Origin of the sequence: Arenibacter flavimaris, assembly GCF_030291335.1 — a bacterium.
Lineage (GTDB): Bacteria > Bacteroidota > Bacteroidia > Flavobacteriales > Flavobacteriaceae > Arenibacter.
This window is the reverse complement of the sequence record NZ_JASWIM010000006.1, coordinates 57,672-115,342: the sequence shown is the minus strand read 5'-3', so window position 1 is coordinate 115,342 and position 57,671 is coordinate 57,672. Positions and strand designations below refer to the sequence as shown.

The following is a 57,671-nucleotide window of genomic DNA, read 5'->3' as shown; positions in this document are numbered from 1 at the left end:
GAAGCCCTTGCTCGGCAGCCGCTATGGCCGCTGCACAGCCAGCAATTCCCCCACCTACAACCACCAGATCATATTTCTTGGTAACTTTGGGTGCCAAAGGTTCCATAACTACCGTTTTTCTCCAAGTAGCCAACTTTTTCGAGGATGAAGGCGGTTCAACGTTAGAAGTAGTAAAATAGACGGCATCGCAACGCCCGTTGAAACCGGTGAGGTCTACAAGCTCCAAAGTATTCTTTTTATCCGTTATCTGAACATCGCCGGCATATTCCCAGCCCCATCCCGAACGCAGACCCAATGTATTTTCCAACACCAGGCCATTTACCTTTATTTGGAATTTCCCCGGGGCCTCCCATTCTCCCGGCACCCAGTTCTTGGTGCGTACCCAAACCTTATATTCGCCTTTATTTTTAAAATTTACCTGGGTTTGCGCATTTTCCACAGGCACCCCCATGCCATGGGCCTGAAGATAGGAAGATCCCATTTGCTCTATGAACTGGGGGTCAACGACCCACCCCCCTTTATCGTCAAAACTTTCCGCTTCCAGCAACAATTCCTGGGATATTGTTAAAGATATATTTAGGAAGCACAAAATCAGCAATAAGTATTTCATAGAAAATTATTTAATTGTTTTTAAAAACCACGGCTTGCAAAGAGGAAATAGCTCTTTAAATTTATGTTCCATTCCCAAGGCAATTTATAGAAAATTTTATTCATACCCCATTTTCTCGGTTGCCTTACATTGTATATAGACCATAATCCCAATCCAGACTTATGGTGGATTTTCCTGAAATTGTTGGGTATACAAAGAGAAGAAATTATTTCAATTCACATCCAATACGGCAAAGATTTCAAAACAATGCCAGTTGGCACGTTAAAACCCAATGGCAATTTCTAGCAAAAGCATCCAATTCTTCATCATTTTATTATCCTTTTGGCAACTCCCAACCATTGTGGTAATGGGCATTTACCAAGGCATTGGAAGCATCGTCCGAAAATTGGCCCGAATAATTGTCCCAATAGATTCTGTTACCGGTTTTAAAGGCTATATTTCCCATATGGCACACCAAAGCCGCATCATACCCCACTATTAACGGAGCATTTAATTTGGAAGCATCCCTGGATTTCACCGCTTCAATGAAATTCACAGTGTGTTTATCCAATCCGTTCCCTTGATTTTTTTGTAAGGGTATACTTTGCATCTTATCCTTTTCGGCAATTACCTCCCATCCACCGCGATCCAAAACTAGGGTGCCATTATTACCAATAAACGCTATACCGTGATTGCGCCCGTAATTACCATTATCTATCCCAGTGGCGTGTTCCCACAAAATTGAAAAACCATCATACTCATAAACGGTCTGCAAGGTATCCGGTGTTTCCGATGCATCATCTGGATAGGCAAACTTACCCCCTAGGGCCATCACCGATTTTGGTGTGCTGGCCTTCATTCCATACAAGACATAATCCATAAGGTGTACTCCCCAATCTGTCATTAATCCTCCTGCATAATCCCAGTACCACCTAAAATTAAAATGAAACCTGTTGGCATTAAACGCCTTTAGGGGAGCGGGACCCAACCACATATTATAATCCACTCCTTCAGGAACGGCCGTATCCGGTAAAACAGGGATAGATCCCATCCAACCCTGATAAGCCCAGGCTTTTGCCAAACGAATTTCTCCCAATTTCCCGGAATGTACAAAGTCTATTGCATCCACAAAATGGGGCTGACTCCTTTGCCATTGCCCTATTTGCACCATTCGATCACTGGCCTGTACTGAACCTAACATGAGATTACATTCCTCTATTGAGTTGGCCAAGGGTTTTTCGCAATACACATCCTTGCCAGCCTTTACGGCATCGGAAAGTTGTAGGCAATGCCAATGATCTGGAGTACCAATAATCACTACATCCACATCTTTATCCTCCAATAATTTCCGATAGTCCTTATATAACTTTGGTTTTTTTATTCCCGCCTTTTCCAAATCGGACGTTCTCTTTTTTAACACACTATCATCCACATCACAGAGGGCTACCACCTCAATCTCACTCATTTTAAGCATAGAACTTAAATCGCTAAATCCCATGCCGTTGCAACCGATCAATCCCACCCCGATTTTGTCGTTTGGACTAATATTTCTTCTAACGGAGGCCAATAGATCCATAGGAAATAAAAATGCCGCTCCCGTCCCCATGGCTATTAGGGAACTCTTTTTTATAAATTTTCTTCTGTTCTGAATCATGAATTTATAGATTTAATAAGTCCTTAATGTACAAATTTTTACAACAAAAAAAGCACCAACTTTAGGTTGGTGCTTTTTAAATTATTCAGAAAAAAATTACTTCTTTTCGGGTGCGTTTACTTTTTTACTCATCTCCATGGAGATAGCGGTACGGTCAAATTTTATTTTCCCGGCCATAGTTTCTATAACACAAGTAAAATCATTATCGTTTAAATCTACTACTTTTCCGTGCATACCGCTCTTGGTAACCACTTTATCTCCTTTTTTTAATTCTTCGGTAAATTTCTTCTCTTGTTTTTGACGTTTTCTTTGCGGTGCGATCATAAAAAAATACACCACTACAAACATTAATATTAGGGGAAGATATGGATATTGTTCTAACATAATTTTATTTACTTATTTAACAGGACCTACAGGACCTGCACCTTTTGGAGTTACAAATGCCTTTATTCGAAGTGTTTCACTTCCTTTACTGGTGTTGGCGGTAACAGTAATGGTCTTGGTTACCTGATTTTGTCCTGAACCGTTAAACTTCACCAACAACTCCCCTTTTTCACCTGGTGCTATTGGCGTATTTTTTGGATATTCGGGAATGGTACAACCACAGCTACTTTTGGCATCGGTAATTATCAATGGGGCGTCGCCCGTATTTGTAAATGTAAAAATAGTTTCCTGGGGAGCGTTTTGATCTATTGATCCAAAATCGTGCTCTACTTTATCGAACTCCATCACAGGAAGACTCTTGGCAGCTGCATCCCTTTCGGCAGCAACTTCTACATTGGAAGCTTCAATTTTACTGGAGGCCTTTTCCTTACAGGAAGAAAGGACAAGAACAGAAATAATACTTACGGTTAAAAATATTCTCTTCATCGGTTTAAATTTAATTATTTCTTAAGAGGTCAGATGCAAATCGCCATAAATCATCTCAGTGAATTTGAAGAATTACCATGGCTCATTTCATCTTTACTAATTTTTTATTTGCGCAAAATTAAGGAATATTTGTTTATAACAAACCCCTACCAACTTTTTTTAGTTTCCCGTCCTCCTTATACTCCCTCACCAGCTTATCCAATATACCGTTGATGAATATACTACTTTTAGGTGTGGAATACTCCTTTGCGATTTCTAAAAATTCATTTATCGTAACCCGTTCCGGTATCGATGGAAAATTGAGGAGTTCGCAAATTGCCATTTTCAAAAGTATGGCATCAATATCCGCAATTCGATCCTTGTCCCAATTAGGGGTTTTACCCTCGATCTCCTGTTCCAGTTTGGAATTGTTCAACAGGGTTTTTCTCAAAAGCATATTGGCATATACCATATCGTCCCCATCCATAAAAAGAGGTGGTAAAAAATAAGAAGGAACAGTACTTTCCTTTACTTTTTTAAACTGCTTTAATAGAAAAGTGTTTACAATGGGAATATCATCCACCCAGGTTAATTTGTCATCTTCAAAATAATCGTAAATCTTTTCGTTGGGCGCAATTATATCCCGGAACAAATCAATGATAAGCCTTTTGTCCTCTTCGTAAGTACTTTCGGTATTGGACATATATTTGGCATATATATCGCTCTCCATAACCTCGTTGTAAATTATCCTGATGTACTCTTCGTTCAAATACCAATTGTTCAATTTTCTTTTGGACAATTCATCCTTCAGTGTCTTGTTCCCCGCAATTTGAAGCAGAAGTTTATTTTTTAGGAATTTTTCCTTGTCGGGATAGGAATCGGAGTTGTTTTTTAGATATTTTTTGGAGGATAGGCTAAGCTGACTCTCTGCCCTTTCATGCAATTCTATAAAAAGGCTCAGCATTAACAGGTAAAGTGTGTACATGTTCTCTATGCTTACTTTCAAAAATTTCTCTTGTTTTTCCAGGGAATCATCCTTCGACTGTGTCAATGCATAAATACATTGCATAACTTTAACCCTTATGTGCCTTCTTGTAAGCATTTTTAAAGAACTTTAGTAAAATGTAAAAAATTATTCGGGTACAAAAATAGGATTATATTTTTTAATCCTAACTACCTTTTTGGGTATTATCTTATGTGTTTTATAACATTTGGTTTAGAACCAAAAAACTATCTTTGCCCAATTGTAATCCAAAATCCTGCAATTTCTGTTTCATAGCCAATGAAAGAACTTCAACATTTAAATAAATATTTTAGGAAGTACCGATTTAAGCTCCTTATTGGTATTATCATTACCATGATAGCTCGAATTTTTCAATTGGTTATGCCTTCCTATGTAAAAAAATCCATTGAAGTTGTTGAAGGCTATGTAGGTAATGAAATTCTGAAGGCGGATGCCAAGGAAATGCTATGGGAATACATCCTGATAATTGTTGGAGCTGCATTGCTGTCCGGTTTCTTTACATTTCTGATGAGACAGACCATTATTAATGTCTCCAGGTACATTGAGTACGACTTAAAGAATGAGGTATTTGACCATTACCAACTATTGAGTCTCAATTTTTACAAAAAAAATAGGACCGGGGATTTAATGAACAGGATAAGCGAGGATGTAAACCAGGTACGATTGTATGGAGGTCCGGCCATTATGTACGGAATTCAAACGCTAACACTTTTTGTTTGTCTGGTTCCACTAATGTTCATAAAGGCACCAGTACTGGCCCTCTATGCTCTGTTGCCATTGCCGATTCTTTCTGTATTGATCTATCAGATCAGTAAAATAATTCACAAGCGGAGTACAATTGTGCAAGAGTTTTTATCAACCCTGTCTACCTTTACCCAAGAATCCTTTTCAGGAATTTCGGTTATAAAAGCCTATGCCCTGGAACCTAAGGTAAATGCCGAATTGAAAAATTTGGCCCTGGACGGAAAAAACAAAAGTATGGATCTTGCCAAGGTCAATGCTTGGTTTTTCCCGCTGATGATCCTTTTGATCGGAATCAGCAATATATTTGTCATCTACGTGGGCGGCAAACAATATATAGACGGGGAAATAGCGTCAATTGGTATCATTGCAGAGTTTATCTTGTATGTAAACATGCTTACCTGGCCTGTAGCGGTCGTGGGCTGGGTTACCTCCATAGTGCAACGGGCGGAAGCATCACAAAAACGGATCAATCAATTTTTGCAGGAAGAACCCAACATTGTTAGTACCGTTAAGGAGGAAACTCCCATAAAAGGAAAGATTGAGTTTAAAAACGTAACGTTTACCTACGAGGACACCAACATTATGGCCCTGAACAACATATCCTTTACAATAAACCAGGGCGAGACAGTAGCTATATTGGGAAAAACAGGATCAGGAAAATCGACCATTTTAGATTTAATTGCCCGTTTGTACGACATTGACTCCGGAGAAATTCTGATAGATGATGTCCCCATTAAGGAATTAAACCTACAAAGCCTACGACAATCCATAGGCGCTGTACCACAGGATGCTTTTCTATTTTCCGACACCATAAAAAACAATATTAAGTTTGGAAAAGAAAATTCAACGGATGAGGAAATTATTGCCGTGGCCAAGAAAGCGGTAGTACATGAAAACATAATGGGCTTCAACAAACAGTACGAGACTATTTTGGGAGAAAGGGGCATTACCTTAAGTGGGGGACAAAAACAGCGTGTCTCCATTGCAAGGGCACTCCTGAAGGACCCACCTATCTACCTTTTTGATGATTGTCTTTCGGCAGTTGACACCGAAACGGAAGAAGAAATTCTGAACCAACTGAAAAAAGAATCCAAAAATAAGACCACGCTCATTGTAAGCCATAGGGTTTCATCGGCCAAAAACGCAGATAAAATTATAGTTCTGGAGGATGGAAAATTAATACAGGAAGGTACACATGAAGAATTAAATTCTGTTGAAGGATACTACAAAGAGCTGTATATGCATCAACTTTCTGAGAAAGAAAAATAGAAAAATGTTGTTATATTAGGTTTTTTTTTCCACTTTTGACAGATATATACCTATGAAAAATTAACTATACACTAGACGAAATGAGCGATAAAGATTTAATGGACCAAGAAGAAATTTATTCTAAAGTTTTAAGAGCAGGAAGAAGAACTTATTTTTTCGATGTTAGAAGCACCAAGGCAGGAGATTATTATTTAACTGTTACCGAAAGCAAAAAGTTCACCCATGACGATGGTTCTTTTCATTATAAAAAACACAAGATTTATTTATACAAAGAAGACTTTACCGCCTTTAAGGAGAATTTGGACGAGATGATGGATTACATTATCGATGAAAAAGGTACAGAGGTTATTTCCGAACGTCACCAGAAAGATTTTAAAAAGGAAGATTCCGAAGAAAATGGATCTATTAGCTCTACAGATAGTTTTACAGATGTAAGCTTTGACGATATTTAATCTTCTTATTCTTATACAAAAATTTAATGGCCCCTGTAATTAGGGGCCATTTCTTTTACCATGATTTAGTCTTCCCGCCACAATTTAACCAGTATACTGCCAAGGATAAAATGGGCCGAGCAGATCATTAAGGTAGCCTGCCAATTGAAGAATATTAGCATTACTCCCATGAGCAGAAGATAAAACAAGGGGTAAAACAATAAGGCAAACATAAATCTGGTTGTGCTCAAAAATTCCGGTTCGCTAACTTTTGGTTTAATGAGCTTGGACCATAAAATGATCATTGGAAAGTTCAACATAAAAAATGCCCACTTAAAAATGTACTTCTGAGGTACTTCTTTTTCTCTTTTTTTATACTCTGGAAATATCCCCGTTTCCAAAATTAGGTTAATGTCCACAGGATCCAGATAATCCACCCTAGCCCTATCCAGTTTATGCACTATCTCCTCATACCTGGACTCCTCTTCAATATGTGTGGTAAGTCTTTTTAAATGATGAAACACTTCCTGCTTCAGTCGGCTGGCCGATCCTGTCAAATCCTCTTTGTTAAAAAATTCCTGGACCCTTATCCCTTCGCCATAATACAGTGCTGCCTTATCGGGAAATTTTGCGGCCTTGGCATAATTCACTCCAATTGGGACAACAGTGATATCCACAGTTGGATTATTTTCCAAAGCCAGAAACAAAATACGGGTAAACCCTTTGCTTAGAGGACGGACCCGACGTTTTAGGGAGTGGTTGCCTTCCGGAAAAATAAGTAAGGCCTCTCCCCTTTGCAGTAGCTCCGAGCAGCGTTCAAAAATGGCGTTATTTCCCGCCAATGAATCCTTACCGTCCCTGATCCTATACACCGGAATCATCTGTAAAAATTCGAAAAACACCTTCAACAAGGTTCCCTTAAACACGTCGGACCTAGTTAAAAAATAAGGTTTCCGATTACAATGGGTCGCTATCAATAGAGCATCGAGCAAGGCATTTTGATGATTCGATACAAACATAACAGGTTTTCCCAAAGGCACATTCTGCAAACCTTTAACTTTTATTCCAGAAAAATAGAATGTCAATGCCAAACGAATCCAAACCCATATAATACAATAACCTATCCTTCTCAAACAAGTTCTTCTTTATCAATTGGAAAATATCCCCAAAAGCTTGCTATGGCCAAACCCGATAACAAATGCCATATTCCCCAAAACGCCGCCAGAAGGGCCATTCCCCCCATTCCATCAAAAAAAGTAAATATCAACAGCAGTCCCAGGCCTGAATTCTGAATCCCGGTTTCTATACCAATGGTTCGCTTATCCATTTGGGAAAGACCAAAAAATTTAGCCACCGAATAGCCGGTTACAAAAGCCAAAAGATTGTGCAGGACCACTATCCAGAATACGTATAATACATATTCCATAAAAACGTCCCTGTTGTCATATAAGGCAATAAAAATAAGAATCACAAAAAACACCAACGAAAGTACCTTTAAAACTTCTGCTATTTTAGATGCTATTTTGGGCCTGATATGGTTTATCGCCATCCCCGAAATTAAGGGTAATGCCAAAAGCAATGCCACTAATTTTACCATTGAAAAAGTAGCAATGGCAACTTCTTGAAGTATTGATGCGGTGGGGCCATATAGGGAGCCCCATAATTGAAGGTTTAAAGGGGTCATAAGGACAGCCAATAAAGTGGCCACCGCCGTTAGACTTACGGACAAGGCCGTATTGCCCTTTGCCAAATGTGTAATAAAATTGGAAATATTACCCCCTGGGCAAGCAGCTACCATAAACATTCCCAAAGCAATACTGGGCAAGGGCTCCAATAGCAAAACAAGTATAAAAGTTACGGCAGGAAGCAAAACAAACTGGCTCAAAACACCAACAAAAAGCGGCTTGGGCTTTCTAAGCAATCGTCTAAAGTCATCTATGGATATATCCAATGCTATCCCGAACATTACCAGGGCCAAAGCCACGTTAAGCACCCAAAGTGATTGTTGGTTAAAGTCTATATGAATCTTATCCAGGGGGGTAGTTACCAAGAATTATGAGATTTTAAGTCCATTGTCAACCTCGTCATCCGGACGCAGTAATATTACATCGGAACCGTCAACAGCCCCTAATATAAGACATTCGCTCATAAAATTTGCAATTTGTTTTTTAGGAAAATTAACCACGGCGATTATCTGCTTCCCCAAAAGTTGATCTTTGGAGTACCTTTGGGTTATTTGGGCCGATGTTTTCCTAATCCCTATCGTCTTGCCAAAATCGACATGTAACTGATAGGCTGGTTTCCTGGCCTCTGGAAAATCTTTAATTTCAATAATGGTGCCCACTCTCATATCTATTTTGGAGAAATCGGGCCAAGTAATAGTTTCTTTCACAGAACAATTCTAAGTTTTTCAATAATTTCACTGGAAAATTTCACGTCTTAGGATCTATTGGCACATGCCAAAAGTTTCAACTTTATAAATATTTCTTTTACCACAAAATATCTAATGTGGGAACCGCATACAATTGTCTATCTTTTCTTTTAACTTTGCAGTAGACCTTTTTTCTAAACATTAAAGTCATGGCCAATACACCCAGTAATATGCTGCCCATAGGCACAATAGCCCCCAACTTTAAATTGTTCGATACCACTTCGTACCAACAAAAAAGCCTTCAAGACTTAAAAGGGGCCAAGGGTACCGTAATCATGTTTATCTGCAACCACTGCCCTTTTGTTAAGCATTTGAATACCGAAATCGTCAAAACAGCAATGGAATATCAACCTAAAGATATTTCATTTATTGCAATTTCCAGCAACGATGTAGAAAATTACCCTCAGGATGCTCCCCATTTAATGAAACTGATCAGTATAGAACAGAAATATACTTTTCCCTATCTGTACGATGAAAGTCAAGAGGTTGCCAAAGCATATGATGCCGCCTGTACGCCCGATTTCTATTTATTCGATGCCAATTTAAGGCTGGTATATAGAGGTCAGTTTGACAACTCCCGCCCGGGAAATGGTATCCCAGTGAGCGGAGTGGACTTAAAATCGGCCATGGATGCCCTTCTTTCCGGAAACAAAATAAATATTGACCAAAAACCGAGTATGGGCTGTAATATCAAGTGGAAGAAACAATAGTTGCCCAATACATTTTTACTTTAAATTTCATGGAAGACCATGGCCCTTTAGCTTAAAGTACTAGGGACAATTCCAGCCCTTACGGTCTATGATGCCCTCTATGTGTGCCAAATGATGATTGCCGTGCCAAGCGTATTTTCCAATATTCTCCATAAGGCTAACCGCAACATTACCATCGGGATGAATATACACCCTTTCCAAATCCTCCTTGGACAAACCTTTTAAGAGATATACCATTTTTGCATGTAGTGCCTTAAGATAATTTATGGATAGTACTATTGGGGCCGTCTTGGCATCAAAAAGGTTGCTCCACTCCTTCTCTTCGTACGCCTTAATAATAGGTTTATCTTCGGTCAGTGCCCATTTAAATCTGGTATAACTATGATGATGGCTGTCCGCCATATGATGGACCACCTGCCTGATGGTCCAGCCACCTGGCCGATACCGAGTATTCAACTGTTGGTCGTTCAGTGGAACCACCAGATCCTCTAAACGGGTAGGCAATGCTTCCAATTCGGATATCCAATCGGACAAGGTTATATCATTGACCTTCCCGGTATATACAAAATGGCCAATGGGGTATTTCAATTCTTCCAAGCTTCTTTCTTCCATTGTATAAAATTAAAGAAGTATAATGAATAATATTAGCTATCCCAATAAATAATATTAAACCCTACCAAAGTTTTCCCATTCATAGAACGGGATCGAAGGGCGATTGGCAATGGTGCTTACAAACCCAATTAAACTAAATGTTTTTTTTGCAAAAAAAAGACCATTATTTATACGATCGAATACAGTACGTATTGCATCCCAAAAGATTAAAAAAAAATAAATTCCACCTAAATAAATTTCAAAAAACAACTTTATTTCGTTAAATTTTAATACATTTTTAACCTTTTAAAAAAGTCGATTACAAGATAATCTACTAATTTTATAGGATAATAAACTTTTAACTAAAGCACCAAAATATGGCAACAATACGATTGGGCGACCTAGCCCCTGATTTTACAGCAGATAGTTCTATGGGAATGATCAATTTATATGATTATTTAGGTGATGGATGGGGAATTTTGTTTTCGCACCCGGCGGATTTTACCCCGGTATGTACCACCGAACTTGGAACGGCCGCTAAATTCAAAGGAGAATTTGACAAACGGAACGTAAAAATGCTGGCACTGAGTGTTGATGGGGTAGCCTCTCATGGGGAATGGATCAAAGACATTAATGAGACACAGCATACCACTGTTAATTTTCCAATTATTGCCGATGAGGACAAAAAGGTCTCTACCCTTTACGACATGATTCATCCAAATGCAAATGACAGTTTAACTGTGCGTTCGGTTTACATTATAGCCCCGGACAAAACTGTAAAACTCATAATTACCTATCCTGCATCCACAGGTCGTAATTTTCACGAATTGCTCAGGGTAATAGATTCATTACAATTAACAGCATATCATAAAGTAGCCACTCCTGCCAACTGGGAAAATGGGGATAGGGTGGTTGTAAGTCCATCCATAAACACAGAGGATGCCAAAAAAATATTCACCAAAGGTGTGGAAGAAATTAAGCCCTATTTAAGAATGACCCCACAGCCGAACCTATAATTTGGATAGGACTACTATAATATCAATAGAGTCTTCCCTGTTAGGGAAGACTCTATTTTGTTTTAGCTCCCAATAACAGCAATTCCTTGTAGCTCCTTTGTTATTGAGGTGATTGAGATAATGTTATCCAACCCACTACTGTCCACAACACCTATTTGACCAAAACCATTCTCAAATGCAGCAACTTCTGCAGGCCAAGAGAAACAAAAAATTAAATTTAATTAGGTGTTGACGCCTTATTATTCTTTTTTTTAATCAAACTTCCCAAACCTGTACCCCAACATTCCCAGAAATTCATTTAGCGCGCAAAAAAAAATCCATTTTCCCTGTAGGAATTAAAAAAACGTGCAGAACACATAAAAACGGATATGAAAAAGTAAAAGTTTAAGACCGAGGACATTAACGCACAGTTGATTAGCCGTTTATTTACTTTTTAAAAATCGTGTCAAAATCTTCCAAAATAAATATAACTATCAAAAAATCATGTAGTTAAATAATAAAACCTTATCTTGGCGGCTAATTTAATTTTTTTAATTTTTTATAATGAATAAAGGAACAGTAAAATTTTTCAATGATTCCAAAGGATTCGGATTTATCACTGAAGAAGGCTCAAGCGAAGATCACTTTGTACACATTTCTGGTTTAATCGACGAAATTCGCGAAGGTGATGTTGTAGAATTTGAATTACAACAAGGTAAAAAAGGATTGAACGCAGTAAATGTAAAAGTGATTTAATAATTACGGTACAATTTTTTTTAGAAAATAGAGCCCATCCTAGCGGATGGGCTTTTTTATTGGACTTTATCGAAATTTAAACCAAAGCTGTTTAGGGAGTAAAAGTATTTCATTAAAAGACTGTTTTGTAGGATTTTTCATGTTTAAAAGTAATATTTATATTTTTAACGCAACCTTTCCCCAATTTTACCATCTTCCTTAAAAACACTAAAATCGCACCATTAAAATAACTTAAGCATGACTACTTTTTTCACCATTCTTCTCTCCTTATTGGTAATAAACATAGCGCTTTTAGTATTGAGCCTTAATAAGACCAAAAGATAGAAAGCAATTTTGAATTTACCATATAAGGTTTAATTTCAACTTAAACACAATAGGGTCGAAAACATTTTTCGTCTCTCAATTCTGAACCATTAGTAAAAAAAGACCCCAATTTCTTAGGGTCTTTTTTTTATATGAAAATTGGAATTTATCCTATCCCCATTAATTCAACATCAAATATAAGGGTGGCATTGGGTGGAATAACCCCGCCGGCACCAGCACTTCCATAAGCCAAATTGGAAGGAATTACAAACCTGGCCTTGTCCCCAACCTTCAATAGGCCGATACCTTCATCCCATCCTGGAATAACTTGGCCCACACCTAATTGAAAGCTAATTGGCTCCTTTCTTTTATAGGAAGAATCAAAAACTTGGCCGTTCAACAAAGATCCTTCATAATGTACTGAAACATTTTTTCCACTTACGGCCTTGCTTCCTTTTCCCTCTTGAACAATTTTATACCTAAGTCCACTTTCCGTTTCGTTAAATCCAGCTGCAACTTTATCCAGTTCAGCTGCTATTTTTTTCTTTTCCTCCGCAAGTCTTTTTTCCCTAGAACCCTCAAAAGTCCTAAAAGCCTCTACCGCATTCCAATTATCCGCTTCCGACCCAATTCGCTCTATGGTCAAACTTTCTATTTTATCGCCCTGTTTAATGGCATCCACCACATCCTGACCTTTCACTACGTGCCCAAAAACGGTATGCTTGTTATCTAACCAAGGAGTGGCCACATGGGTAATAAAAAATTGGGTGCCATTTGTACCAGGTCCGGCATTGGCCATTGAAAGTACGCCAGGTCCGTCATGGGTAAGATCTGGATGAAATTCATCATCAAATTTATAGCCCCCGTCACCAGTACCGGTTCCTAGCGGACAACCTCCCTGTATCATAAAATCCGGAATAACCCTATGGAATTTCAATCCGTCATAATAGGGTTTACCTTGAGCCTTGATACTATTTTCTAGATTACCCTCCGCCAAGGCTACAAAGTTACCCACGGTTCCAGGGGTTTTATCATGCGTAAGCTTTACCAGTATTTCTCCTTTCGAAGTATTGAATTTTGCGTAAATTCCGTCTTGCATATCACTGTTTTTTAATTAGTCCGCAAAGGTAAGGATAAGTTTTCTGTTTATAAAAAACACTGTGGATTGGATAATCCCATTTCATCTACCTGTAGGCATTCTTCATAATAAATTTCCTTTCCCCAAGTTCCACTCCCTTAAACAGTGCCAAGAACTACTTGATGCCATATTGGTCAAAGAGATAGATTAAACTGGCCATAGAGGCAGCTCCAAGTTCCAATTCCCGTTTATTTACATGCGCAAAGGTATCGTTGGCCGAATGGTGATGATCAAAATACCGCTGACTGTCCGGTTTTAAACCTGCCAAAACAATATCATCATTTTTCAATGGTCCAATATCCGCTCCGCTCCACCCTTTTATAAATTGGTGCACCAAATAGGGTTCAAACAAGCTTTTCCAACCCTCTATCTGCTTAAAATTGGCCTGATTGCAATCAAATGAAAAACCTCGGGGCGTAAAACCACCGGAATCACTTTCCAGGGCAAAAATATGTTTCTCATTATTTTTGGACGCCTGCTCCGCATAGGTGGTACCGCCACGAAGTCCGTTTTCCTCGTTCATAAAAAGGACCACCCGTATGGTACGTTTAGGTCTATATCCTGTAACCTTTAGCAACCTTAACACTTCCATACTCTGCACACATCCAGCACCATCATCATGTGAACCGTCTCCTAAATCCCATGAATCCAAATGTCCTCCCACCAACAAAATTTCATTTGGATAGGTACTTCCTTTGATTTCCCCAATTACATTATAAGACTCCACATCCGGCAATATTTTACAATTTTGTCTAAAGAAAAAACTTATGCCCGGATTTAGTTTTAAGGTGGCACTTAGCAGTTCGGCTCCATTTGTACTTATGGCCGCGGCTGGAATCCTACTCTCTATGGGCGTGTTTCCATAGCTCATAGCACCTGTATGGGGGAAATCGTCCAACCGAAGATTTAAGGACCTGACAATTACCCCTACGGCACCGTACTTGGCCGCTTCGGCGGCACCTGAATATCGTTGGTCCGAACAACCTCCGTAAGACTGAAAGGTGTCAATATTTACAGGGTCCATAGGTTTATTAAAAAACACTATCTTCCCCTGAATTTTTTCTTTCCCCAGCGTTTTTAGCCCTTCAATACCCATAACCTCAACCACCCCTGCCTTTATTCCTCCATAAGGAGTGGCCACAGAACCTCCCAAAGCACATATGGGGACATTATTGGTCAATCCGGGATCGCTCTCTATATAAGCAAATTCCGGTGTACCCCTTACCCACTTTGGGACTTTGACCGGCTGAAGCCAAACGCGGTCCAATCCCATGGAATCGAGAACTTTTTTAGTGTAATCCACAGCCTTCTGTGCTTGCAAAGAACCCGAAAGTCTTCCTCCAATCTGATTGGACAAATAATTTAACCAAGCATATCCACTGCCATTGGTAAGGGCCGTGTTATATATTTCTTTAATTTGTTTTTCATCATTGTTCTGTGCTTTGATCTGTAGTGCAATTAGTAAAAATACCAACAATAAATACCTCATTCGTTTTCCAATTGTTTTTTATATTCTTCTAAATTAGCTTTTATTTTATCATCGAGTTCGGGTTCCCTTATATCTTTGTATTTTTTTAACTCTTCATACAAAATTGAAGCAACTATTAACCGGGCAGCTTTTTTATTGTCCGAAGGAACAATGAACCAGGGGGCATGCGGTTTTGATGTATTGTTAAGTGCTTCCTCGTAGCATTTTTGGTATTGGTCCCAAATAAGTCTTTCCTTTAAATCGCCAGGGGAAAACTTCCAGTTTTTCTTCCTTAATTCCAACCTTCTCAATAATCGCTGCCGTTGCTCCTCCTTGGATAAATGCAGAAAAAATTTAAATATAATGGTCCCGTTTTCCGCTATATGACGTTCAAAATTATTTATTTGTTCAAAACGTTTGTCCCAAAAACTTTGATCTATGTCCTCTACCCTATGGATTCCGGGAATATGTTCATTCAATATGTATTCCGGATGCACCCTGGTTACCAAAACATTTTCGTAATGTGTACGGTTAAAAACCCCAAATTTTCCCTTTGCCGGCAGGGCAATATAGTGTCGCCAAATATAGTCGTGCTTTAATTCCAGCTCTGTTGGTACTTTAAAACTATGCACCACTACCCCCCTGGCATTAAAATCCTTGAATACTTCCCTAATCAAACTATCCTTCCCGGCAGTATCGGTACCCTGCAAACAAATTAAAACGCTGTATTTGGCATGGGCATACATGGTATCCTGAAACTCCCCTAATTCTATCCTAACGCTTTCAAGTGCTTTCCTTAATTTTTTATCCGAAGACCCCAAATCTTCCCTTGTATTTAAATCGGCCAATTTAATTTCCCTATCAACCCTATAAGTTGCTGCTTCTATGTTCTTCATGAATTGGTTTTAGTGCTCCAGTATTGAGCAATTAAAGACAAAAAATATATGAAATTTTTCAGACTACCTAAAAGTTAAGGCCAGAATGCGTTAAGTTATAGGTATTAATCATAATTACCCAAGTATTGGACATTCACCTTATGTTGGCTTAAAATTTACGCATATTCATAAGAAATTACCCTAATTCCGAAGTAAAATCAGGCACCCTAGTGGATCTATATGCTTCATATACAAGGGAATCCAAAAAAAAACACAACCTTATATCCATAAAAAGCCACTGTTGGTCTAAAAACATAGTTTTAAGATGTACTTCATCGAAAAAATCATCTAAATACAAGGTGGTAAGCTTACCTTTACAAGGTTATATTTCCCAGTATAACAATAAACTAAAACCTACTTTATGAGACATTCCGTTATAATTGTTTGTTCTTTGGCGCTGTTTATTTATTCTTCCTTTAAGAGTAACAAAGCCTGTGAATATGCCGGTTCCAATATTGGTTACATCCAATCACAAACTGAAAAGGCCATTGCCACCGACGACATTAACATCTCCAAATATTTTGCCTATAAAGCATTGAACGCCATAGTGAAATCCAAGTCCCAATTAGAGGATTGTGGCTGCGAGCATGCCATGGCACTTATACACGAAAGTTCCGTTAACTTGACCAATGCCACTAGGGCCTCCTCTATACCTGGTGTACAAATACTCCTAAAAAAGGCCTTGGACAATGCTTTGGGAAGTATGGAAGCCTTAAACGAACACGATTCCCATGATAGCAGATATAATAACGATGTTCTGGCTATGAATACCAAAACTTCCATAGCTGCAAAAGAATCACTTAAACCTGTAGATACAAATACCCTTGAAATCAAAGTGAATATTGCCTTGGAAAAGTTCAAAGAATCTTTGGACAAGGTAGTGGAAACTGTAGATTGCAAAGAAGCCACTGCATTTGCGCAAAACGTGTACAATAATTGTGAACAGCAACTTCTAAAATCCAACCTTTCTGCAGGCAAAAAATACTATAACCTAAAAACCAAAGAAATTGCCGCCAATGCCCTTAAAAAGTTGAATGGCTGCAGGAACTAACGATGAGCAATGAGATAATTAAAATAAGCCTTAACTAGTTCCCTTTACCCCCATTTTCCCGAAACACTAAAGAACCTATTGGGTATCGAGGCCTAATTTCCACCTTCATACTTAGGTTCCAAATAGCCCTTCTTTACTAAACCAATAGCTTTATTTACTGGCAAAAGATTTTACGTCTTCCTCGGTTACTTCGTTGCCCCCAAGTATTATAAGCCGCTCTACAACATTTCTCAATTCCCTAATATTCCCAGTCCAGTCATACCCTTTTAACAAGGCAATGGCCTTTGCAGAAAAGGTTTTGGGAGTACTACCATGCTCTGAGGCTATTTTTTCTGAGAAGTGTTTTATGAGTAAAGGTATATCATCCCTTCTATCGTTCAATGAAGGAACCTTAATTAGAATTACTGCTAATCTGTGGTATAGATCTTCGCGAAACCTTCCGCTTTCAATTTCCTTTTTTAGGTCCTTATTGGTGGCGGCCACTACTCTAACATCTACTTTGATGTCTTTATCCGATCCTACCCTGCTTATTTTATTTTCCTGAAGTGCCCTAAGAACTTTTGCCTGGGCAGAAAGGCTCATGTCCCCTATTTCATCCAAAAAAATGGTTCCTTTATTTGCAGCCTCAAACTTTCCGGCCCGGTCCTTTACAGCGGATGTGAAAGCCCCCTTAACATGTCCAAAAAGTTCGCTTTCAATTAATTCGGAAGGGATTGCTGCACAGTTGACCTCAATCAGAGGATTGGCATTCCGCTCGCTTTTTTCATGGATCCAATGGGCCACTAGTTCCTTACCTGTACCATTGGAACCCGTAATGAGGACTCTGGCATCGGTTGGGGCTACTTTTTCTATCATTTCCTTAATGACGGAGATTTCATTGCTTTCCCCAATCATTTCATAATTTTTGCTTACTTTTTTCTTCAGAATTTTATTCTCCACCACCAAATCCTTTCTATCCAAGGCATTGCGCACTGTAGTCAACAACCTGTTTAGATCGGGTGGTTTTGAAATATAATCGAAGGCCCCGAGCCTCATGGTATTCACTGCCGTATCCAGGTCTCCGTGCCCGGAAATCATAATGAAGGGAATTTCGGGCTTTATTTTTCTCGCTGCTTCCAAAACCTCGACCCCATCCATTTTGGGCATCTTTATATCACAAAGTACAAGATCAAAATCATCTTTTTTAATTGTTTCCAACCCTATCAACCCATCTTCGGCCTCCTCCACTTTATAGTTTTCATTTTCCTCCGAAAGGATTTTCACCAAAACCCTTCTAATGGCCGATTCATCTTCAATTACAAGTATTCTAGACATAATTATGTATTTTAAATTCCAATCCTAAAACCTGTTCTAAAATAGAAACTAGGTTCATCGTTCAATGTAAAGATATCATTTCGCTCTTCATCCCTCAACACCCCCGCCTGAAACAAGGTATGGCCCGCGTAGCCATAAAAGAAAATATTTTTGGCCACTGCATATTGGTATCCCAATGTAAACAAAGCCACCGAGGTAGAAATGGAAGAGGCAACACCAGAATCCGAGCTGATTACCGTATTCTGCAAATTAACGTAATATCCATCCAAAATAAACTCGGTCTGCAGCATATGTTTATCGTTAAAAAAATATTTCATGCCACTCTTGGGAGCCCCCACCACATATGCCCAATTGGGATGGAACCGCTTTTCAAAATAAACCAAGGGCAAGGGAACTCTAACGGCCACAGTTGAGTTATAGGCTATTCCCAGTACCAAGCGCGTTGGTTTTTCAATTTTAGGCCTATCCCGTAAGGCCCCTATGGTCATGTTAACGGAGACATCCCCCTGCCCAATATCATTGGTCAAAGTGGACGACAAACGTGGCGTTACCACCCCTACAAAGCGCCAGTCCTTATTGTACTGCAATATATAGGCCATATTTAAATCGGCAACATGAAAGGTTTCCGTGATTACATCGTCATAGGGCGTTCTACGGTTTAGATCGTAGGCAATGCGATTGTATTCGCCCCCGACAATAATATTGTCATTTTTTCCTACTTTAATGGGCAGGTTGGCCACCAGTTTAATTCTGGATAATTTTGCTTCAGCCGTATTTCTTGGCATCAACATATATTCTAACCTAAAAACATCCGGTGTTTGGGCAAGACAAAAATTCATCGACAAAAAGAATCCCAAAATGAATTCCCTACCCTTTCCCTTAATTCCCATTCCCAATATCCTTTTTTTCTACCTGCATCGTTTCAATTGGACGGGATTGAAACATATGAACATCCCTTTGAGGAAAAGGGATACTTATATTGTACTCCCTAAATTTAGCATCTATAATATACCGCATAGCACTTTTAATTTTTGGATCTCCATAACTGTCGTTAATGAAAAAATTGATGGAAAACATTAAAGCGGAATCCCCAAAATCTTCAAAAAGTACAAATGGCTTGGGATTTTTCAAGACCCCTTTTTGTTCACTCGCAATATTTTCCAAAATTTTAGTCACCAAAGCAACATCGCTTCCATAGGCCACTCCAACCTTAACGTTCTCCCTGGTACTTTTATGATTTTGGGTATAATTATAAATACTATCCGTTAGAAATTGATGGTTGGGAATTATGATTACCTTATCATCCCTAGTAAGCGCCCTTGTAGTCCTTAATCGAATTTCGAAAACCTGCCCTACCTTTTGGTTTACCTCCACAATATCCCCTACGCGCAAAGACTGATCCAATATAATCAGAATACCGGAAATAATGTCCTGAAACAAATATTGAAGGGCAAATCCCAAACCAACAAACAGCGCCGCCGATGCGGTCATCAAAACAGTGAGATTGACCCCGGATGTATGCAGAACGATCAGTACTACCAGTATATAAAAGAGGTACCTTAAAAATCCAAAAATACTGACAAACTTATTCCTATCCTCCTCGGGTAACTTTGAGGTAATCAATTTATGAATCAGTTTTAAGGCGTAGGTTACCAGGATTATTGTAACAATGATGGTCAAAAGGGTAGCAGTGGTAATTTCCACCTTATCACCAGGCCAAATTTTGTAGCTGAGGAATTCCTCCAATCCCTTTATTATACCTTTTAATTCCTCCATATCAATATTTCAGCCATTTAAACAAATCCCTATAGGAAGGCTTCTTTCCGTACATCAATATCCCTACCCTATATATTTTGGCCGCCAACCATACAATACCTATAAAAGTGATAATTAATAATAGAATTGAAACCACAACCTCCCATATTGGCACCCCCCCTTCACCTATACCGCCCGGTAGACGCATGAGCATTACAATTGGCGATGTTAAGGGAAATAATGAGAACCCTACAGCAATTGGGCCATGGGGATTATTAAAGACCGAGAAGAAACCAACATAAATGGCCAACATTAATGGCAATATAATTGGAAAAATAAATTGTTGTGTATCTGTCTCGTTGTCCACTGCAGCCCCTATGGCCGCATATATTGAACTATATATTAGGTAACCCAGGACAAAATAGATGACAAAAAAGCAAATAAGCATTATCCAAGGAATCCTAAAAAGTTCGTTCGCGTACAATTGCATGGCAGAATCCGATGCTGTCACATAGGCAGCCCCTCCTATCAGACCAGGGGTATTGCCAGCCTCGGAGTTAAGGGCAGATGGATCAATGTCGAAAACAAGAATCAATACACCAAACATGATAAAGGCCGAAATAATCCAGATAGCGAACTGGGTAACACCAGCCAAGGAAGTTCCAATTATTTTCCCCAGCATAAGTTGAAAAGGTTTCACGGAAGAAATAATAACTTCTATTATCCTGGTGGTTTTTTCCTCTATCACACTGCGCATTACAAAGCCACCGTATATAATAATGAACATCATGATCAGGTACCCAAATGCCCCACCTATAAAAGCTTTCATTTCGGTTATGCCTTTTAGGTTCTGTTCCCCTGAAAAGGTAGCGGTATTGATTTCAAAATTATTGTCAACACTTTCAAAATCCGATACAGAGACGCCTAATTCCTGTAGTCGCTGCATACGTAATCGATCTTCGAATACATTTTCCAAGTTATCTAAAATAGAAGATCCCGGAGCATCCTTACTATAAAAAAAAGACCTACTTACCACTTGTTCCAAGTCCTTATCATTGGGAATGTACAGCAAGCCATAAAATCCCATTTTTTGAATGGAATCCTTCGCCGCCTCCAGGCCTATATCTTTAAATTTTATAAACGAAGTACTTTCCGTTCCCTGAAAGTCGGTGGAAAAATAATTGCTTTCGTTTAATATTCCAATAGTCCGTTTTTCACTATCGTTGATCTTGGTCAGATAAACAATAAGAACTACCATTCCCACCATGAGGATCGGACTCAAGAAAGTCATGACCACAAATGATTTATTTCTAACCTTTGCTAAATATTCGCGTTTTATGATGAGCGATAACTTCCCCATAAGTACTATCTGGATTGAACGGTTCTAATAAATATGTCGTTTGCCGATGGAATTGTCTCCATGAAATTGTTGACATTTGCCTTGCCCGATAAATGGGCCAGAAAGTGACCTGTATTATCAGATGGCAGTTGCACTGTAAAATTTAGTTGCAATCCGTCATCTACATATTCCGAAGATAGAATCTCAAATTTATCCTTTAGATCCTCCAAGAGACCGTTGGCGCTCTGTACCCCTAGCCCAACCTTATAAATATTATTTTTATAGGCCTTTTTAATATCGCTAAGCTTACCATCCAATATTTTCTCGGACTTGTGCACCAAGGCTATATATTCGCATAGTTCCTCCACGGATTCCATCCGGTGCGTTGAAAAAATTATGGTGGTGCCCTTATCCCTTAATTGAAGGATTTCATCCTTAATAAGGTTGGCATTTATAGGATCAAAACCGCTAAAGGGTTCATCGAAGATCAAAAGCTTTGGTTCATGTAGAACTGTTACAATAAATTGGATCTTTTGGGCCATGCCCTTAGAGAGCTCCTGTATTTTCTTGTTCCACCAATCCCCGATCTCCAGTCTATCAAACCAATATTTCAACCTGATTTTGGCATCGGACTTGGACAGTCCTTTTAACTGGGCCAGATACAGGGCCTGTTCCCCAACCTTCATACTTTTATAAAGCCCCCTTTCCTCCGGCAAATATCCAATCATAGAAATATGCTGGTCCCGCAATGGCTCACCATCAAAGTAAATTGCCCCTTGATCCGGATAAATTATTTGATTAATAATCCGTATTAATGTGGTTTTCCCAGCTCCATTGGGTCCAAGCAAACCATAGATACTATTCTTGGGAATTTCCAATGAAACTTTGTTGAGAGCTATATGGCTCCCAAACTGCTTTGAAACCTCATTAGCGACCAATATATTATTCATGCATGCAATTTCCCCAAAGATATATAATTGCTATTTAAGAGATAGGACGGATATTTATAAATTATACTTTTTTACGTATTTTAACTTGGATTATTATCGAAGGCTGGGTTCTTTATAAAATTCTAAAATTATCGATTCCAAAAAACAAGAAAACAGAACTAATTAATAAAGCAGCGTACGTCCTTAACTTAGGGGGTATTTATTACCCAACTTGTTTATTGAGTATCTTGGGAAATTTGAAGATGTGGTTGCCATAAAGTCAAGCTTGGAACAAGGTAGGGTCCCGCCGAAGGGCGGGATTAATGGATCAATCCCAAAAGTTGTGTGTGAATTACAAAAAAATATAATTTACTATTTCAAATTTGTGTCCTGTTCATTTTTTGCATCGCCCAAATGCGTAGCATTCATGAATACCATTAAAGATCAATAGACCAGCCGATGAATAAAAAACGACCAGGGCCGAATAACCAAGGTACGGTGTACCTTGGTTAGGAGGAGCCAGCTGTAGCCATGGCCAAGCTGATTTTAAATTTCTTTAAATCTACGCACTTTCCACGGCCCCGGCGTCCAGGCCGCTTTCACTATGGTGAAATGCTCTATGGACGCCTTCCACCTTCCAATGTGAAAACCACTTGATTTAAGACGAAATCGAAGATTCACGAAAACCATTAAAAAACTATAAAAACCACTTGAGTAAAATGAAAGAATAATTTAAACATTGGTTTTACTGAATTACTCCTACCAATAAAAACTATTGATCAAAAAACACGACTGATCAAATTAATCCTGATTTTTTGATAAACACAATAATTGTTCCTGATTTGGATTAATTCAACCGACCGTGTTTATTGCGCACCTTCGGTGCTTGCCGACATCCAACTAATAGATCCCGCCAAAAGGCGGGATTAATTCAACCGACCGTGTTTATTGCGCACCTTCGGTGCTTATAAAAACGGGGTTTCATTAACAAAACCCACCCGCAAAAACGTTAAGATCCCGCCGAAGGGCGGGATTAGTTCAACCAATCGTGTTTATTACGCCCCTTCGGGCTTATAAAAACAGGGTTTCACTAAAAACAAAACCCACCCTCAACGAATCAAGGATGGGAAAAAAAATTGCTATGAAAAAGAAAATAATATTGGTTTCCCAATATTATCTCAAATATACGTTTTTTATTTAAAACCGTAATCCCTCGTTTAGGAGAACATATCCTTCACCTTTTCAAAGAAAGATTTATCGGATTTCTCTGGTCTTGGTTCAAAATTTTCGTTGTTCTGCATGCGTTCGAAAAAATCCTTTTGCTCCTTATTTAATTCCTTAGGTGTCCAAACATTTACATGTACCAATAAATCCCCACTGCCATAGCCGTTTAGGCTTGTAATACCTTTACCTCGTAATCGTAAAATCTTACCGGACTGTATCCCGGCTTCCAGTTTTATCCTAACCTTACCACCTACGGCATCAATTTCTTTTGAGGTACCTAAAACCGCTTCAGAAATACTGATATAAAGATCATAATGAAGGTTGTCCCCTTCCCGTTTTAAAGTATCGTGCTCTTCTGTCTCAATCGCCACCAATAAATCTCCAGGAACTCCATTCCCAGGTGCATCGTTTCCTTTATTGGGCACTTTTAACTGCATTCCATCCTCTACTCCAGCAGGAATATTGATACTTACGGTTTCCTCTGAAACTTTTAGTCCATTGGCATCCGCATCACTGGGTTTCCTATCAATTATTTGTCCACTGCCCCCACAGGTGCTGCAGGTAGCTGCAGTCTGCATTCTCCCTAGAATTGTATTGGTTATTTTGGTAACCTGTCCTCGACCGCCACAGGTACCACAGGTTTGATAGGTTACCCCTTCTGCCTGAATTTTTCGCCTTACCTTAATCTTCTTTTCTACACCATTGGCAATTTCCTCTAGGGTCAACTTAACCCTTATCCTTAAATTGCTTCCCTTAACACGTCTTTGACCGCCACTGCCACCAAATCCGGAAAAGCCACTAAAACCTCCACCACCAAAGGCGCCGCCGAAAATATCCCCGAACTGGCTAAAAATGTCATCCATATTCATGCCACCGCCGCCAAATCCGCCACCGCCTTCAAAGGCCGCGTGGCCATACTGGTCGTACCGCGCTTTCTTATTGGGGTCGCTTAAAACTTCATAGGCTTCGGCCGCTTTTTTAAACATTTCCTCTGCCTTGGCATCACCTGGGTTTTTATCAGGATGGTACTCGATTGCCTTTTTCCTATAAGCTTTCTTTACTTCGGCCGCTGTAGCATTTTTCCCAATGCCCAAGATGTCATAATAATCCTCCTTCATAAAATAATTTTAATTTCCTACAACCACTTTTGGATGGCGTATGATTTTATCCCCCAGTTTAAAACCTTTTTCAACTACATCCACTACTTTTCCTTTCAATTTTTTACTAGGGGCTGGAATTTGGGTGATGGCGTCGTGAATTTCCGCATCAAAGGAATCACCTTGCTTGACTTCAATTTCCTGAAGACCCTTATTTTTTAAAGTTTCTTTAAATTTATTGCTTATTAATTCTACCCCTTTGAACATTTCCTGATCCTCCGACTTGGAAATTTCCTTTAAAGCACGATCAAAATCATCGATAACTGGTAATAATGACACAATTACTTCTTGACCCGCCGTCTTAAACAAATCCATTCTTTCCTTGGAGGTACGTCTTTTATAATTTTCAAATTCCGCAAAAAGACGTAAAAATTTATCCTTTTCCTTATTAAGTTCCTCCTGCAATTGCTCTTCCTGGCTTAGCCCTTCCTTTTTATCAAAGTTCTCACTCCCGGCAGATGAACCGTCCTGTTCCGAATCTTGATTCTCTATATTGTTCAGAACATCATCTTCCATCTCTTCTGTTTTATTTTCGTTGCTCATTTATAATACATTTATATACTTCCGAATTTCAAATGGCAAAAGTACTGCCAATTCTTTAAAAATGTCATAATGTCATTAAACTTTATAAAAAAACATCCACCAATGGCGGATGTTCGGAACTCAAAAAATTGTCATGATTACGGAATAAGCCCATTCTTATAGAGCGCATCCCTTGCCGTGTACCCTCCCTTGTCCAAATAAATATTCTCCAGTGCCCTGCAAATATTGGGATAGGCAAAATCAAAACCCGAATCCTCTATTTTTTTACTGCTTACTCGCTGGCTGGCAAACAACAAATAGGACATTTCACCTAAACCCAAACGTATTAAAGTTTTCGGAATATGGGGCAAGATCAACGGTCTTTGCAAAACCCTTGCTATTTCTTTGGTAAGCTTAACATTGGTCACCGGATTGGGGGCCACGGCATTATAAATTCCACTTAGGTCCTTTAAAATAACATGTAGAAATATTCGTCCGAGATCGTAAAGATGAATCCAAGATTGCCATTGGTTGCCCGAACCTATGGCAGCCCCCACATAATATTTTACAGGTTTGGCCATTTCCGGCAATGCCCCTCCTTTATCGGACATTACCAACCCTATCCTAATCTTGGCAGTTTGGATATTCAATTTTTCAAATGCATCCACTTCTTTCTCCCAAATAGAGACCACCTCTCCCAAGAAACTGTCATCCACCTCTTCTACCTCTTCCTTATAATATTGGGAAAGGGAATTGGGGTAAATCCCTATCGCAGAAGCGGATACAATTGTTTTAATACTATGGACCCCAATTTTGGAAATAGCGCCCAATAAAGTCCTCAGGGATTTTACCCTACTGTTAAGTATCTTTTTTTTATTGTTTCGTGTCCATCTCTTGGAAATACTGGATCCTGCAAGGTTAATTATTGTAGTTACCCCATTGAAGCAATTTGCGTCTATTTCGTTGTTTTCCGGATTCCAGTAAAAGCCATTAAAATCCTTCTGGGAAACGATTTTATCCTTATTGGTGGTCAAGTAATTTACCGAGATTTTGTTCTGTTTGCACAAATTTACAATTTCACGCCCCACCAAACCTGTTGCACCTGTTATCAAAACCTTCATACCCTTGCTTCTTTCTATCGACTTTGATATAAATATATGGGTTTTTATGATCTAAATAATTCACTTTAGTGTAGGTTTAACAGTCCAAGCCCTTTAGGTGTTAAGTAAACCATAATACCGCCATATTAATTAGGAAACTTTTAAGGCTCTTAGCATTTCCCTTTTCCCAGGGGGGCCCGGTAAGCGTTCCACGACAAAACCTACTGCCTGCATGGCCCTCCTTACACTGCCCTTGGCAGAATAGGTTACCAGCACTCCATTTTGTTTCAAAGCCCTGTACATTATGGCAAATACTTCCTCCGTCCAAAGTTCTGGCTGTACCCTGGCACCAAAGGCATCAAAATAAATTAGGTCGAATAGGTCTATGTCCGAAATTTGCCTAAAATCGATTTGCCGCTTTAACAATGAAAAATTGGCCGACATAGAATGCGCTTCCTCCCAAGAAGTTTGGTGCATCTTAAAAAAATGCTGTTCCAAATACACGGCATCCAAAGCCCCTGTATATTCCAATTGCTCCAGTTCTTCCGGAAGTACGGGATAGGCCTCAACACCAGTATAGGCCACCTCCAAACCCTGTTTCTCCGATTCCAATAATGTTATAAGGGCATTCAATCCCGTTCCGAAGCCAATTTCCATAATAGATAATTGTCTGTCATGGAATAGGGATAGGCCGTTCTTGATGAAGACATGATAGGCTTCTTGAACAGCACCGTGTACGGAATGATATTGCTCGTTCCAATCTTCGATCTGAATAGTTTTGGAACCGTCGGCCGTAGTTATAATTTTTCTTTTCAATTTATTCTTTTTATCAATACGCCATCTGCCTCAAGGGCATATTTTTTCGTTACCTTCATTAGGTCTGTAGTTTCCTCTTTGGATTTTCTTCTCCACGGGCAAAATGTCTTTTTTCCAGAACACTCCTTACTTCAACAAAGGCCTAACCACTTACAATTACCTCTAACCCCAGCAGTTCCTGTGACAGAAAGAACACTTTAATCCAACCATGCCAATTTCGTCCACCACCCTTTTTGCCTTACAAACCTCCATCAATAGACCGGAAAACAAGCATATCTTTCCCGGATATTTTATTATATTCCCAAGCATTTCCCCACTGCTTAAGATGCCGGAATCACAAAATTGATTACCAAAATAAACGTTATGCCCTTTTTTTTGGTTGCTTTGATTGGTGCCAACAGCCTAATTTAGGCTAAACATGCTAAAAACGCCATAAAAGTCACAATCAAAATGTTAAATTTCTTTAAAATATTCAGAATTTATAACACTTTACAAAACTGGGTATTTTTAGACAGAAAAAAGAAGAACTACTAATGTTATTTGCTTAATTTTATTGCTTTAAATTAGAATTCTATGCAAACTGTTTCAAATTCAATAATAGTTGAGAAAGTTAAGGACTCGAAAATTGATAAAGTAGATTTTAATAATTTATCGTTTGGAAAATATTTTACGGACCATATGATGGTCTGCAATTATAAGAATGGGGCTTGGGAAGTTCCAAAGATAGTTCCTTACCAACCCATTACCCTTGACCCATCCGCTAAAATTTTTCATTACGGACAATCTGTTTTTGAAGGAATGAAAGCTTATAAGGACAATGACCAAAATGTTTGGCTATTTCGTCCTTTGGAAAACCAAAAACGGATCAACATTTCATCCAAAAGACTTGCCATGCCGGAATTCCCGGAAGATTATTTTATGGATGGCTTAAAAGCACTTTTGAAAATGGACCATAAATGGATTCCTACCGCAGAAGGAAGCTCCCTGTACATTAGGCCCTTTGTGTTTGCTTCAGGGTGCGGATTCCATGCTTCCCCCTCGGAAGAATACAAATTTATTATTGCCTGCTCCCCATCTACCTCGTATTTTGCTGGGAAGGTAAAGGTTTTGATAGAGGAGAAATATTCACGGTCGGCCAATGGTGGTGTAGGTTTTGCAAAGGCCGGCGGGAATTACGCCGGACAGTTTTACCCTACTCAATTGGCCGTTGAAAAAGGCTATAATCAAGTGATCTGGACGGATGACAACAACCACGAATATATTGAGGAGGCCGGGGCCATGAACATATTTGTCAGGATAAATGACACCTTGATTACCAGTCCCACAAGTGATAGAATTTTGGACGGTATAACCAGAAAAAGTATCATAGATATTGCCAAGGATGAAAATATAAATGTAAAGGTTAGAAAAATTACTGTAAAAGAGGTTGTTGAAGCTTCAAAAAACGGTAACCTTAAAGAGATGTTCGGGGCCGGTACCGCTGCGGTAATCTCTCCAATCGCTACTTTTGGCTATCAGGGAAAGGACTATGATCTACCCGAAATAAAGGATAGTTATGCCTCCTTATTAAAAAAGCGCATTACAGATATACAATATAACAAGGCCGAGGATAAATTTGGCTGGAGATACCAAGTGGATATCAAATAATAATTAGTGTATACCATTTAGATAGCCCTTCGACCAAAATGGTCGAAGGGCTTTTTTCATCCATTAATACTACCGGAATTCGGGACACTATTTTTTGTCCAAAATATCCACTATGTTCGGCTTGAAGTAATTGGGGCCTTTAAGCACTTTTCCGTCCTCCCTATAAATAGGTTTGCCATCCTCCCCCAATTTACTCATATTACTTCGCTGTATTTCCTCAAAAACTTCCTCAATTTTATATTGCATACCATGTTCAAGTATGGTTCCACACAATATATATAACATATCGCCGAGGGCATCCGCAACTTCAACCAGATCATTATTGTTCGCAGCCTCCAGATATTCCTTATTTTCCTCGTCCATCAAATTATAGCGAAGTAAATTTTTGGCCTCGCCCAAATCTGCCCTGACCTCTTTGGAAACACCCAACCCAAACGAATTATGAAACAATTCCACTGCACTAAGTTTACTTTTCATTATTGTAATTATTTAAGTTAGATTTGCGTAAAAATAAAAATATGTTCAGTACGGGGCAATTAATTTTTGCTGGTCTCTTTTTTGTCGCCTTTGTTGCAATTATCATTATTTCCTATCAAAAGGACAAAAAATTACATAAAAAAAATTACAAAGGAGTTAAATGGGTAGGACTTTTCTTCACATTATTCATAGTAATCTTGATCCTAATTAAATACTTTCTTAAAAATTAACATTTAATTTTACTTCCCCACAAAAAGAATTACTATAAATAACAAATTAGGCTTTTAGAGCGTTTAATGTACGAAAAGACGTAATTTTGCGTTAAGTAACTAAATCATTTAGTTGTATGGTAACTTTTTTCAGCATTTTCTTAGTTCTTATCGGTATAAACGCATTGCTTTTTTTGGTCAGTTTTAACAGCAGTCCAAAAAAGAAGGAAAAATCCGTAAAAAATATTTCAGAATCTACCACAGTAATCTTCCCCCTAGATTTAATTAACTCGAAATATAAAAAGGCAGTTTAAGCAGCCTAACAGGAAATATGTGCATCTTTACATAAATACTATCTTTGTGCAGTATTTATGATTACGCAATGCAAATTTTTAAGAACCTCTATCCATTGATTTTTATTTACCTTCATCAAGGGATAAAAATTAAGAACCTATGAAACAATTTCTACTCGTCTTTATAGGTGGAGGCTTGGGAAGTGGACTGCGATTTTTATTGAGCAGAACTTTCAACAAAACTTTTCACAATTTTTTTCTAGGTACATTTATTGTAAACATCGTTGGTTGCTTACTGATTGGCTTCCTTATTGGGCTCTCCTTTAAGAACAACCTACTTACTTCAAATCAGACCTTGTTATTAACAACAGGTTTTTGTGGAGGCTTCACTACTTTTTCCACTTTTGCACTGGAACAACACTCCTTATTAAAAACCGGGGACCTTATTAATTTTACCATCTACACTCTTGCCAGCCTTACAATCGGAATCCTTGCGATAGCCATCGGGTTCTGGTTTTCCAAATTATAGGCACCATCTTATTACTTCCTATATATATAGGCATATCTATTCATATAGGTGGATTTAGCCATTTTTCTGCATTATCGATAGCAAAACACCCAAAAATCCGCGATTTTTTCAGTTTTTTCCAAAAACAAATGTTAAAAGTTTTAACAAATCAGCATAATTATCTTTACGAATAACGATACCCCCAAAATATTTGGGGTATTTTTATGTAAAATGTAATTTTAACGTATATACCCCTAAAAAAATAGGGGGGTATGTATTTAATATATATTTTTGTCTCATAAATAATAAATCAATTATGAAAAAAATCGAGGCAATTATTAGGAAGTCAAAATTTGATGACGTAAAAAAAGCGTTACATCAAATTGGAGTAAACTTTTTTAGTTACTGGGACGTAACAGGAGTCGGAAATGAAAAAGAAGGGCATGTCTATAGAGGTATATCCTACAGCACATCCGACATTCAACGCAGGTATCTTTCCATTGTAATATCTGATGATTTCTTGGAAACAACCGTTAACACCATCCTGGAAACAGCGTATTCCGGTAACGTAGGTGACGGTAAAATTTTCGTTTCCGAAATTTTGGAAGCTTATCGCATCAGAACAAAAGAAAGCGGAAAAGCAGGAATTAACTAAAAAAAATTAAGAACCAACAAACAACAACAACATGGACGTAGGATTATTTACAGCAAATAACGTTTGGATGATGATATGTACGGCTCTCGTATTCTTCATGCATTTAGGGTTTTCACTTTTGGAAATCGGATTAACCAGACAAAAAAACACCATCAACATTTTATTTAAGAATGTGTTTATCATTTGTATAGGGTTACTCCTATATTATATAGGAGGATTCAACCTTATGTATCCAGGTGATTTCAACGGTTATCTTGGTTTTGCAGGATTCGGCCTTGAAGCCCCCATTTTACCGGATGGTAGTTTGGACCTTACCTATAGTGAAGGTTATACCTATTGGACGGATTTTCTTTTTCAGGCCATGTTTGCGGCAACAGCTGCAACCATAGTTTCTGGAGCTGTCGCCGAACGTATTAAACTAGGCGGGTTCATGATTTTCACCATAATCTATGTAGGCCTTGTCTATCCAATTGTTGGATCATGGCAATGGGGAGGTGGATTCCTTTCCACCCTAGGTGGTGAAGATGGAGGATTCCATGATTTCGCAGGATCTACATTGGTACATTCCGTTGGAGGATGGGCAGCTTTGATTGCCATATATATATTAGGGCCCAGGATTGGTAAGTTTGACGAAGATGGAAAACCAAACGCAATTCCAGGACATAACATCCCATTGGCTGCAGCTGGAGTTCTTATACTTTGGTTAGGCTGGTTTGGCTTTAACGGAGGATCTGTATTATCCGCAGATCCAGCCGGAACTTCCATTGTATTGGTCACTACTTGTTTGGCAGCAGCAGCAGGTGGCATCGGATCATTTATTTTCTCTACGATGCTTTACAAAAACTACGACCTTACCATGATGCTGAACGGTATCTTGGGTGGCTTGGTCGGAATTACGGCCGGGGCCGACTTAATGTCCCCTTTAGAGTCCATTATTATAGGACTAATTGCCGGTGTAGTTATTGTATTGGGAGTAGCTTTGGTAGACAGATTAAAACTGGACGATCCTGTTGGAGCCGTTGCCGTTCACTTAATCTGCGGTATCTGGGGTACATTGGCAGTAGGAATCTTTGGAACCAAGGCCGGTCTTACACAATTATTGTATCAATTGACTGGTGTAGCTGCAGCAGGCGTTTTCTGTTGCCTAACAGCTTTTATTATTCTATTCGCCATCAAGAAGACTTCTGGAATTAGAGTTTCCAAAGAAGAAGAATTGGAAGGCCTGGATTTACACGAGCACGGGATGGATGCCTATGCCGATTTCAGAATGAACCAACACTAATAAAGAAAACAAAAGGTAACGGAGCGTTTTGCAGAACGCTCCGTTAATAACCTTTTTTCAATACAACAACTCAATAATTAGCAAACATCCTTAAACAAGGATATAAACAATTGAATTATGAAAACGATTATTTATACAAAATACGTAAAAAATTTACTATTACTTGCATTTGCCTTTGCCTCAACAGCAACTTTCGCTCAAGAAGATGAAGAGGAAGCCAAGAAATTCAGCCTAAGCGGAAGTGTGGATGCCTACTACAGAACCAACTTAAATGGCGATAACGGTTTTGACGATGCTTCCGGTCTACCTAATGCCGCACCGGGATCTTCATTTGCCAACTTACCTGGCTTTGCTTTGGGTATGGCCAATGTGATTGCCGCTTACGAAGGCGAAGATGTTGGGTTTGTAGCCGACCTTGTTTTTGGCCCTAGAGGAACAGATGCTATTTTTGCCTCTCCCTTATATTCAGCCACTGGAAACATTGTAAATCAATTATATGTTTATTGGAATTTAAGCCCATCGGTTAAATTAACATTTGGTAACTTCAACACCTTCTTGGGTTACGAAGTAATATCTCCTGTTGCCAATTTTAACTACAGTACATCCTATTTGTTTTCTTATGGTCCTTTCTCCCATACCGGTTTGAAGGCCGACTTTACACTATCTGATGACTTTAGCCTAATGTTGGCAATCATGAACCCAACAGATTTGACCGAATTGAATCCTACCGAAAAATACGCTTTCGGCGCTCAATTGGGATACAGTGGCCAATTCCTTAATTTCTTAGCCGATGACGGGGCATTTGAAATTGACTTCACAGGTGGTTTCGATTTGTCCGATGAGTTTTTCTTGGGAATCAATGCAGCCCTTTACGATAATGACGACATTGGATTTGCTGGTGTAGCCCTTTATCCACAATACGCTACCTCCGATAACTTCACCTTGGGATTAAGAGGTGAATATTTCACAGAAACAGGAGACTATGGTGCTATCGGAACCGGAGTTGAAGATTCCAGCGTTTTTGCCGTAACGCTTACAGGTAGTGCCACAATTGGTAATTTAATCATCAAGCCTGAATTAAGATTGGATAGCGCTTCAGACGATTCTTTTAACTTTCTAGATTCGGATTTGGCCCCACAAAAGAGTTTATCCTCATTTGTAATAGCAGCCGTTTACTCTTTCTAAACAAAATTGAGATTATTATTTATAGCCCCGCTCTATGCGGGGCTTTTATATTTTTAGCCCTTTTTAAACTCCTTTACACCGGCCGCGATAGGAATATCCAGCCTATTCTGCTTGGGAACCAACGGACAGGAATACTTTGGATTGTAAGCACAGTACGGATTATAGGCCTTATTAAAATCCAAGAGTATGGTATCCCCCATTGGAATGGTCAAGTCTAAATACCTACCCCCACCATAGGTTTCCTCCCCATTGGTAAGGTCCGCAAAGGGCAAAAACAAATAATCCCTATATTTTTCCTGATGCATTAATTCCTGGTTTTGATAAACCTCCAATTTATGGGTACGTCCATGTAGACTAAAAGTTATTATCCCAAATACAACCTCCTCTGTCTGTCTTTCCGTAGTGGTCGGCATCATAAAAGGTAAGGCCTCGGGGGTTCTAGTAAATTTTGCCTTAATCCTATAGGTAGTATCGGGTTCATAAAAATCCAAAGTGGTAAAATCCTTTCTATACCTATCTGGCAAGGGAGAGGTTTCAGGATCCTTGAATTCCATATTTATTTTTTTCTGGAATTGCATAATATCCTCCAAAGCTCCGGTTACAGGTCCCACCGTATTGTCTTGCTCCTGATCATGGTACCTTTTTTCCTTACAGCCCAGTGACAATAAGATTAAAACCAAAAATAACTGCTTCATTTTCCTTCTTTTGGCATAAAAATACAACATCCATTTTTCAGAATAAAGGAATTATGAAAACCAATCCTACCTTGGACCGTCCCCCGAATGGAAATGGGCCCATAATAGTGGGCCGGCAACCACCAACCTTCTCTAGTGTACGGATTCGTTGAACTATCCGGTTTCAACAAACCTGTAAAAGACGGACCTTAAGGATTAAAAAAATAAATTTAAAAATAAGCGATTCATTATCCCTTTCACTGAAATCGAAATCTGATCAGTATTGCCACACAATACTGGGCAACAATAATCTTCGAGAAGTTGGAACAGCCTCTTGGAAAGTCATTTATTCTTCAATGATTTCGTAACGGGCATCTTTTAAGTATTTAGCCACAATTTCATTGAATTCCGGGGTGATACGGAGCAATGCGGTATTTTCCAAACTATACAATTCAGCTTTGTCCGTATACCCTTGCTTCAATAATTCCTCCAAATAAAACAGGGAGGTTCCGTAGTCATCCATTCTAGCACTATTCGCTATTATTTTAAGGTAATAATCATAATCCGATGGGTCTGTAATGGTCTTTAGCATCCAAAGAAGACTCAGGACTTCTTGATCTACCTCACTTCCGGAATTTACTATATCCATATTGTCCTCAATTAGCGCATTGACATAACCCAAAAGACGTTTCCCCATTTCTTTTTCGGCTTCAATTTTGCTATTATCATATTTCTTCAACTCGCCCATTTGGTATATCCACCAACCCAAATTGTTGTAATTGTAGGTGGCCAAATCTTCCTCTAAATAATAAACATAATCCTCCTTAATAAATGATTCCTTCAACAATGTAGCGTTCTCATTGCGCGTCATAGTTTTAAAAAGTTTATCCTTCTTAAGCTCACGCCTTATTTTTTTTAGAGAATCAGTATCCTTCAAGACCCTATAAACGGACATGACTTCATCCAATAAATTATCCGCCTCAATTAATTTTCCGGAACTAATCAAAAGATTAATTTCCCTTAAATTCTTTGTATAAGTATCATTAACATAGGCTTCATCTTTCTCCTTTAGGCCCTTTGCCATTGCGGACAATGTAAAAATCTCCAAAGCCTTTTCAAGATAATCGGTATTGGGCCACTCGTGCCCTCCTTTGAATACCAGCAATTGACTAGGAAATTTCAACCGCCCTAAGACCGATTTACTTATCAACATCTCCGGATATGCAAAATCTTCCTTTCCTACTATTCCTATAAAATGAAACAAATTGTTCGTGTCCAATAACTCTATATTGGGATATCCAGCACCGCAAGAAATTACTCCGGATATATCCTTTAAAAAAATTGGTAGGACAGAGGCAAATCTGGCACCGCTACTAAATCCAGAACTATAGATTCTATCCTTTTGAATAGGCAACATCTTTATAATATCATTGAGCATCCTCCCCGTTGTTAAAATATTGCGGGAAGTGGTCAACGAATCGTGCACGTTGTTGGAAGCTGCCAGGACATATCCTTCCTTTTCGGCCGACTCCATAAACATACGAATTGCACGTTTTCCCCGACCTTCCATGTCAAAAATTAATAGGATAGGCCAATTTTTATCCATTTCAAAGCTGGTAGGAAGATAAAGCGAAAAACTTTCGGGGATGGAATCCCGAACAGCAATTGAATCTATTGGAATGCCTTTTTTCAAGGTTATCTGTTGTGCATAACCTAGACAACCGACCCCGAGAAACAGAAATACTATAATTTTTTTCATAGAAATATTATCATCAAATATCTAGCCAAATTAAAATAGTACCACAGGCATTCCGAAACAACCGGGGTACAGGAAACAGTTATCCAGACAAAAATCGCCCTCAACACTATCCAACCAAACCATTTAGTACATTAAGTTAAATAATAAAAACATAGCACCAAAGCTGCCAACCCCATTTAATTTTAATTTCCTTACAATACAGCTGCCGCTACACCTCTCTTTTTTTGATGGGTGCGTTGGATACTACATCGGACAAAATAATATGTGTCCGTGTTTCCCCGTATTGTATAAGCTTGTCTATAAACTTTTCCAAATGAAATTGATCCTTTAGGACCACCAACATTATAATATTTTCATTACCTGTAATCCGATAACAATTAACCACTTCTTCATAGGTGTTTACAATATCCAAAAAAGGCCTTAACTTTCCCATAAAGGCACGCAGGGTAATAATAGCCTTTAATTGATATCCTGTATGTGAATGGGACACCACAGCTTTGTAACCGGATATGACCCCAATATCTTCCATTTTCTTCACCCTCTCCGCAACTGCAGGTGGTGTTAGACCTACTTTCCTGCCAATATTGGCAAAAGATTCCCTGGCATTTTCCTGAAGCAATTTTAGTATCTTCCAATTAAGGGCATCAATCTTTGTATTCAAAGTAAAATGGTTTAAAAATATTAACTTTCAATAGCTAAAATACAATTTTACTTTGTTATATAAACTCTAATTTGCTAATTTCGACGTAATTTTATATAACAGAAGTTGCTATAGAAAAATGCCTTACAAAAACTTAAGTACGATTCCGATTTATCGCAAATCCTTGGATCTTTTAAAGATGAGCAGGGAAATTGCTTCGTACCTATCTTACAACAAAGATTTGCTTAAGTTATACCAATCCAACAGCCATAGGGACATTATGGTCGATTCCCTCTTGACGGATTCCATCTTAATCCCGCAACAAATTGAAGCTGCCGAACGCTCGGAATGTTATGCGGCCCGAATGAGAAGTGCGACCTTTATCAACGTTATCATAAGAAATATAAGTTCTTATTGCACCGGTTTGGAAAAAGACGGGGTAAAGGAAAAGGAGTACTTAAATCTTTTGAGGAGCGAAATTAAAAGCTTCCGAAGGTTGTACAAAGTGTGGAGACGTTCCATTCGCAGCTAATCCCTGTATTTTCAATTCATTAGAACCTTATATCCACCCGCATTTATATTTGCGACCAACCTTAAAAATTTTAAGGTCAATGCTTGCAATTACATATTCCGCCTATACCGCCCCCCAACAGCAAACAAAACATCCGTAATCTGCCCCAAGGAACAGTACTTGGTGACCTCTATTAACTTCTCGAAAATATTACCGTTTCCAACCGCTATTTCCTGTAATTCCCTTAATTGGGTCTCCGCAGTTGCCCCCATCATGACACGTAAATTTTTCAAGGTGCCGATTTGGGCCTGTTTTTCAGACTCTGTAGCACGGATAACTTCCGCTGGCGATATTGTTGGTGACCCTTTGGAACTAAGAAAGGTGTTTACTCCAATAATGGGAAATTCCCCGCTGTGCTTTAGCGTTTCGTAATGTAAACTCTCCTCCTGAATTTTGGATCTTTGATACATTGTTTCCATGGCCCCCAGTACCCCTCCCCTTTCCGTAATACGATCGAACTCCAAAAGCACGGCCTCTTCCACCAAATCCGTTAATTCTTCAATGATAAAGGAACCCTGCATAGGATTTTCGTTCTTCGTTAAACCCAATTCCTTGTTAATGATCAGCTGAATGGCCATGGCCCTGCGCACGGACTCCTCCGTTGGGGTGGTTATTGCCTCATCATAGGCATTGGTATGTAAGGAATTACAATTGTCATAGATAGCATAGAGCGCCTGCAACGTAGTGCGGATATCATTAAAATCTATTTCTTGGGCATGTAGGCTACGTCCAGAAGTTTGGATATGGTACTTTAACATCTGTGCCCGGGGTCCAGCTCCATACTTTAAGCTCATTGCCTTGGACCATATCCTGCGGGCCACCCTTCCTATCACGGCATATTCCGGGTCTATGCCATTTGAAAAGAAGAAGGACAGGTTGGGACCAAATTTATTGATATCCATCCCCCTACTTAAATAATACTCCACATAAGTAAAACCGTTAGACAGTGTAAAGGCCAATTGGGTAATTGGGTTGGCCCCCGCCTCGGCAATATGATACCCTGAAATGGATACAGAATAAAAATTACGGACTGAGTGCCGAATAAAGTATTCCTGAACATCCCCCATTAATTTCAAGGCAAATTCCGTTGAAAAAATACAGGTATTTTGTGCCTGATCCTCCTTTAAAATATCGGCTTGCACCGTGCCTCTTACCGTGTTAAGGGTCTTCCTTTTAATATCGGAATATATATTCTTGGGCAAGACCTGGTCTCCCGTAATACCCAATAGCATTAATCCCAAACCGCTATGTCCCTCAGGTAATTCCCCGCTGTATATAGGCCTAGCAATACCCTTCTCCTCGTATAAAACAGTGATTTTGGAAGCCACCTCCTTTTCGAGCCCGTTTTCCAAAATATACTTCTCACAGTTCTGATCTATGGCGGCATTCAAAAAATAACCCAACAACATGGGTGCAGGACCGTTGATGGTCATACTAACCGAGGTAGTGGGACTGCATAGATCAAATCCGGAATACAGCTTTTTAGCATCGTCCAAACAGCAGATTGAAACCCCTGCGTTGCCAATTTTACCATATATATCAGGTCTAAGATCGGGATCTTGACCATACAGGGTTACCGAATCAAATGCTGTGGACAATCGCTTGGCCGGCAATCCCAAACTAACATAATGAAAACGCCTGTTGGTGCGTTCGGGACCTCCTTCCCCGGCAAACATTCTTGCAGGATCTTCCTCTGTCCGTTTAAAAGGATAGAGTCCGGCCGTATAAGGAAATTCACCTGGTACATTTTCCTGGAGAATCCAACCCAGAATATCGCCCCATGCCTTGTATTTTGGAAGTGCCACCTTTGGAATATTGGTTTGGGCCAGAGATTTCGTATGGGTTTCCACTTTTACCTCTTTCCCCCTCACTTTAAAGATAAAGGCCAGGGCTTTATACTGTTCCACCTTTTTTTCCCAATTTAGGATCAAATCCCAATTCTGGGATTCCAAATCCATTTTAATTACATCAAACTCTTTGAACAAAAGCATCAATAATTGCTTTTTATCCTCCGGAAGGGACAAATCCAAAATTGCTTCTTTATTTAACCCTTCTTTTACGAGAAATGTTTTAAAATCTATCTTGTCATCCACTCTGGAAATGGCCTCTACGGTCTTAAAAATACCAAATAACTTTTGGGCCAACTCGGCTTGATGAAGCACCTTTTTATCATAGCCCCTATTGTTTTCGGCTATTTCGGACAAATAACGTATGCGCGAAGGGGGAATTATATAAACTTTCCCTTCATCATCCTTTCCCAATTGGGTTTGGGAATTCAGGTTTGTTCCGGTTGTCAAAGCCAATTTACCCATTACTGATATATACAAGCGATTCATCCCGGGCTCATTAAATTGTGAGGCTATTGTCCCAAAAATAGGTAACTCGTCATGATCAACCTCCCAAAGTCCATGATTGCGGACATATTGTTTTTTCACATCCCTTAAGGCGTCCAGAGCCCCTCTTTTATCGAACTTATTAATTGCTACGATATCGGCAAAATCCAACATATCTATTTTCTCCAACTGGGTGGCGGCCCCATATTCGGGGGTCATAACATATAAGGAAACGTCGCTGTGTTCAATAATCTCCGTATCCGATTGTCCTATACCCGAAGTCTCCAAAATAATTAAACTGAAGCCTGCCACCTTAAGGATTTGAACCACCTCATCCACGTGTTTGGACAATGCCAAATTAGACTGCCGGGTAGCTAGTGATCTCATATAGACCCTGGAATCATTAATGGCGTTCATGCGAATTCGATCTCCCAACAAGGCGCCACCGGTTTTCTTTTTGGACGGATCAACAGAAATTATTCCGATGGTTTTATCTGGAAAATCTAACAGAAACCTTCTTACCAGCTCATCCAGTAAGCTTGATTTTCCAGCACCGCCGGTCCCAGTAACACCAAGTACGGGCACAGTAGTTTCAGATACTGCCCAACCTGAAAAATCCTTCGGAAAATCCTCATGCCCATTTTCGGCCCAGGTAATAAGCCTGGCTATGGCATTTACATTCCTTTCCTTTATCAATTGAGCCATTGACCTGCCCTCTGGAATTGCGAAGCAAGGAACGGGAAAATCACTTTGTCTAACCAAATCGTTTATCATTCCCTGTAACCCCATCGTCCTACCATCATCCGGGGAGTATATTCTGGTTATGCCATAATCCATTAATTCTTTAATCTCAGCTGGAAGAATCACCCCACCACCACCGCCAAAAATCTTAATGTGGTCCGCTCCCTTTTCCCGTAAAAGATCTTGCATGTATTTGAAGTACTCCATATGCCCTCCCTGGTATGAAGTTATGGCAATGGCATTTGCATCCTCCTGTATGGCACAATCCACTACTTCGGATACACTCCTGTCATGGCCCAAATGAATTACTTCCACACCTGTGGCCTGAATAATGCGACGCATCATATTAATGGCCGCATCGTGACCATCAAATAGGGCGGCAGCCGTCACTATGCGAACTTTATTTTTAGGATTATATGGCGATTTGTGAATCATAGCAACAATATTAATTTCCGGTTATAAAACAACTAAATTCACAATCGCTCCTAAAACCGTTATGGAGGAAATTGGATTAGCTAGGCGCTCACTTTTTAATAACCAAAAAAAGGACCATTATACAGGTGCAATTTAACAAAATGATAAAAAATATAGCCTAAAAATTAGAATTTTATAAAAATAAGACTCAACAAGAGTACTTCATTCCTAAAATCCTAATTTTGCGACCTAAAACAGTTAAGCTTTGAAGACAACTATCCTCATTAATTGTCCCGACCAGTCAGGGATTATCAGTTCGGTAACGGGATTTATCCATAGAAAAGGGGGCAATATTATCTATATTGATCAGCATGTGGACAAGGAAGCCGGTGTGTTTTTTATGAGATTGGAAAGCGATTTTGAAAAAAACATTCCTGCCGTGAAAAATTTGAAAGAAGAATTTGAAAAAGAACTGGCCCTGCCGCACCAAATGGAATGGAGTTTGTATTTGGGATCCGTAAAACCTAAAATGGCCCTTTTTGTTTCCAAATACAATCATTGTTTATACGATTTATTAAGCAGGTACAATTCTGGTGAACTGGAAGTTGAGATACCCTTCATCCTAAGCAACCACAGTGATTTGGAATATGTGGCCAAACAATTCGACATTCCCTTTTTTCATGTCCCTGTAACAAAAAGCACCAAAAGCGAGGCCGAAAATAGGCAATTGGCACTTTTGAAAGAATATCAAATAGATTTTATTGTACTGGCAAGGTATATGCAAATTGTAACCAGCAAGGTTATAGATAACTATCCCAATAAGATTATCAACATACACCATTCCTTTCTTCCTGCCTTTGCAGGTGCAAAGCCATATCATGCTGCCTTTGAGAGGGGGGTTAAAATTATTGGTGCCACCAGTCATTACGTAACCGAAGAACTCGATGCCGGGCCTATTATAGAACAGGATGTTACCACCGTGACCCATGCGCATAGCATCAAGGACTTTATAACCAAGGGAAGGGATTTGGAAAAAATTGTACTATCAAGGGCCGTTAAACTTCATATTAGAAGGAAGACAATGGTCTACAACAACAAAACCGTAATTTTCTCCTAACCATAGGCACTAAATCCCTACATCATTAGTTATAGATATAACTCTAAAATTTTAAAATGAAAAAAATCTTATTAGCCGTAATCCTTTTCCAATTTATTGGATGTGCGGAATTACAACAAGTGGTAAATCAATTACCCCAAGGAACTTCCATTGGCAATGACGAAATTGCAAATGGACTAAAGGAAGCCCTTAATATGGGAATCGACAAACAAGTAAGTAAGCTTACCCAGACCGATGGTTTTTTCAGAAATGAACTGGTGAAAATTATGCTCCCAGAGGAATTACAGAAAGTAGATAAAACCCTAAGGGATATAGGCCTTTCCAGCCTAGCTGATGAAGGCTTGAAAATACTGAACAGGGCGGCAGAGGATGCCGTAGGGGAAGCGACACCCATTTTTGTGAATGCGATAAAGGGAATGACCTTTAACGATGCCAAAAACATACTTTTGGGATCGGACAATGCTGCAACCACCTACCTGACCAATGCTACCCAGACAGAACTCTACAATAAATTTAACCCTGTGATTAAAAACTCCTTTGAAAAAGTGGGGGCAGATAAGATCTGGAGCAATCTAATTACCAGGTACAACAACATTCCCCTTACGAACAATGTAAATCCGGACCTTACGGATTATGTTACGCAGGAAGCCCTGAACGGCGTATTTACGATGATTGCAGTTGAAGAAAAAGAAATTAGAAACAAGGTTTCCTCAAGAACTACGGATGTGCTGAAAAAAGTATTTGCCCTACAGGATTAAAAATGAAGAAATTATGGACATTTTACACAATATATCCAATTAGCTAGCGTTGTATTTAAACAAGTACCTATTACAACCTTTAATTTACCTATAGTAACAATACAGTTATCCGTTATACATAAAGAATTTGAGTTAGTATTTTTTTGAGTTAGTTAGTTTAAAACCGGTGGGAGCACCGGTTTTTTTGTTTACGATGTAAGCTGTTTACGGATCAGGAACAATTGTTGTGTTTATGCAAATATTGTTATGGAAAAAATAGCTTAATAAAAGGTATTTTAGCGCGCCAAAAAGGGGTGGATCCAGCCTGTTTTTCCCTATTTTCATATACGGCCTATATACGGCTTATCTATGGCTTATCTATGGCTTATCTACGGCTTATCCCCGGACAAGACATTTGTTACTTTTTACCCCATGTTCCACTGAATTAAACTTTTAATTGGATCCAGTGATAATGTTATACCCAATCGCAGTTATTCCCCACTAGAAAATACTTTAATTATTTTACCAAAAGATATTTTATGACGGTATCATTAAAAAACCGGGGCTGCTCCACGTTCACTACATGTCCACAGTTTTGTACCACTATTAGTTCTGCACTTTTATGATCCAACACAATTTGCTTAATAGTAGGCAAGAACAAATAGTCCTCTGCTCCCATGACGTAAAGTGTAGGGATTTTTATATCCACCGTTCTAAAGAATTGAAGCAAGGGATTAATCTCCGAGGTCAATTTAAACCAACGAATAAATTCTTTTTGGTACAATTTTTTCGCCTCGCGAACAAAAAGTAAACGCGATTCCTTGTGGTTCTTATTGGGCATAATTACAAAGGCAAAAAATTTGTACAACCATAAATAAGGGACTATGGATTTTAAAATAACCCCAAGTCTCATCAGTATTTGCGACCTCAGGTTCAATTTCATGATGGCCCCTCCCATGATCATGCTCTCCACCCGATGGGGATGTTTCTCCGCTAAGTTTCGAATTAAAATTGTGCCAAGGGAAATTCCAATAAAATGAGATTTTTCAATCTTTTCAAAATTGATAACCTCCAGAATATCCTCGGTTATATTGTCAAATGTATATTTATTCTTGAACGCATCCTTTAGATGTACCTTAGAATTTCCATGTCCCCTTAGATCCAACAGAAGCACATTAAAGTGTTTTTTAAATTCCCTAAGCTGTTTATACCATATAGTGGAGCTACCTCCGGCACCATGCACAAAAGTCACCCATTTGGTAGAGGTTTTATGGCTATGTATATTATAACTGATCAATTTTCGTTTTTTATAAATGTAGTGTTAATTCCAATACACTTGATAGGGTTAATTAAATCAATAAACACTTTCCAACATGGCACCCATCTGAAAAATTAGACAAATTACCTGATTATTAGTCAAATGCCCTTTCGGCCAACCCTCCGTAAACCTTGTTTCTAGTTATATTTGTAAGAAAAAAAATTATATGGAAAATCAATATTGCAAAGTTGGCTCTGTCTCCCCAATGAACAACGGTTCAAATGAAATTAGCCTTTTGGAATCCCAATACCAAAACTTTATGGACAAGGCTAGCAGCACAAAGTATTCCGATTCAAAACTTGCCGAATTTTTTGAATTGAAAGCTACAAAAATCCAAAAAATCATTCAAACCCTGGCACATTAGATAATCTGGCGCTCCTTAAGCTCCAGACTCATTTCCTGCTGTAAATCCTTTGCTTTATCGGCAGAAGCCTGTGCAAAATTTTCTTGGTCCGATGCATAAATAATTCCCCTGGATGAGTTTACCAAAAGACCTATGTTATCGCTCATTCCATATTTACAAACTTCGGCCAAACTACCTCCTTGTGCCCCTACTCCCGGTACAAGAAGAAAACTGTTTGGAACTATATTTCTTATTTCCGTTAGAAAAGTAGCCTTTGTTGCTCCAACCACGTACATTAAGTTTTCCGAATTTTCATAGGTTTTTGAAATCTCCAGCACCTGTTTGTACAGCTCCTTTCCTTCCACCATTTTTGTTTGAAAATCAAATGCACCCACATTGGAAGTTAATGCCAGTAAAATGGTATGCCTATCCTTAAAAGCTAAAAACGGCTCCACGGAATCCCTTCCCATATAGGGGGCTATGGTTACCGAATGGAACCCCAAATCTTCAAAAAAGGCTTTGGCGTAACGGGTGGAGGTATTACCTATATCGCCACGTTTGGCATCTGCAATAGTGAATATTTCAGGGTAATTGACATTTAAATAGTGAATGGTTTTTTCCAAAGCCTGCCATCCCTTTATCCCATAAGCCTCATAAAATGCGATGTTGGGCTTGTAAGCAACACATAAATGGTGTGTAGCATCAATTATTGCCTTGTTAAAGGCAAATATGGGATCTTCCCCCCCTAATAAGTGCTTTGGCACCTTATCCAAATCTGTGTCCAATCCAATACAAAGAAAGGATTCTTTTTTTCGAATCTGCTCAACTAGAAATTCAGTGGTCATAGAAATTAAAATATCTCAGAGGCTTCCTTTAATTTCTCTGTATTCTCAACCAAACTTAATTCGTCTATAATACGTTGAATATCGCCATTAATAATATTTTGCAAGTCGTAAAGCGTTAATCCGATCCTATGATCCGTTACCCTACCCTGTGGGTAATTATAGGTTCTAATTTTAGCAGAACGATCCCCACTACTTACTTGCGAATTTCTCTTGGCGGCATCTTCCTCCTGTTTCTTTGCCAATTCCATATCATATAAACGCGACCGCAGAACCTTAAATGCTTTTTCCTTGTTTTTATGCTGGGATTTCTGGTCCTGGCACTGTGCCACCAAACCTGTTGGAAGGTGGGTTAAACGTACTGCGGAATAGGTTGTGTTAACGGATTGACCACCTGGACCTGAAGAACAGAAAAAATCTATTCGTACCTCCTTAGGGTCTATCTGCACATCAAAATCCTCTGCCTCCGGTAGCACCATTACCGTAGCGGCACTGGTATGTACCCTTCCTTGGGTTTCGGTCTGTGGAACTCGTTGTACCCTATGAACCCCAGCTTCAAATTTAAGGGTCCCATAAACATCCTCGCCCGTTACCTCGAACTGAATTTCCTTGTATCCGCCACTAGTACCTTCACTTAGGTCTATTACGTTCGTTTTCCACCCTTTGGACTCGCAATATTTGGTGTACATTCTAAAAAGGTCTCCAGCAAAAATACTGGCTTCATCCCCTCCAGTACCCGCTCTTACCTCTACCACCACGTTTTTGGAATCTTCCGGATCTTTAGGAATCAGCATCAATTTAATCTCCTCCTCCAATTTTGGCAATTTTTCCTTGGCCTCCTCCAACTGCATTCTGGCCATATCTACCATTTCAGCATCACTGCCATCGGCTAGAATCTCCTCTGCCTCGGATATATTATTGGTATACTCCAAATAAAGATCCCTCTTGTCCACTAGTTGTTTTAAATCTTTATACTCCTTATTTAGCGCCACATAACGCTTCTGATCGGCGATAATACCAGGCTGGATTATAAGGTCCGAAACCTCATCAAAACGCTGCTTTACTATGTTTAATTTATCTATCATATACAAACTACACTTGGACTGCGAATTTACGATAATTTTGTACATTTAAGCATATCCTATTTAATAGATGAATTCAATATTCAATTTTAGAACCTTTCAATTGAGTTTCCTCTTTGCCAAGCCATACCTTTGGATATCCTTTTTAATTACGGTTTTTATGCTTTTTAGCGGGAGTATATTTTTTAAGATTTCCCACTTAAATACCATGATCCTGATTTCCAAGATAATATTCCATATAGGGGTCTTCATGACGTTTTTTGACATAGGATTGCGAAGACGTTTAACGTTTTATCACAATTTCGGCCTGTCCAAAACAGTCCTTATCTTAATTTCATTTCTCTTGGACAGCTTCATAACCCTATTATTCATCAACATCGTCCGTTTATTTTGACCTTGGAAATAGACAGCGTTGATTTGGAGTTTGATGGCAAAAAAGTCCTGTACGGCATTTATATAAAATCCGAACACGGAAAAGTTACCGGGATCCTCGGAAGAAATGGCAGTGGCAAAACTTCCTTGCTGAGAATTTTATTTGGGGATCTAAAACCTAAATACAAGAACATCCGTTGCAATGGAAAGTGCCTGCCCAGACCTTTGTACAGAACAGGGAGAATAGCTTACTTGCCCCAACATCCACTTTTACCTAAGCATTTAAGCATTCACCGGGCATTTGAGCTATTCAATGTTTCATGGGAGCAGTTCATGAACCTTTTCCAAAGTTTTAAAGAATATAAAAAGAAAAGGATAAAGGATTTATCCAGTGGGGAAATTAGAGTTGTTGAAACTTACTTAGTACTTATGTCCAACAAGGAAATTATACTTCTGGACGAACCCTTTTCATTTATTGCACCAATATATGTGGAGAAATTCACAGCCCTGATCAACCAAGTAAAGAAAAGGAGTATTATTATCCTGACCGATCATTTTTACAATGACATTTTGGCTGTAAGTGATACGGTCTATCTTCTTAAAAATGGTTGTTCCAAAAACATAGAAGACATGGAAGAACTTAAAAGGGAAGGCTATGTTAACCAAGGCTCAATTGAATAGGATACCGCTGCTTTTGTGCATTTTGTTATTACCGTCCACTATAATTGCCTCGGTCCCCTTTAATTGATTTATCAATGACATTCCAGAATCTACCCCAAGGACAAATATAGCCGTAGCCAGGGCATCGGAAAATTCTGCGGTTTTTGAAAACACCGACACACTATTTATCCCTGAAATTGGGTTTCCTGTTCTGGGATCAAGAATATGGGAATATTTCCTGCCATCAAAAGTGATATATTTATCATAACTCTCGGAAGTAGCTACGGAAGATTCCAGAACGGGCAGCCACGAAAATATTTTATCCTTGCTCAAGGGATTTGCAATCCCGATCAACCACTTTTCCCCTGTAGCCTTGGTACCCCATGTGGTTAGATCACCGGAAGCGTTGATGACACCTGCGCGTACCTGCTTCCCTACCAACAGTTCTTTGGCCATATCTGCAGCGTAGCCCTTTGCTATACCTCCGAAACCTATCTTCATGCCTTTCAAGCGAAGGAAGACGGTGTGATCCACCTCGTTCAGGATAATCTTTTTATACCCCACCTTGCTTACCGAATGTATAATTTCGTCCTTTGTAGGCTTGAATTTCATGGAACCATCAAACTTCCAGATATTATCCATTCCCGCAAAGGTAATATCGAAAGCCCCGTTGGTTATTTCAGAAATCTGATTGGCTCTTTCTATTAGCTTATATAACTCAACACTTACCTTTACCGGCTTAATTCCTGCATTTTTATTGATCAATGAAGTTTCTGATTCCTCGTCCCAGGAAGATATCATTTTTTCTATCCTTTTAATTTCCGATACGGCCTCCTCTATATTTATATAACCTATTTCCTCATTGTCTGCCACTACGGTAATATCAAATTTATCGCCCATTAAGTGCACCGATCGTTGTACGGTAACGTACTTAGGCTCCTGGGCATGGCCCACAAGCAACTTGCAACAAACTAAAAGGAAAAATATAATCCTCACCCTGGAACAACATTAGATATTAAACTTTTTCTCTTATTGCCTATAGTAAATATATGGCCATCATAGGCCCAAGTTCTACTTATTGTACAACAAAATACACTGACCATTGCGGTATTGCTTGGCACCGGAATTCCAAGCCACCTCCCAATGCGAACAAATAACACAGGACAAGTTCCGAAAACAGAAAATAAGGGTCCGAAGAACGATTTTAAGTAAAATCCCATACATGTAAGTAGGTTAAAAATCGGATTTGGTTATTCAAAAACACGAAGAATCTGCCCGTTTAACTCTGTTTTGAATATTTTTAGGGGCTTGGCCGGAACACTGTCTACTTGATTCAATGGTGTGCCATCCAATTCAAATCGCGATCCGTGTACATCGCAGTGGAAAATACCGCCATTACTTGTCGTAAAACGAACTTGATCATAGGACTCATGACTACAAACCTGGCTAGCGGCCACAAAGTTACCATCCAGATCTTTAACGACCACTACCAATTTTTTTAAAATAAAGCTACCGTTATTTGCCAATTTTGCTCCCTCGGAAGAATTCAAATCAATGGTGAAGTCTACGCTGTCAGGGACTTCCACAATATCGCCATTGTCATTATCTTTGGAACAACCATGCAAGCAGGGAAAAGTAAGTGCAAATGCCGCACCTGTGCCTAAAGTCCTCAAAAACTGCTTTCTTTCCATATCATAATTTCTTTATAAAAACAACGTAGGAAAAAGGGTATTCGTATACCTTAATACACAAAGGTACCGTACTCACTTTTAATTGTGAGCTTTTTAACAGAATTTGCTTCCACTTTCCCCACAATTTGGGCTGAAACCCCAAAGCTTTCCGAAATTCCAATGAGGTCCTCGGCGATGGAGGGATCAACATACAATTCCAACCTATGGCCACAATTAAAAACCTGATACATCTCCTTCCAATCGGTGCCCGATTCTTCTTGAATTAATTTGAACAATGGTGGAACAGGGAATAGATTATCCTTAATAATATGGAGCTTATCTACAAAATGAAGAATTTTGGTCTGCGCACCTCCGCTACAGTGTACCATTCCATGAATATCCTTAGCGGTGTATTTACCTAGAATTTTTTTTACAATTGGAGCATAGGTCCGGGTCGGGGACAACACTAATTTTCCTGCATCCAAGGGGGAATCCGGGACCTCATCGGTCAACCGCACATTCCCGGAATAAACCAAATCCTCGGGCACGGCCGCATCGTAGCTTTCCGGATATTTTTGCGCCAAGTATTTTGCAAAAACATCATGTCTGGCAGAAGTAAGCCCATTACTCCCCATGCCCCCGTTATATTCCTTTTCGTAGCTCGCCTGCCCAGCAGAGGATAGTCCAACTATTACATCGCCTGCTTCAATATTGGCATTATTTATAACCTTATTTCTTTTTAATCTTGCTGTCACTGTGGAATCAACGATAATGGTACGCACCAAATCCCCTACATCTGCCGTTTCCCCACCAGTAGATCTTATTGTAATTCCGTGTTTTTCCAGATCCTCTATCAACTCTTCCGTCCCGTTGATAATAGCTGAGATGACCTCGCCCGGAATTAAGTTCTTGTTTCTCCCTATGGTAGAGGACAACATAATATTATCCGTAGCCCCCACGCAAATTAGATCATCCACATTCATGATCAAGGCATCTTGGGCAATTCCCTTCCAGACCGAAACATCGCCGGTCTCTTTCCAATACATATAGGCCAAGGAGGATTTGGTTCCGGCACCATCGGCGTGCATCACCAAACAGTACTCATCATCATTGGTAAGGTAATCAGGGACAATTTTGCAAAAAGCCATGGGAAACAATCCCTTATCAATGTTTTTTATGGCTTTGTGCACGTCTTCCTTGGAAGCAGAAACCCCTCTTTGATCGTATCTTTTGCTGTTGGATGAGCTCATGAATAAAAGTTTGCGACAAAAATAGGAGAATCCATAAAAAAAAGCCCACTAATTGTGGGCTTTTAATTCAATAATTTCCAAATGTCCAATTATTTAATAAACAAAAGTTCCCTGTACTTGGTCAGAGGCCACTGTTGATCGCCTACCAATTGCTCCAATTTATCACAATGGTAACGTATTTCATCAAAATAGGGCCGTACACTATCACAATAAGCAATGGCCTTTTTGTTTATATCGGTCATATTGTTGGCTAACTTTCTTTCGTCTACCATAGCATCGGTCTTCATTTTTATAGCCTGAATATGCTCGGAGATCCTTTCTACAATATCCAACTGGCTTTCAGACATTTTTTTGTAAGCGGCTCCATAAATTTCCTTTAAGCCCACCACGTTTTTTATCAATTTATTCTGGTATTCCACGGCGGCAGGTATAATATAGCCATAAGCCAACTCATTAAAGACCCGCCCTTCTATTTGAATATGTAGGATATATTCTTCCAATTCCACCTCTTGCCGAACCCTTACCTCGGTTTCGCTCATAACGTTCATAGACTTGAACAATGCCAAACTTTCTTCGGAGGTAAGCACCTGTAGCGCCTTGGGTGTGTTCTTGTTATTGCTCAAGCCACGTGATTTGGCCTCATTTTCCCAAGCTTCACTATAGCCATCTCCCTCGAACCTAATTCTTTTGGAGGTTTTGATGTATTCACGAAGGACATTAAAAATAGCTTCATCCTTTTTAAGCCCTTTCTTATCGACCAATTGATCTACCTCCTTTTTGAAGGCCATAAGTTGCTTGGCCACAATGGTATTTAGTACCGTCATTGGTTTGGCACAATTCGTCTTGGAACCTACGCCTCTCATTTCAAACTTATTGCCAGTAAATGCAAAAGGCGAGGTGCGGTTGCGATCCGTATTATCCAATAAAATTTCAGGAATCTTACCTACCACATTCAATTTTAGTTCCGTCTTTTCCTCTGGTGACAATTTCCCTTTGGTAACCCCTTCCAATTCATTTAAAACCTCATTCAATTGTTCCCCTATAAAGATGGACAAGATAGCCGGAGGCGCTTCATTGGCACCCAACCTATGGTCATTTCCGGCAGAAGCAATGGACGAACGCAATAATTCCTCATAATTATCCACTGCTTTTATGGTATTCACGAAAAAAGTTAAAAACTGTAGGTTTTTCATGGGGGTGGATCCCGGGCTGAGTAAATTTACCCCAGTATCCGTGCACAACGACCAATTATTATGTTTCCCTGATCCGTTTATATCCTTGAACGGCTTTTCATGGAAAAGCACTTTAAAATGGTGTTTGTCCGCAATCTTTTCCATGACATCCATCAGCAACAGATTGTGATCTACGGCCAGGTTTGTTTCTTCGAAGATAGGGGCCAACTCAAATTGATTAGGGGCAACTTCATTGTGCCTGGTCTTTACCGGAATCCCCAATTTGGTGCACTCCATTTCCAAATCTTTCATGAAGTTCAACACCCGATTTGGAATAACCCCAAAATAATGATCATCCAATTGTTGGCCTTTGGCCGCGGATTGTCCTATTAATGTACGGCCCGCCAAACTTATATCGGGCCGTGAATAGGCCAAAGACTTGTCTATTAAGAAATACTCCTGCTCCCAGCCCAAAGTGGCATATACCTTGCTTACATTTTTATCAAAGAATTTTGCCACTGAGGTCGCAGCCTCGTCCATGGCGTTCAATGCCCTTAATAGCGGGGCTTTATTATCCAAAGCCTCGCCTGTATAGGCCACGAACACCGTAGGTATACAAAGAGTGGTGCCGTACAGGAATGCCGGTGAGGTGGGATCCCAAGCAGTGTAGCCCCTTGCCTCAAAAGTATTCCTTATTCCTCCATTGGGAAAACTGGACGCATCCGACTCTTGTTGAACCAACTGGCTGCCACCAAACTTTTCCATTACCCTTCCCTCCGGCGAAAAATCAAAAAAAGCATCGTGCTTCTCTGCTGTGGTTCCTGTAAGTGGTTGAAACCAATGGGTGTAATGTGTTGCCCCCATGGAAATTGCCCAGGTCTTCATCCCTTCCGCCACCTGATCCGCAACTTTTCTGTCTATTTTAGCTCCGGACACCACAGCTGCCTTCACCCTGTCATAGGCATCCTTGGTGAGGTATTGTAGCATACGCTCCTCATTAAACACATTTATCCCAAAATATTCCGAACGTCTACCGGTTTCCTCCACATCCATTTCAATCCTGGTATGACTGCTTGCTATGGCCTTAAATCTTTGATTTGACATAAATTGATTTTTTGACAAAAATAACAATTCATTAAAATAATTCACATAAAATACATATTTAATAATTTACCCCTAAAAAAATAGGGGTCTCAAGAAAAATATAAACATTATTGTCATTTAACCCACTAAAAAATGGCATATATGATGGAAATTATTATTTTTGTCTGCGTTAATAATAAAAATCAACAATACATATTATGAGCAAGTCTAAATTAGAATACATTTGGTTGGATGGGTACGAGCCCACTCAAAACATGAGGAGCAAAACCAAGGTTGAGGAAGATTTCAGTGGTAAACTGGAAGATTGCCCAATCTGGTCTTTTGATGGAAGTTCAACCCGCCAGGCCGAAGGAGGATCTTCAGACTGTGTGCTAAAGCCCGTAGCAATTTATCCTGATCCACATCGTATTAATGGCTACTTGGTTATGACCGAGGTCATGAATGCGGACGGTACCCCACACGTATCCAACGCTAGGGCCACTATTGAGGACGAAGACAATGATTTCTGGTTTGGATTTGAGCAAGAATATTTTATAATGGACACCAAAACAGAACTTCCTTTAGGATTCCCTAGAGGCGGATACCCTAAACCACAGGGTATGTACTACTGTTCCGTTGGTGGTCTAAATACCCATGGGCGTGATTTGGTTGAGGAACATGCAGACGCATGTATAGCAGCCGGTCTAAACTTTGAAGGTATCAATCAAGAAGTTGCATGCGGACAATGGGAATTTCAATTATTTGCCAAAGGTGCCAAAAAAGCAGGTGACGAAATTTGGATTGCAAGATATCTACTTGACAGATTAACCGAGAAACACGGTTACTATATTGAATACCATCCTAAACCTCTTGGAGATACCGATTGGAACGGATCAGGTATGCATGCAAATTTCTCCAACACTACCTTGAGAACTTGTGGTTCCAGGGAAGTTTACGAAAAAATATGTGAAGCCTTCCGTCCGGTTGTCAAAGAACACATTGCCGTTTACGGTGAGTTCAACGATCAGCGTTTGACTGGAAAACACGAAACAGCTTCTATCCACGACTTTAGCTATGGTATTTCCGATAGGGGCGCCTCTATCAGAATTCCGATCATTACAGTTCAAAAAGGCTGGAAAGGTTGGCTGGAAGACAGAAGACCGGCATCCAACGGTGATCCGTACAAAATAGCAGGTAGAATCGTTAAAACGGTTAAATCCGCCAAAATATAAAGAGTATAAAAATAATTGTTGATTATTTTTACCGACCGTTCCTTTTGAAAAAGAGGGGCGGTTTTTTTATGTGTTCTATTTTGTGTCAGCCCTGGGCTACACTGCGCATTTTCCAACCCATAATCACTGTAACCATGGGGTTCAACCAGGATCAGGAACAATTGTTGTGTTTATGAAAAAAGGGATTAATTTGATCAGTCGTGTTTTTTTGAGCAACAGTTTTAATTAATAGGAGCAATTTAGTAAAACCAATGATTAAATTATTCTTTCATTTTACTCAAGTGGTTTTTATAGTTTTTTAATGGTTTTCGTGAATCTTCGATTTCTTTGCTTGTCCAAAGAAAACGAAACAAAAGAAAAGACCCTTCTTCGCTAGGTGGTCCCTAAAATCTCTGGATTTTAAGGACCGATGCCATGGCCTAAATTATTTCCAAGGCTTCAATAATTCTTAACGGCCATGCCATCTCCACGACGGAAGAAGAACGACCAAACCATAGACCTTGAGGGCAATGCCAAAGGTTTTTAATAACGGAAAATGACTTATCCCCACATGAAGGTTGACGCAACAAAAGGACTGGCCTATTTTCAATTTACTCAAGTGGTTATTATTGTTTTTTATAGGTTTTCGTGAATCTTCGATTTCGTATTAAATCAAGTGGTTTTCACATTGGAAGGTGGAAGGCGTCCATAGAGCATTTCACCCAAGTGAAAGCGGCCTGGACGCCGGGGCAGTGGAAAGTGCGTAGATTTAAAGAAATTTAAAATCAGCTTGGCCATGGCTACAGCTGGCTCCTCCTAACCACAAGGTACCCCGTACCTTGGTTAGTAGGCCCTGTTCGTTTTTTATTCATCGGCTGGTCTATTGATTTTTAAAGGTATTCATGAATGCTGCGCATTTGGGCGATGCAAAAAATGAACAGGACACAAAAATGAGATAGTAGATTATTTCTTTTTCTAATTCACACACAACTTTTGGGATTGATCCTTCAACCATAAACCGTACCTAAAATAAGGGCAGCTGTTTTTCTGAATCCAAAGGCACACCCCGACCAATAAATTTTCTTGCTTATCAAGTTCTGTACATGCAAAAAGTAAACTACCTCGGGGCAAGCCCGTGAGGCATTCGTAGGAAACGAACTTTAATTTTCGAGGCAAGCCTCTGGGTATTATACCCTTTGGCGGTGCCAATAAACAAAGTAATATTGTTAGGCCCAAAACCGTCGATAGACATATCTGGCCACCACCTTTAGCGTATGGTTAAATATACAAATAGCACGTATGTCGCCAAAAGCAACAATCCGTCCCTCCATCCCAACCTCAGCCCCTTGGGCAAAAACACTAGCGGAAGGATTAAAAAGGATATGCCCAACATCCAAAAAATATCGCTGGTAAGCAAGCCTTGGTCCAACACTTTAATAGGGGTAATCATTGAGGTAATGCCCAAAACAGCCAACAGATTGAAAATATTGGACCCTATTAGATTTCCCAAAGAAATTGCCTTTTCTTTTTTAATTACAGCAATAATAGAAGCCGCCAATTCTGGTATGCTGGTCCCGATAGACACAACGGTTACCGCAATTACACGGTCGCTAACTCCATAAAAGGTAGCAAGCCCCACTGCACCCTCGATCAGCAGTTCAGAACCTCCCCAAAGGGCAAGTCCGCCCAAACCCAAAAACAACATCGTCTTATACAAAGGCAGGGGAACATCATCCTCAGGCAATTCATCCACAACTGCGGTTTTCTGAAAGCGCAATAGATACACCAAGAAGACAAAGAGTACCACCATCATAATAAAGCCCTCGTATCTTTGCAATTCCCCATCAAAATAAATAAATATGAAAAATAAAAGCGATGCCAACATCATTACCGGCCAATCCGTAGTATAGAAGCTCTTTCTAACCTCTATACTTCCCAGCATGACGGTTATTGCCAACACCAGACCCAAATTGGCAATATTGGAACCAACAACATTCCCCAAGGCCAAATCCGGAAAGCCCTCCAGAGCAGCTTTTATACTTACTATCAATTCCGGGGCGGAGGTTGCAAAGGAAACCACGGTCATACCTATAACGATCTTTGGAATATTTAGTTTTAACGACAAGGCAACTGCCGCCTTTAAAAGCCAATTGCCACCTGCAATCAATAAAACAAGTCCCAGAACAATAAAAAGTATATCCAGCATCAAAAAAATTTTCAACAAATATAATCAAGAATCCGACCTTTTCCCTGCCGAATCTACCTTTCAAAAAAAACTATGGAATTAAAAAAAAATGGCCCCACAGTTAAGGTCGATTTTAAATGAAAGTCACAAAAAATGGACTTTTTCAAATCAAATCCCCCTTGTGTTCTGAAATTCTCCCAAAAACACCTATTATTTAATGACAGTTTAATATCATTAATTAATTTTTTAATTACATAATGAAACAGCTTTCAAGACAGCAATTGAAAATATATAATGCGAATGATTAATATAGTTACAACATTGTATTCAATTATATTAAATCCATCATCAAATTTTGGAAATCTGCTTAGGTTATGTATATCTTAAATGGATAATCGATTATTTTACTATTCATTAACTATTAAAACCTGAATTATGATTACACTGACTAAAATTTTATTGATTTTGATTATTTCATTGTTTTTTAAGAAATAAAAACAACAACATATAGGCCTATATTTAAAATTAAGGTCTCCCAATATCAATTGAAGGGACCTTCTTTCCCCTCCTCATTATTTAAGATTTAACTACCTAATTGGCATTGATAAGGGTACATACACCCAGCCCATAAAACACCTTCCAGGGAAATTGCATAAGTTGGAGTGGCAATATTGCAAAAATAGAATCGTGGAATAATGGCGTTTATTATTAAATTGTATCTTTGCGCGCATGAATTTAGAGATTACGAAGGCAATTAGGGGCTTATTGGACGAACCCCAGAAAATTGTGATAATACCGCACAAAAATCCGGACGGAGATGCCATTGGTTCTACTTTGGGATTATGGCACTATCTCAAGGGCAAAGGTCAGGATGCTACCATCATTGTTCCCAATGATTTTCCAAAATTCTTAAAATGGATGCCGGGAAACGAACAAATAGTAAATTTTGAAAGGGAATCCTCAGCAGCAAAAACTCTAATCAATAGTGCTACCGTAATATTTACTTTAGATTTCAACCACCTGGGAAGGATTGGGCAACTACAACCCTTACTGGAAAATTCATCGGCCCTATTTGTGATGATAGATCATCATCAGGAGCCAGCTAATTATGCAAAAATTACCTACTCCGATGTAAGCATGAGTTCTACTTGCGAAATGGTTTACAACCTTATCGAAGGACTAAACGATGTGGAAAGTATCACCCCGGACCTGGCAATTTCTTTATACACCGGTATTATGACCGATACAGGGTCTTTTAAATATTCGTCCACCACCAGTAGGACACACGCAGTGGTTGCCAAATTAATAGAGAAAGGCGCCAAGAATACGGAAGCACATAACAAGGTTTATGATACCAATACACCTAGTAGATTGCATCTTTTAGGTTGTGCTTTAAAAAACATGGTCATCCTAGAGGAATTTAAGACGGCATTTATCACCTTGTCGCAAGACGAACTGGATACCTACAATTACAAGAAGGGGGATACGGAAGGATTCGTGAATTACGGTTTAACCTTGGAGGGAATTGTTTTTGCGGTTATTTTCATTGAAAACCGTGAGGAAGGAATTATCAAAATATCTTTTAGGTCTGAAGGTGATTTTTCTGTAAATGAATTTGCCAGGACTAATTTTAACGGAGGCGGACATACCAATGCCGCGGGGGGGCGAAGTGATGTTTCCATGGAAGAAACCATTAACCATTTTAAGTCACTACTGCCCCAATATAAAGAGGAATTAAACGCATGAAACACCTACTATCCCTTTTGCTTGTTATCGCCTTCTCCAGCTGCAAAGGACCGGAGCCACGCAAGCCTGTTAAAGTTAAATCAGGAAGTATATTACAAAAATCCGTGGAACGCAACAAGGACTTATTGGCAAAGGAAGAAGAACAGATTATGGCAATTATTAAAAATGACTCCATGAACACCTATTTCTCCAGCGGAATCGGCTCTTGGTATCATTATATCGCCAAGAACGACCAGGCCGATTATTACCCCAAAACAGATGACCTGGTTACGCTACAATACAATGTCATGACTTTTAACAATGATACCATATATTCCAAAGACGAAATAGGAACCATAACCTATAAGGTAGATAAGCAAGACCTATTCCCTGGCTTGCGCAACAGTATAAAACTTTTAAAA

At 39.3% G+C, this 57,671-nt stretch carries 52 protein-coding genes (2 of these 52 cut by a window edge); 18 read left to right on the top strand and 34 right to left on the bottom strand.

What is annotated here, in order from left to right:
- The 5 genes from QSE00_RS07470 to nusB form a co-directional block, all read right to left on the bottom strand.
- Positions 1-610: the start of an FAD-dependent oxidoreductase gene (locus QSE00_RS07470; RefSeq protein WP_286105478.1), read on the bottom strand. The gene continues 1,178 nt to the left of window position 1, outside the view; only the first 610 of its 1,788 coding nucleotides appear in the window; it begins with the start codon at positions 608-610; the stop codon falls past the left edge of the window.
- A 313-nt stretch (positions 611-923) separates the two neighbouring features.
- A complete protein-coding gene (locus QSE00_RS07465; RefSeq protein ID WP_286105477.1) occupies positions 924-2,243 on the bottom strand; it encodes a Gfo/Idh/MocA family protein in 1,320 nt (439 codons plus the stop codon).
- A 96-nt stretch (positions 2,244-2,339) separates the two neighbouring features.
- Positions 2,340-2,627, bottom strand: coding sequence for a preprotein translocase subunit YajC (gene yajC / locus QSE00_RS07460; RefSeq protein ID WP_110357702.1), 288 nt, complete (start codon positions 2,625-2,627; stop codon positions 2,340-2,342).
- A gap of 12 nt (positions 2,628-2,639) precedes the next feature.
- Positions 2,640-3,113, bottom strand: coding sequence for a DUF1573 domain-containing protein (locus QSE00_RS07455; RefSeq protein ID WP_110357701.1), 474 nt, complete (start codon positions 3,111-3,113; stop codon positions 2,640-2,642).
- 133 nt (positions 3,114-3,246) lie between these two features.
- Positions 3,247-4,194 (bottom strand): transcription antitermination factor NusB, encoded by a 948-nt coding sequence (nusB, locus tag QSE00_RS07450; protein WP_286105476.1) that lies wholly within the window; start codon positions 4,192-4,194, stop codon positions 3,247-3,249.
- Between the two features lie 180 nt (positions 4,195-4,374).
- Here nusB and QSE00_RS07445 point away from each other — a divergent pair, with 180 nt between their 5' ends.
- On the top strand, positions 4,375-6,129 hold the full coding sequence (locus QSE00_RS07445; protein ID WP_110357699.1) for an ABC transporter ATP-binding protein: 1,755 nt from the start codon (positions 4,375-4,377) through the stop codon (positions 6,127-6,129).
- Positions 6,130-6,209: 80 nt separating this feature from the next.
- On the top strand, positions 6,210-6,581 hold the full coding sequence (locus QSE00_RS07440; protein ID WP_110357698.1) for a PUR family DNA/RNA-binding protein: 372 nt from the start codon (positions 6,210-6,212) through the stop codon (positions 6,579-6,581).
- 65 nt (positions 6,582-6,646) lie between these two features.
- Here the strand turns inward: QSE00_RS07440 and QSE00_RS07435 are convergent, their stop codons facing one another.
- From QSE00_RS07435 to QSE00_RS07425, 3 genes are read right to left on the bottom strand one after another with little or no spacing between them, the layout of a single operon-like run.
- Entirely contained in the window at positions 6,647-7,645 is a 999-nt protein-coding gene (locus tag QSE00_RS07435; protein WP_286105527.1) for a lysophospholipid acyltransferase family protein, read from the bottom strand.
- 44 nt (positions 7,646-7,689) lie between these two features.
- Positions 7,690-8,610, bottom strand: a complete 921-nt coding sequence (locus tag QSE00_RS07430) for a bile acid:sodium symporter family protein (protein ID WP_286105475.1) — start codon at positions 8,608-8,610, stop codon at positions 7,690-7,692.
- Positions 8,611-8,613: 3 nt separating this feature from the next.
- On the bottom strand, positions 8,614-8,952 hold the full coding sequence (locus tag QSE00_RS07425; protein ID WP_110357695.1) for a tRNA-binding protein: 339 nt from the start codon (positions 8,950-8,952) through the stop codon (positions 8,614-8,616).
- A 188-nt stretch (positions 8,953-9,140) separates the two neighbouring features.
- Between QSE00_RS07425 and QSE00_RS07420 the strand changes: the two genes are divergently transcribed.
- On the top strand, positions 9,141-9,701 hold the full coding sequence (locus QSE00_RS07420) for a thioredoxin family protein (RefSeq protein WP_286105474.1): 561 nt from the start codon (positions 9,141-9,143) through the stop codon (positions 9,699-9,701).
- 60 nt (positions 9,702-9,761) lie between these two features.
- On the opposite strand, the gene QSE00_RS07415 is transcribed toward QSE00_RS07420, so the two are convergent.
- A complete protein-coding gene (locus QSE00_RS07415) occupies positions 9,762-10,313 on the bottom strand; it encodes a YfiT family bacillithiol transferase (protein WP_286105473.1) in 552 nt (183 codons plus the stop codon).
- Between the two features lie 356 nt (positions 10,314-10,669).
- Here QSE00_RS07415 and QSE00_RS07410 point away from each other — a divergent pair, with 356 nt between their 5' ends.
- Positions 10,670-11,308 (top strand): peroxiredoxin, encoded by a 639-nt coding sequence (locus QSE00_RS07410; protein ID WP_110357691.1) that lies wholly within the window; start codon positions 10,670-10,672, stop codon positions 11,306-11,308.
- 543 nt (positions 11,309-11,851) lie between these two features.
- Positions 11,852-12,043: a cold-shock protein gene (locus QSE00_RS07405; protein WP_026812084.1), complete on the top strand. Its 192-nt coding sequence runs from the start codon at positions 11,852-11,854 to the stop codon at positions 12,041-12,043.
- A gap of 469 nt (positions 12,044-12,512) precedes the next feature.
- On the opposite strand, the gene QSE00_RS07400 is transcribed toward QSE00_RS07405, so the two are convergent.
- The 3 genes from QSE00_RS07400 to QSE00_RS07390 form a co-directional block, all read right to left on the bottom strand.
- Entirely contained in the window at positions 12,513-13,445 is a 933-nt protein-coding gene (locus QSE00_RS07400; protein WP_110357690.1) for a peptidylprolyl isomerase, read from the bottom strand.
- 154 nt (positions 13,446-13,599) lie between these two features.
- Positions 13,600-14,973 carry a M28 family peptidase gene (locus QSE00_RS07395; protein ID WP_286105469.1) on the bottom strand — a complete coding sequence of 458 codons (1,374 nt, stop codon included), beginning with the start codon at positions 14,971-14,973 and terminating at the stop codon, positions 13,600-13,602.
- Complete coding sequence (locus tag QSE00_RS07390; protein WP_286105468.1) at positions 14,970-15,848, bottom strand: PPK2 family polyphosphate kinase; 879 nt, start codon at positions 15,846-15,848, stop codon at positions 14,970-14,972. Before QSE00_RS07390 ends, QSE00_RS07395 begins: the two co-directional genes overlap by 4 nt.
- Positions 15,849-16,248: 400 nt before the next feature.
- On the opposite strand from QSE00_RS07390, the gene QSE00_RS07385 reads away from it, so the two are divergent.
- Positions 16,249-16,938: a hypothetical protein gene (locus tag QSE00_RS07385; protein ID WP_286105466.1), complete on the top strand. Its 690-nt coding sequence runs from the start codon at positions 16,249-16,251 to the stop codon at positions 16,936-16,938.
- Positions 16,939-17,088: 150 nt separating this feature from the next.
- Here QSE00_RS07385 and QSE00_RS07380 read toward each other — a convergent pair whose 3' ends face one another.
- The 9 genes from QSE00_RS07380 to mnmD form a co-directional block, all read right to left on the bottom strand.
- Positions 17,089-18,252, bottom strand: a complete 1,164-nt coding sequence (locus QSE00_RS07380; RefSeq protein ID WP_110357686.1) for a sigma-54-dependent transcriptional regulator — start codon at positions 18,250-18,252, stop codon at positions 17,089-17,091.
- 11 nt (positions 18,253-18,263) lie between these two features.
- Complete coding sequence (locus QSE00_RS07375) at positions 18,264-19,142, bottom strand: DUF6268 family outer membrane beta-barrel protein (protein WP_110357685.1); 879 nt, start codon at positions 19,140-19,142, stop codon at positions 18,264-18,266.
- Positions 19,132-20,028 carry a mechanosensitive ion channel family protein gene (locus tag QSE00_RS07370; protein ID WP_110357684.1) on the bottom strand — a complete coding sequence of 299 codons (897 nt, stop codon included), beginning with the start codon at positions 20,026-20,028 and terminating at the stop codon, positions 19,132-19,134. The genes QSE00_RS07375 and QSE00_RS07370 overlap by 11 nt, the downstream gene beginning before the upstream one ends.
- Before the next feature lies 1 nt (position 20,029).
- Complete coding sequence (locus QSE00_RS07365) at positions 20,030-21,367, bottom strand: ABC transporter permease (protein WP_286105465.1); 1,338 nt, start codon at positions 21,365-21,367, stop codon at positions 20,030-20,032.
- 5 nt (positions 21,368-21,372) lie between these two features.
- Entirely contained in the window at positions 21,373-22,296 is a 924-nt protein-coding gene (locus QSE00_RS07360; protein WP_110357682.1) for an ABC transporter ATP-binding protein, read from the bottom strand.
- Between the two features lie 1,196 nt (positions 22,297-23,492).
- The gene (gene dnaJ, locus QSE00_RS07355) at positions 23,493-24,617 is read right to left on the bottom strand and encodes a molecular chaperone DnaJ (RefSeq protein ID WP_110357681.1); all 1,125 of its coding nucleotides are present in this window, start codon (positions 24,615-24,617) and stop codon (positions 23,493-23,495) included.
- Between the two features lie 9 nt (positions 24,618-24,626).
- Positions 24,627-25,199: a nucleotide exchange factor GrpE gene (locus tag QSE00_RS07350; protein ID WP_110357680.1), complete on the bottom strand. Its 573-nt coding sequence runs from the start codon at positions 25,197-25,199 to the stop codon at positions 24,627-24,629.
- 137 nt (positions 25,200-25,336) lie between these two features.
- Positions 25,337-26,299 carry a TIGR01777 family oxidoreductase gene (locus QSE00_RS07345; RefSeq protein ID WP_286105464.1) on the bottom strand — a complete coding sequence of 321 codons (963 nt, stop codon included), beginning with the start codon at positions 26,297-26,299 and terminating at the stop codon, positions 25,337-25,339.
- A gap of 129 nt (positions 26,300-26,428) precedes the next feature.
- Entirely contained in the window at positions 26,429-27,094 is a 666-nt protein-coding gene (gene mnmD / locus QSE00_RS07340; RefSeq protein ID WP_286105463.1) for a tRNA (5-methylaminomethyl-2-thiouridine)(34)-methyltransferase MnmD, read from the bottom strand.
- A gap of 573 nt (positions 27,095-27,667) precedes the next feature.
- Here mnmD and QSE00_RS07335 point away from each other — a divergent pair.
- A complete protein-coding gene (locus QSE00_RS07335) occupies positions 27,668-28,741 on the top strand; it encodes a branched-chain amino acid aminotransferase (RefSeq protein WP_286105462.1) in 1,074 nt (357 codons plus the stop codon).
- Positions 28,742-28,828: 87 nt separating this feature from the next.
- Here QSE00_RS07335 and QSE00_RS07330 read toward each other — a convergent pair whose 3' ends face one another.
- Positions 28,829-29,218, bottom strand: coding sequence for a pyrophosphohydrolase domain-containing protein (locus QSE00_RS07330; protein ID WP_110357676.1), 390 nt, complete (start codon positions 29,216-29,218; stop codon positions 28,829-28,831).
- Between the two features lie 662 nt (positions 29,219-29,880).
- Here QSE00_RS07330 and crcB point away from each other — a divergent pair.
- From crcB to QSE00_RS07305, 4 genes are all read left to right on the top strand, one after another.
- The gene (gene crcB, locus QSE00_RS07320; protein ID WP_286105461.1) at positions 29,881-30,249 is read left to right on the top strand and encodes a fluoride efflux transporter CrcB; all 369 of its coding nucleotides are present in this window, start codon (positions 29,881-29,883) and stop codon (positions 30,247-30,249) included.
- 295 nt (positions 30,250-30,544) lie between these two features.
- Positions 30,545-30,883 carry a P-II family nitrogen regulator gene (locus QSE00_RS07315; protein WP_110357673.1) on the top strand — a complete coding sequence of 113 codons (339 nt, stop codon included), beginning with the start codon at positions 30,545-30,547 and terminating at the stop codon, positions 30,881-30,883.
- A gap of 31 nt (positions 30,884-30,914) precedes the next feature.
- Positions 30,915-32,165, top strand: coding sequence for an ammonium transporter (locus QSE00_RS07310; RefSeq protein WP_110357672.1), 1,251 nt, complete (start codon positions 30,915-30,917; stop codon positions 32,163-32,165).
- A gap of 117 nt (positions 32,166-32,282) precedes the next feature.
- The gene (locus QSE00_RS07305; protein WP_110357671.1) at positions 32,283-33,350 is read left to right on the top strand and encodes an outer membrane beta-barrel protein; all 1,068 of its coding nucleotides are present in this window, start codon (positions 32,283-32,285) and stop codon (positions 33,348-33,350) included.
- Positions 33,351-33,403: 53 nt separating this feature from the next.
- Here QSE00_RS07305 and QSE00_RS07300 read toward each other — a convergent pair whose 3' ends face one another.
- The 3 genes from QSE00_RS07300 to QSE00_RS07290 form a co-directional block, all read right to left on the bottom strand.
- The gene (locus tag QSE00_RS07300) at positions 33,404-34,045 is read right to left on the bottom strand and encodes a DUF1684 domain-containing protein (protein WP_286105460.1); all 642 of its coding nucleotides are present in this window, start codon (positions 34,043-34,045) and stop codon (positions 33,404-33,406) included.
- Between the two features lie 325 nt (positions 34,046-34,370).
- Positions 34,371-35,783, bottom strand: coding sequence for an alpha/beta hydrolase (locus tag QSE00_RS07295; RefSeq protein ID WP_286105459.1), 1,413 nt, complete (start codon positions 35,781-35,783; stop codon positions 34,371-34,373).
- A 208-nt stretch (positions 35,784-35,991) separates the two neighbouring features.
- Positions 35,992-36,444 (bottom strand): Lrp/AsnC family transcriptional regulator, encoded by a 453-nt coding sequence (locus QSE00_RS07290; RefSeq protein WP_110357669.1) that lies wholly within the window; start codon positions 36,442-36,444, stop codon positions 35,992-35,994.
- 178 nt (positions 36,445-36,622) lie between these two features.
- On the opposite strand from QSE00_RS07290, the gene QSE00_RS07285 reads away from it, so the two are divergent.
- The gene (locus tag QSE00_RS07285; protein WP_258364893.1) at positions 36,623-36,955 is read left to right on the top strand and encodes a hypothetical protein; all 333 of its coding nucleotides are present in this window, start codon (positions 36,623-36,625) and stop codon (positions 36,953-36,955) included.
- Between the two features lie 89 nt (positions 36,956-37,044).
- On the opposite strand, the gene QSE00_RS07280 is transcribed toward QSE00_RS07285, so the two are convergent.
- Entirely contained in the window at positions 37,045-40,503 is a 3,459-nt protein-coding gene (locus QSE00_RS07280) for a methylmalonyl-CoA mutase family protein (protein ID WP_286105458.1), read from the bottom strand.
- A 244-nt stretch (positions 40,504-40,747) separates the two neighbouring features.
- On the opposite strand from QSE00_RS07280, the gene purU reads away from it, so the two are divergent.
- Positions 40,748-41,599: a formyltetrahydrofolate deformylase gene (gene purU / locus QSE00_RS07275; RefSeq protein ID WP_110357666.1), complete on the top strand. Its 852-nt coding sequence runs from the start codon at positions 40,748-40,750 to the stop codon at positions 41,597-41,599.
- A 56-nt stretch (positions 41,600-41,655) separates the two neighbouring features.
- A complete protein-coding gene (locus QSE00_RS07270) occupies positions 41,656-42,357 on the top strand; it encodes a DUF4197 domain-containing protein (protein ID WP_110357665.1) in 702 nt (233 codons plus the stop codon).
- Positions 42,358-42,853: 496 nt separating this feature from the next.
- Here the strand turns inward: QSE00_RS07270 and QSE00_RS07265 are convergent, their stop codons facing one another.
- The 3 genes from QSE00_RS07265 to prfA all read right to left on the bottom strand — a co-directional run bounded on the left by QSE00_RS07265 (position 42,854) and on the right by prfA (position 45,924).
- Positions 42,854-43,633: an alpha/beta fold hydrolase gene (locus tag QSE00_RS07265; RefSeq protein WP_110357664.1), complete on the bottom strand. Its 780-nt coding sequence runs from the start codon at positions 43,631-43,633 to the stop codon at positions 42,854-42,856.
- 381 nt (positions 43,634-44,014) lie between these two features.
- Positions 44,015-44,842: an orotidine-5'-phosphate decarboxylase gene (gene pyrF / locus QSE00_RS07260; protein WP_286105457.1), complete on the bottom strand. Its 828-nt coding sequence runs from the start codon at positions 44,840-44,842 to the stop codon at positions 44,015-44,017.
- A gap of 5 nt (positions 44,843-44,847) precedes the next feature.
- Complete coding sequence (prfA, locus tag QSE00_RS07255; protein WP_110357661.1) at positions 44,848-45,924, bottom strand: peptide chain release factor 1; 1,077 nt, start codon at positions 45,922-45,924, stop codon at positions 44,848-44,850.
- Between the two features lie 387 nt (positions 45,925-46,311).
- Here prfA and QSE00_RS07250 point away from each other — a divergent pair, with 387 nt between their 5' ends.
- The gene (locus tag QSE00_RS07250; RefSeq protein ID WP_110357660.1) at positions 46,312-46,974 is read left to right on the top strand and encodes an ATP-binding cassette domain-containing protein; all 663 of its coding nucleotides are present in this window, start codon (positions 46,312-46,314) and stop codon (positions 46,972-46,974) included.
- Here the strand turns inward: QSE00_RS07250 and QSE00_RS07245 are convergent.
- The 4 genes from QSE00_RS07245 to QSE00_RS07230 all read right to left on the bottom strand — a co-directional run bounded on the left by QSE00_RS07245 (position 46,963) and on the right by QSE00_RS07230 (position 52,149).
- Complete coding sequence (locus tag QSE00_RS07245) at positions 46,963-47,853, bottom strand: FAD:protein FMN transferase (RefSeq protein WP_110357780.1); 891 nt, start codon at positions 47,851-47,853, stop codon at positions 46,963-46,965. The two genes, QSE00_RS07250 and QSE00_RS07245, sit on opposite strands and share 12 nt — an antisense overlap.
- A 350-nt stretch (positions 47,854-48,203) precedes the next feature.
- Positions 48,204-48,644 (bottom strand): QcrA and Rieske domain-containing protein, encoded by a 441-nt coding sequence (locus QSE00_RS07240; RefSeq protein ID WP_110357658.1) that lies wholly within the window; start codon positions 48,642-48,644, stop codon positions 48,204-48,206.
- Positions 48,645-48,694: 50 nt separating this feature from the next.
- Positions 48,695-49,873, bottom strand: coding sequence for an AIR synthase related protein (locus tag QSE00_RS07235; RefSeq protein ID WP_286105456.1), 1,179 nt, complete (start codon positions 49,871-49,873; stop codon positions 48,695-48,697).
- A gap of 89 nt (positions 49,874-49,962) precedes the next feature.
- Entirely contained in the window at positions 49,963-52,149 is a 2,187-nt protein-coding gene (locus QSE00_RS07230; protein WP_286105455.1) for a glutamine synthetase III family protein, read from the bottom strand.
- A 197-nt stretch (positions 52,150-52,346) separates the two neighbouring features.
- On the opposite strand from QSE00_RS07230, the gene QSE00_RS07225 reads away from it, so the two are divergent.
- Positions 52,347-53,360 carry a glutamine synthetase beta-grasp domain-containing protein gene (locus QSE00_RS07225; protein ID WP_110357656.1) on the top strand — a complete coding sequence of 338 codons (1,014 nt, stop codon included), beginning with the start codon at positions 52,347-52,349 and terminating at the stop codon, positions 53,358-53,360.
- 1,246 nt (positions 53,361-54,606) lie between these two features.
- On the opposite strand, the gene QSE00_RS07220 is transcribed toward QSE00_RS07225, so the two are convergent.
- The gene (locus QSE00_RS07220) at positions 54,607-55,545 is read right to left on the bottom strand and encodes a calcium/sodium antiporter (protein WP_110358218.1); all 939 of its coding nucleotides are present in this window, start codon (positions 55,543-55,545) and stop codon (positions 54,607-54,609) included.
- Between the two features lie 708 nt (positions 55,546-56,253).
- On the opposite strand from QSE00_RS07220, the gene QSE00_RS07215 reads away from it, so the two are divergent.
- Entirely contained in the window at positions 56,254-57,270 is a 1,017-nt protein-coding gene (locus QSE00_RS07215; RefSeq protein WP_286105453.1) for a DHH family phosphoesterase, read from the top strand.
- Positions 57,267-57,671, top strand: the 5' portion of a protein-coding gene (gldI, locus tag QSE00_RS07210) for a gliding motility-associated peptidyl-prolyl isomerase GldI (protein WP_110358216.1). The gene runs 141 nt beyond the window's last position; 405 of the gene's 546 nt are visible here — the first part of the coding sequence; it begins with the start codon at positions 57,267-57,269; its stop codon lies beyond the right edge, outside the window. The genes QSE00_RS07215 and gldI overlap by 4 nt, the downstream gene beginning before the upstream one ends.

What these genes read in the sequence shown, in the direction of transcription:
- QSE00_RS07465 (WP_286105477.1), bottom strand. Translation starts at nt 2,243, where the DNA reads ATGATTCAGAACAGAAGAAAATTTATAAAAAAGAGTTCCCTAATAGCC.
- yajC (WP_110357702.1), bottom strand. Translation starts at nt 2,627, where the DNA reads ATGTTAGAACAATATCCATATCTTCCCCTAATATTAATGTTTGTAGTG.
- QSE00_RS07455 (WP_110357701.1), bottom strand. Translation starts at nt 3,113, where the DNA reads ATGAAGAGAATATTTTTAACCGTAAGTATTATTTCTGTTCTTGTCCTT.
- nusB (WP_286105476.1), bottom strand. Translation starts at nt 4,194, where the DNA reads ATGCTTACAAGAAGGCACATAAGGGTTAAAGTTATGCAATGTATTTAT.
- QSE00_RS07445 (WP_110357699.1), top strand. Translation starts at nt 4,375, where the DNA reads ATGAAAGAACTTCAACATTTAAATAAATATTTTAGGAAGTACCGATTT.
- QSE00_RS07440 (WP_110357698.1), top strand. Translation starts at nt 6,210, where the DNA reads ATGAGCGATAAAGATTTAATGGACCAAGAAGAAATTTATTCTAAAGTT.
- QSE00_RS07420 (WP_286105474.1), top strand. Translation starts at nt 9,141, where the DNA reads ATGGCCAATACACCCAGTAATATGCTGCCCATAGGCACAATAGCCCCC.
- QSE00_RS07415 (WP_286105473.1), bottom strand. Translation starts at nt 10,313, where the DNA reads ATGGAAGAAAGAAGCTTGGAAGAATTGAAATACCCCATTGGCCATTTT.
- QSE00_RS07410 (WP_110357691.1), top strand. Translation starts at nt 10,670, where the DNA reads ATGGCAACAATACGATTGGGCGACCTAGCCCCTGATTTTACAGCAGAT.
- QSE00_RS07405 (WP_026812084.1), top strand. Translation starts at nt 11,852, where the DNA reads ATGAATAAAGGAACAGTAAAATTTTTCAATGATTCCAAAGGATTCGGA.
- QSE00_RS07400 (WP_110357690.1), bottom strand. Translation starts at nt 13,445, where the DNA reads ATGCAAGACGGAATTTACGCAAAATTCAATACTTCGAAAGGAGAAATA.
- QSE00_RS07395 (WP_286105469.1), bottom strand. Translation starts at nt 14,973, where the DNA reads ATGAGGTATTTATTGTTGGTATTTTTACTAATTGCACTACAGATCAAA.
- QSE00_RS07390 (WP_286105468.1), bottom strand. Translation starts at nt 15,848, where the DNA reads ATGAAGAACATAGAAGCAGCAACTTATAGGGTTGATAGGGAAATTAAA.
- QSE00_RS07385 (WP_286105466.1), top strand. Translation starts at nt 16,249, where the DNA reads ATGAGACATTCCGTTATAATTGTTTGTTCTTTGGCGCTGTTTATTTAT.
- QSE00_RS07380 (WP_110357686.1), bottom strand. Translation starts at nt 18,252, where the DNA reads ATGTCTAGAATACTTGTAATTGAAGATGAATCGGCCATTAGAAGGGTT.
- QSE00_RS07375 (WP_110357685.1), bottom strand. Translation starts at nt 19,142, where the DNA reads ATGGGAATTAAGGGAAAGGGTAGGGAATTCATTTTGGGATTCTTTTTG.
- QSE00_RS07370 (WP_110357684.1), bottom strand. Translation starts at nt 20,028, where the DNA reads ATGGAGGAATTAAAAGGTATAATAAAGGGATTGGAGGAATTCCTCAGC.
- QSE00_RS07365 (WP_286105465.1), bottom strand. Translation starts at nt 21,367, where the DNA reads ATGGGGAAGTTATCGCTCATCATAAAACGCGAATATTTAGCAAAGGTT.
- QSE00_RS07360 (WP_110357682.1), bottom strand. Translation starts at nt 22,296, where the DNA reads ATGAATAATATATTGGTCGCTAATGAGGTTTCAAAGCAGTTTGGGAGC.
- dnaJ (WP_110357681.1), bottom strand. Translation starts at nt 24,617, where the DNA reads ATGAAGGAGGATTATTATGACATCTTGGGCATTGGGAAAAATGCTACA.
- QSE00_RS07350 (WP_110357680.1), bottom strand. Translation starts at nt 25,199, where the DNA reads ATGAGCAACGAAAATAAAACAGAAGAGATGGAAGATGATGTTCTGAAC.
- QSE00_RS07345 (WP_286105464.1), bottom strand. Translation starts at nt 26,299, where the DNA reads ATGAAGGTTTTGATAACAGGTGCAACAGGTTTGGTGGGGCGTGAAATT.
- QSE00_RS07335 (WP_286105462.1), top strand. Translation starts at nt 27,668, where the DNA reads ATGCAAACTGTTTCAAATTCAATAATAGTTGAGAAAGTTAAGGACTCG.
- QSE00_RS07330 (WP_110357676.1), bottom strand. Translation starts at nt 29,218, where the DNA reads ATGAAAAGTAAACTTAGTGCAGTGGAATTGTTTCATAATTCGTTTGGG.
- crcB (WP_286105461.1), top strand. Translation starts at nt 29,881, where the DNA reads ATGAAACAATTTCTACTCGTCTTTATAGGTGGAGGCTTGGGAAGTGGA.
- QSE00_RS07315 (WP_110357673.1), top strand. Translation starts at nt 30,545, where the DNA reads ATGAAAAAAATCGAGGCAATTATTAGGAAGTCAAAATTTGATGACGTA.
- QSE00_RS07310 (WP_110357672.1), top strand. Translation starts at nt 30,915, where the DNA reads ATGGACGTAGGATTATTTACAGCAAATAACGTTTGGATGATGATATGT.
- QSE00_RS07305 (WP_110357671.1), top strand. Translation starts at nt 32,283, where the DNA reads ATGAAAACGATTATTTATACAAAATACGTAAAAAATTTACTATTACTT.
- QSE00_RS07300 (WP_286105460.1), bottom strand. Translation starts at nt 34,045, where the DNA reads ATGAAGCAGTTATTTTTGGTTTTAATCTTATTGTCACTGGGCTGTAAG.
- QSE00_RS07295 (WP_286105459.1), bottom strand. Translation starts at nt 35,783, where the DNA reads ATGAAAAAAATTATAGTATTTCTGTTTCTCGGGGTCGGTTGTCTAGGT.
- QSE00_RS07285 (WP_258364893.1), top strand. Translation starts at nt 36,623, where the DNA reads ATGAGCAGGGAAATTGCTTCGTACCTATCTTACAACAAAGATTTGCTT.
- QSE00_RS07280 (WP_286105458.1), bottom strand. Translation starts at nt 40,503, where the DNA reads ATGATTCACAAATCGCCATATAATCCTAAAAATAAAGTTCGCATAGTG.
- QSE00_RS07270 (WP_110357665.1), top strand. Translation starts at nt 41,656, where the DNA reads ATGAAAAAAATCTTATTAGCCGTAATCCTTTTCCAATTTATTGGATGT.
- pyrF (WP_286105457.1), bottom strand. Translation starts at nt 44,842, where the DNA reads ATGACCACTGAATTTCTAGTTGAGCAGATTCGAAAAAAAGAATCCTTT.
- prfA (WP_110357661.1), bottom strand. Translation starts at nt 45,924, where the DNA reads ATGATAGATAAATTAAACATAGTAAAGCAGCGTTTTGATGAGGTTTCG.
- QSE00_RS07245 (WP_110357780.1), bottom strand. Translation starts at nt 47,853, where the DNA reads ATGGGCGATAAATTTGATATTACCGTAGTGGCAGACAATGAGGAAATA.
- QSE00_RS07240 (WP_110357658.1), bottom strand. Translation starts at nt 48,644, where the DNA reads ATGGAAAGAAAGCAGTTTTTGAGGACTTTAGGCACAGGTGCGGCATTT.
- QSE00_RS07235 (WP_286105456.1), bottom strand. Translation starts at nt 49,873, where the DNA reads ATGAGCTCATCCAACAGCAAAAGATACGATCAAAGAGGGGTTTCTGCT.
- QSE00_RS07230 (WP_286105455.1), bottom strand. Translation starts at nt 52,149, where the DNA reads ATGTCAAATCAAAGATTTAAGGCCATAGCAAGCAGTCATACCAGGATT.
- QSE00_RS07225 (WP_110357656.1), top strand. Translation starts at nt 52,347, where the DNA reads ATGAGCAAGTCTAAATTAGAATACATTTGGTTGGATGGGTACGAGCCC.
- QSE00_RS07220 (WP_110358218.1), bottom strand. Translation starts at nt 55,545, where the DNA reads ATGCTGGATATACTTTTTATTGTTCTGGGACTTGTTTTATTGATTGCA.
- QSE00_RS07215 (WP_286105453.1), top strand. Translation starts at nt 56,254, where the DNA reads ATGAATTTAGAGATTACGAAGGCAATTAGGGGCTTATTGGACGAACCC.